Annotated in this window: 49 protein-coding genes and 1 pseudogene (1 of these 50 running past the window's edge); 26 read left to right on the top strand and 24 right to left on the bottom strand. The window is 71.8% G+C overall.

What is annotated here, in order from left to right; all coding sequences use genetic code 11:
- Nucleotides 1–307 precede the first annotated feature (307 nt).
- The 15 genes from pstC to ACZ4AA_RS06395 all read left to right on the top strand — a co-directional run bounded on the left by pstC (nt 308) and on the right by ACZ4AA_RS06395 (nt 22023).
- The gene (gene pstC / locus ACZ4AA_RS06465; RefSeq protein WP_467596369.1) at nt 308–1285 is read left to right on the top strand and encodes a phosphate ABC transporter permease subunit PstC; all 978 of its coding nucleotides are present in this window, start codon (nt 308–310) and stop codon (nt 1283–1285) included.
- A 1-nt stretch (nt 1286) separates the two neighbouring features.
- Nucleotides 1287–2573, top strand: a complete 1287-nt coding sequence (pstA, locus tag ACZ4AA_RS06460; protein WP_467596364.1) for a phosphate ABC transporter permease PstA — start codon at nt 1287–1289, stop codon at nt 2571–2573.
- Nucleotides 2573–4333 (top strand): phosphate ABC transporter substrate-binding protein PstS, encoded by a 1761-nt coding sequence (locus ACZ4AA_RS06455; protein ID WP_467596361.1) that lies wholly within the window; start codon nt 2573–2575, stop codon nt 4331–4333. The genes pstA and ACZ4AA_RS06455 overlap by 1 nt, the downstream gene beginning before the upstream one ends.
- Nucleotides 4330–7092: a hypothetical protein gene (locus ACZ4AA_RS06450; RefSeq protein ID WP_467596358.1), complete on the top strand. Its 2763-nt coding sequence runs from the start codon at nt 4330–4332 to the stop codon at nt 7090–7092. Before ACZ4AA_RS06455 ends, ACZ4AA_RS06450 begins: the two co-directional genes overlap by 4 nt.
- A gap of 137 nt (nt 7093–7229) precedes the next feature.
- Nucleotides 7230–9224, top strand: a complete 1995-nt coding sequence (locus ACZ4AA_RS06445) for an Ig-like domain repeat protein (protein WP_467596355.1) — start codon at nt 7230–7232, stop codon at nt 9222–9224.
- Between the two features lie 118 nt (nt 9225–9342).
- Nucleotides 9343–10251: a sortase gene (locus tag ACZ4AA_RS06440; RefSeq protein WP_467596352.1), complete on the top strand. Its 909-nt coding sequence runs from the start codon at nt 9343–9345 to the stop codon at nt 10249–10251.
- Nucleotides 10252–10572: 321 nt separating this feature from the next.
- Nucleotides 10573–11397, top strand: coding sequence for a phosphate ABC transporter ATP-binding protein PstB (gene pstB, locus ACZ4AA_RS06435; protein ID WP_467597084.1), 825 nt, complete (start codon nt 10573–10575; stop codon nt 11395–11397).
- A 465-nt stretch (nt 11398–11862) separates the two neighbouring features.
- On the top strand, nt 11863–13086 hold the full coding sequence (locus tag ACZ4AA_RS06430; protein WP_467597081.1) for a M20 family metallopeptidase: 1224 nt from the start codon (nt 11863–11865) through the stop codon (nt 13084–13086).
- A 428-nt stretch (nt 13087–13514) separates the two neighbouring features.
- The gene (locus ACZ4AA_RS06425; protein WP_389403727.1) at nt 13515–14573 is read left to right on the top strand and encodes a BMP family lipoprotein; all 1059 of its coding nucleotides are present in this window, start codon (nt 13515–13517) and stop codon (nt 14571–14573) included.
- Nucleotides 14574–14892: 319 nt separating this feature from the next.
- Nucleotides 14893–15945: a BMP family lipoprotein gene (locus tag ACZ4AA_RS06420; RefSeq protein ID WP_467596349.1), complete on the top strand. Its 1053-nt coding sequence runs from the start codon at nt 14893–14895 to the stop codon at nt 15943–15945.
- Between the two features lie 243 nt (nt 15946–16188).
- Nucleotides 16189–17880, top strand: coding sequence for an ABC transporter ATP-binding protein (locus ACZ4AA_RS06415; RefSeq protein WP_467597078.1), 1692 nt, complete (start codon nt 16189–16191; stop codon nt 17878–17880).
- Nucleotides 17880–19004: an ABC transporter permease gene (locus tag ACZ4AA_RS06410; protein ID WP_467596346.1), complete on the top strand. Its 1125-nt coding sequence runs from the start codon at nt 17880–17882 to the stop codon at nt 19002–19004. The genes ACZ4AA_RS06415 and ACZ4AA_RS06410 overlap by 1 nt, the downstream gene beginning before the upstream one ends.
- 59 nt (nt 19005–19063) lie before the next feature.
- Entirely contained in the window at nt 19064–20266 is a 1203-nt protein-coding gene (locus ACZ4AA_RS06405; protein WP_467597075.1) for an ABC transporter permease, read from the top strand.
- The gene (locus tag ACZ4AA_RS06400; protein WP_467596344.1) at nt 20263–20676 is read left to right on the top strand and encodes a cytidine deaminase; all 414 of its coding nucleotides are present in this window, start codon (nt 20263–20265) and stop codon (nt 20674–20676) included. Before ACZ4AA_RS06405 ends, ACZ4AA_RS06400 begins: the two co-directional genes overlap by 4 nt.
- A gap of 63 nt (nt 20677–20739) precedes the next feature.
- Entirely contained in the window at nt 20740–22023 is a 1284-nt protein-coding gene (locus ACZ4AA_RS06395; protein ID WP_467596341.1) for a thymidine phosphorylase, read from the top strand.
- 105 nt (nt 22024–22128) lie between these two features.
- On the opposite strand, the gene ACZ4AA_RS06390 is transcribed toward ACZ4AA_RS06395, so the two are convergent.
- Nucleotides 22129–23049: an AEC family transporter gene (locus ACZ4AA_RS06390; RefSeq protein WP_467596338.1), complete on the bottom strand. Its 921-nt coding sequence runs from the start codon at nt 23047–23049 to the stop codon at nt 22129–22131.
- Nucleotides 23050–23171: 122 nt separating this feature from the next.
- Between ACZ4AA_RS06390 and ACZ4AA_RS06385 the strand changes: the two are divergent.
- Nucleotides 23172–23411: pseudogene (locus tag ACZ4AA_RS06385) on the top strand (STAS domain-containing protein); the annotation flags it as partial.
- Nucleotides 23412–23450: 39 nt separating this feature from the next.
- Here the strand turns inward: ACZ4AA_RS06385 and ACZ4AA_RS06380 are convergent.
- The gene (locus ACZ4AA_RS06380) at nt 23451–24527 is read right to left on the bottom strand and encodes a sigma-70 family RNA polymerase sigma factor (RefSeq protein ID WP_467596335.1); all 1077 of its coding nucleotides are present in this window, start codon (nt 24525–24527) and stop codon (nt 23451–23453) included.
- 173 nt (nt 24528–24700) lie between these two features.
- Entirely contained in the window at nt 24701–25993 is a 1293-nt protein-coding gene (locus ACZ4AA_RS06375; RefSeq protein WP_467596332.1) for an MFS transporter, read from the bottom strand.
- Between the two features lie 62 nt (nt 25994–26055).
- Here ACZ4AA_RS06375 and ACZ4AA_RS06370 point away from each other — a divergent pair, with 62 nt between their 5' ends.
- Nucleotides 26056–27018 carry a LysR family transcriptional regulator gene (locus ACZ4AA_RS06370; RefSeq protein ID WP_467596328.1) on the top strand — a complete coding sequence of 321 codons (963 nt, stop codon included), beginning with the start codon at nt 26056–26058 and terminating at the stop codon, nt 27016–27018.
- A gap of 2 nt (nt 27019–27020) precedes the next feature.
- On the opposite strand, the gene ACZ4AA_RS06365 is transcribed toward ACZ4AA_RS06370, so the two are convergent.
- A complete protein-coding gene (locus ACZ4AA_RS06365; protein WP_467596324.1) occupies nt 27021–27782 on the bottom strand; it encodes an alpha/beta hydrolase in 762 nt (253 codons plus the stop codon).
- Nucleotides 27783–27895: 113 nt separating this feature from the next.
- Between ACZ4AA_RS06365 and ACZ4AA_RS06360 the strand changes: the two genes are divergently transcribed.
- Together ACZ4AA_RS06360 and ACZ4AA_RS06355 are read left to right on the top strand one after the other, a co-directional pair.
- A complete protein-coding gene (locus ACZ4AA_RS06360; RefSeq protein WP_467596320.1) occupies nt 27896–29050 on the top strand; it encodes an adenosine deaminase in 1155 nt (384 codons plus the stop codon).
- 143 nt (nt 29051–29193) lie between these two features.
- Entirely contained in the window at nt 29194–29547 is a 354-nt protein-coding gene (locus ACZ4AA_RS06355) for an ATP-binding protein (protein ID WP_467596317.1), read from the top strand.
- 216 nt (nt 29548–29763) lie between these two features.
- Here the strand turns inward: ACZ4AA_RS06355 and ACZ4AA_RS06350 are convergent, their stop codons facing one another.
- The 5 genes from ACZ4AA_RS06350 to afsQ1 all read right to left on the bottom strand — a co-directional run bounded on the left by ACZ4AA_RS06350 (nt 29764) and on the right by afsQ1 (nt 33601).
- Nucleotides 29764–29967 carry a PspC domain-containing protein gene (locus tag ACZ4AA_RS06350; protein ID WP_467596314.1) on the bottom strand — a complete coding sequence of 68 codons (204 nt, stop codon included), beginning with the start codon at nt 29965–29967 and terminating at the stop codon, nt 29764–29766.
- A gap of 84 nt (nt 29968–30051) precedes the next feature.
- The gene (locus tag ACZ4AA_RS06345; protein ID WP_467596310.1) at nt 30052–30633 is read right to left on the bottom strand and encodes a VanZ family protein; all 582 of its coding nucleotides are present in this window, start codon (nt 30631–30633) and stop codon (nt 30052–30054) included.
- Between the two features lie 63 nt (nt 30634–30696).
- The gene (locus tag ACZ4AA_RS06340; RefSeq protein ID WP_467596307.1) at nt 30697–31347 is read right to left on the bottom strand and encodes a hypothetical protein; all 651 of its coding nucleotides are present in this window, start codon (nt 31345–31347) and stop codon (nt 30697–30699) included.
- Nucleotides 31344–32927, bottom strand: a complete 1584-nt coding sequence (locus ACZ4AA_RS06335) for an ATP-binding protein (protein ID WP_467596304.1) — start codon at nt 32925–32927, stop codon at nt 31344–31346. The genes ACZ4AA_RS06340 and ACZ4AA_RS06335 overlap by 4 nt, the downstream gene beginning before the upstream one ends.
- Complete coding sequence (gene afsQ1 / locus ACZ4AA_RS06330; RefSeq protein WP_037625670.1) at nt 32924–33601, bottom strand: two-component system response regulator AfsQ1; 678 nt, start codon at nt 33599–33601, stop codon at nt 32924–32926. Before afsQ1 ends, ACZ4AA_RS06335 begins: the two co-directional genes overlap by 4 nt.
- A 296-nt stretch (nt 33602–33897) precedes the next feature.
- On the opposite strand from afsQ1, the gene ACZ4AA_RS06325 reads away from it, so the two are divergent.
- On the top strand, nt 33898–34692 hold the full coding sequence (locus tag ACZ4AA_RS06325) for a SigE family RNA polymerase sigma factor (RefSeq protein ID WP_467596299.1): 795 nt from the start codon (nt 33898–33900) through the stop codon (nt 34690–34692).
- Nucleotides 34693–34875: 183 nt separating this feature from the next.
- Here the strand turns inward: ACZ4AA_RS06325 and ACZ4AA_RS06320 are convergent, their stop codons facing one another.
- Nucleotides 34876–35514 (bottom strand): uridine kinase family protein, encoded by a 639-nt coding sequence (locus ACZ4AA_RS06320; protein WP_467596295.1) that lies wholly within the window; start codon nt 35512–35514, stop codon nt 34876–34878.
- Between the two features lie 263 nt (nt 35515–35777).
- Between ACZ4AA_RS06320 and ACZ4AA_RS06315 the strand changes: the two genes are divergently transcribed.
- On the top strand, nt 35778–36176 hold the full coding sequence (locus ACZ4AA_RS06315; protein ID WP_467596290.1) for a hypothetical protein: 399 nt from the start codon (nt 35778–35780) through the stop codon (nt 36174–36176).
- A 154-nt stretch (nt 36177–36330) separates the two neighbouring features.
- Here the strand turns inward: ACZ4AA_RS06315 and ACZ4AA_RS06310 are convergent, their stop codons facing one another.
- From ACZ4AA_RS06310 to ACZ4AA_RS06295, 4 genes are all read right to left on the bottom strand, one after another.
- Nucleotides 36331–37236, bottom strand: a complete 906-nt coding sequence (locus ACZ4AA_RS06310; RefSeq protein WP_467596286.1) for an aldehyde dehydrogenase family protein — start codon at nt 37234–37236, stop codon at nt 36331–36333.
- A complete protein-coding gene (locus tag ACZ4AA_RS06305; protein WP_467596283.1) occupies nt 37237–38694 on the bottom strand; it encodes an aldehyde dehydrogenase family protein in 1458 nt (485 codons plus the stop codon).
- A gap of 6 nt (nt 38695–38700) precedes the next feature.
- Nucleotides 38701–39657 carry a deoxyribose-phosphate aldolase gene (gene deoC, locus ACZ4AA_RS06300; protein WP_467597073.1) on the bottom strand — a complete coding sequence of 319 codons (957 nt, stop codon included), beginning with the start codon at nt 39655–39657 and terminating at the stop codon, nt 38701–38703.
- A 659-nt stretch (nt 39658–40316) separates the two neighbouring features.
- Complete coding sequence (locus tag ACZ4AA_RS06295; RefSeq protein ID WP_467596280.1) at nt 40317–41183, bottom strand: class I SAM-dependent methyltransferase; 867 nt, start codon at nt 41181–41183, stop codon at nt 40317–40319.
- Between the two features lie 176 nt (nt 41184–41359).
- On the opposite strand from ACZ4AA_RS06295, the gene ACZ4AA_RS06290 reads away from it, so the two are divergent.
- Together ACZ4AA_RS06290 and ACZ4AA_RS06285 are read left to right on the top strand one after the other, a co-directional pair.
- Nucleotides 41360–42034 carry a PH domain-containing protein gene (locus tag ACZ4AA_RS06290; protein ID WP_467596277.1) on the top strand — a complete coding sequence of 225 codons (675 nt, stop codon included), beginning with the start codon at nt 41360–41362 and terminating at the stop codon, nt 42032–42034.
- Between the two features lie 116 nt (nt 42035–42150).
- On the top strand, nt 42151–43851 hold the full coding sequence (locus ACZ4AA_RS06285) for a hypothetical protein (RefSeq protein ID WP_467596274.1): 1701 nt from the start codon (nt 42151–42153) through the stop codon (nt 43849–43851).
- Between the two features lie 30 nt (nt 43852–43881).
- On the opposite strand, the gene ACZ4AA_RS06280 is transcribed toward ACZ4AA_RS06285, so the two are convergent.
- The 4 genes from ACZ4AA_RS06280 to ACZ4AA_RS06265 form a co-directional block, all read right to left on the bottom strand.
- A complete protein-coding gene (locus tag ACZ4AA_RS06280; RefSeq protein WP_467596271.1) occupies nt 43882–45102 on the bottom strand; it encodes a hypothetical protein in 1221 nt (406 codons plus the stop codon).
- A gap of 196 nt (nt 45103–45298) precedes the next feature.
- Nucleotides 45299–46930, bottom strand: a complete 1632-nt coding sequence (locus tag ACZ4AA_RS06275; protein WP_467596267.1) for a phospho-sugar mutase — start codon at nt 46928–46930, stop codon at nt 45299–45301.
- Nucleotides 46931–47015: 85 nt separating this feature from the next.
- Nucleotides 47016–47840: a purine-nucleoside phosphorylase gene (locus ACZ4AA_RS06270; protein WP_467596263.1), complete on the bottom strand. Its 825-nt coding sequence runs from the start codon at nt 47838–47840 to the stop codon at nt 47016–47018.
- A 195-nt stretch (nt 47841–48035) separates the two neighbouring features.
- The gene (locus ACZ4AA_RS06265; protein ID WP_266762095.1) at nt 48036–48473 is read right to left on the bottom strand and encodes a gamma-glutamylcyclotransferase family protein; all 438 of its coding nucleotides are present in this window, start codon (nt 48471–48473) and stop codon (nt 48036–48038) included.
- A gap of 107 nt (nt 48474–48580) precedes the next feature.
- Here ACZ4AA_RS06265 and ACZ4AA_RS06260 point away from each other — a divergent pair, with 107 nt between their 5' ends.
- Nucleotides 48581–50029 carry an NAD(P)H-quinone dehydrogenase gene (locus tag ACZ4AA_RS06260; protein WP_467596259.1) on the top strand — a complete coding sequence of 483 codons (1449 nt, stop codon included), beginning with the start codon at nt 48581–48583 and terminating at the stop codon, nt 50027–50029.
- A gap of 203 nt (nt 50030–50232) precedes the next feature.
- The gene (locus ACZ4AA_RS06255) at nt 50233–51165 is read left to right on the top strand and encodes a DeoR/GlpR family DNA-binding transcription regulator (RefSeq protein ID WP_467596255.1); all 933 of its coding nucleotides are present in this window, start codon (nt 50233–50235) and stop codon (nt 51163–51165) included.
- Nucleotides 51166–51251: 86 nt separating this feature from the next.
- Here the strand turns inward: ACZ4AA_RS06255 and ACZ4AA_RS06250 are convergent, their stop codons facing one another.
- Together ACZ4AA_RS06250 and ACZ4AA_RS06245 are read right to left on the bottom strand one after the other, a co-directional pair.
- A complete protein-coding gene (locus ACZ4AA_RS06250) occupies nt 51252–51797 on the bottom strand; it encodes a TetR/AcrR family transcriptional regulator (RefSeq protein WP_467597070.1) in 546 nt (181 codons plus the stop codon).
- Nucleotides 51798–52141: 344 nt separating this feature from the next.
- Complete coding sequence (locus tag ACZ4AA_RS06245; RefSeq protein ID WP_467596252.1) at nt 52142–53914, bottom strand: acetyl/propionyl/methylcrotonyl-CoA carboxylase subunit alpha; 1773 nt, start codon at nt 53912–53914, stop codon at nt 52142–52144.
- Nucleotides 53915–54267: 353 nt separating this feature from the next.
- Here ACZ4AA_RS06245 and ACZ4AA_RS06240 point away from each other — a divergent pair, with 353 nt between their 5' ends.
- Entirely contained in the window at nt 54268–54975 is a 708-nt protein-coding gene (locus ACZ4AA_RS06240; protein ID WP_467596249.1) for a hypothetical protein, read from the top strand.
- 66 nt (nt 54976–55041) lie between these two features.
- Here ACZ4AA_RS06240 and ACZ4AA_RS06235 read toward each other — a convergent pair whose 3' ends face one another.
- The 4 genes from ACZ4AA_RS06235 to ACZ4AA_RS06220 all read right to left on the bottom strand — a co-directional run.
- Entirely contained in the window at nt 55042–55662 is a 621-nt protein-coding gene (locus tag ACZ4AA_RS06235; protein ID WP_467596244.1) for a Maf family protein, read from the bottom strand.
- Nucleotides 55663–55759: 97 nt separating this feature from the next.
- A complete protein-coding gene (gene mmpB / locus ACZ4AA_RS06230; protein WP_467596239.1) occupies nt 55760–55888 on the bottom strand; it encodes a morphogenic membrane protein MmpB in 129 nt (42 codons plus the stop codon).
- 192 nt (nt 55889–56080) lie between these two features.
- A complete protein-coding gene (locus tag ACZ4AA_RS06225; RefSeq protein ID WP_467596236.1) occupies nt 56081–56290 on the bottom strand; it encodes an acyl-CoA carboxylase epsilon subunit in 210 nt (69 codons plus the stop codon).
- Between the two features lie 31 nt (nt 56291–56321).
- Nucleotides 56322–57671 carry the 3' portion of an acyl-CoA carboxylase subunit beta gene (locus tag ACZ4AA_RS06220; protein WP_467596232.1) on the bottom strand. 243 nt of this gene lie beyond the right edge of the window, so the window shows 1350 of its 1593 coding nt (coding positions 244–1593); its start codon lies off the right edge, out of view; it ends in the stop codon at nt 56322–56324.

The raw sequence follows: 57671 nt of genomic DNA, 5'->3' as shown, positions 1-57671 counted from the left end.
CACCAGTTCTCCACGGGGCGCGCGTTGGACCGACACGATCCGGCCATTGAATCGCAGCGCGCGGTACCAGCCGTCGGCCGCGCGGGGATTCCGTTACCGGAATGGGGGGCAGCGCGTGGCGTCCGTGTCAGAGGGGTCCGACAGACCGGAGTCGGAGAGACCCGGGACGGAGATACCCTGGGCCGCGAGACCGGGCTCCGACAGTCCCGAGCCCGGGAGTCCCGAGCCCGACAGAGCCGACTCCGACAGTCCCGAGTCCGACAGACCCGGGCCCGGCAGCGGCGTTCCCGGCCGGCCGGAGGCCCGGGTGCTCGTCCCCCGGCGGATCGACCCCGCCCGCGGTCTCGGTGATCGCCTCTTCCGGTTCCAGCTCACCGCCACCGGTGTCGCCGTCCTCGCCGTCATGGCGGGGGTCGGGCTCTTCCTCCTGCTGCGGGCCGGCCAGGCCCTGCGCACCCGGGGCTTCTCCTTCCTGACCACCGCTGCGTGGCAGCCGGACGTCCACAACTTCGGCATCGCGGCCGTGCTCACCGGCACCGTCCTGATCGCCTGCGTCGCGGTGACGATCTCCGTGCCGCTGGCCGTCGGGACCGCCCTGTTCATCTCCGACGTCGCCCCGCGCGGACTGCGCCGCACCCTGGTGACCATGGTCGACCTGATGGCGGCCGTCCCCTCGGTGGTCTACGGACTGTGGGGGCTGTTCTTCCTCCAGCAGCACGTGATCGGCCTGTCCCGGTGGCTGTCCGAGTGGCTGGGCTGGATCCCCCTGTTCACGGTGGACGGCACCCAGCCGGGCGAACCGCTCGCCTCCGAGAGCGTGTTCACCGCCTCCACCTTCGTCGCGGGCATCGTCGTCGCCCTGATGGTCGCGCCGATCCAGTGCTCGGTGATGCGGGAGGTCTTCTCCCAGGCCCCGGCCGGCGAACGCGAGGGCGCCTACGCGCTCGGCGCCACCCGCTGGGGCATGATCCGCTCGGTCGTCCTGCCGTACGGCAAGGGCGGGATCATCGGCGGCACCATGCTCGGGCTCGGGCGGGCGCTCGGCGAGACCATCGCGGTCTACCTGATCATCTCGCCGGTCTTCGTCATCCAGCCGCACATCCTCCAGACCGGCTCCAACTCGGTGTCCTCGCTGATCGCCCTGCACTACGGCGACGCCTCCGACTTCGGTATGTCGGCGCTGATGGCCGCGGGCCTGGCGCTGTTCCTGCTCACCCTGGCGGTCAACTTCACCGCCTCCTCCGTCGTGGCCCGCAGCCGTTCCGGCGCGCAGAGCGAGGCATGAGATGACCGTCATCGATGAGACGTCCCCGTCCTTGGTACGGGATACGGCACCCGCTCCCGCGGACACCGCCGTGCAGCACGCCCCGCCGCCACCGCGGCCGCGCCGCATCGGCGGAGTCACCCGCGCCGGGGTGCTGTCCCTGTGCGGTGCCGCCGTCTCCGCCATCTGCGTCACCGTCCTGCTGTTCGGCCAACTCGCCCCGTTCTCGGGCGCGCTGGGCTTCGCCGTCACCGCCTATCTCGTCTTCCTGGCGGTCTACGCGGTGCTGACCGGGCTCGACGAGGACGGCCAGGCCGTACGCGACCGGGTCATGACCATCGTGCTGTGGACGGCGGCCACGCTGCTGTTCTCCGGCCTCGTCATGGTCGTCGGCTTCACCGGCTGGCGCGGCCGCGAGGCGCTGCCGCACGCCAACTTCTTCACCCAGGACATGCAGGCCGCGGGCCCCCTCGACCCGCTCACCCACGGCGGTATCGCCCACGCGATGCTCGGCACCCTCACGATGATCACCATCGCGCTCGCGATCACCGTGCCCCTGGGCCTCGCCTGCGCCGTCTATCTCAACCAGATCCCGGGCCGGTTCTCCCGGTTCGTGCGCACCATCGTCGAGGCGATGACCGCGCTGCCCTCGATCGTCGCCGGCCTGATGGTCTACGCCACCTGGATCCTCGGCCTAGGCATGCAGAAGTCGGGCCTCGCGGCCGGCTTCGCGATCAGCGTCATGATGCTGCCGATCGTGATCCGCGCCTCAGACGTGGTGCTGCGCCTGGTGCCCGGCAACCTCACCGAGGCCGCGGAGGCGCTCGGCGCGCCGCGCTGGCGCACGGTGTGGCACGTCGTGCTGCCCACCGCCCGCTCGGGCCTCGCCACCGCCGTCATCCTGGGCACCGCCCGAGGGATCGGCGAGACCTCGCCCGTCCTGCTCACCGCCGGCTTCACGGCCGCGCTCAACGCCGACGCGACGAGCGGGCCGATGGTCTCGCTGCCCCTCGCGGTCTTCAACTTCGTCAAGTCGCCCGAGCCCGCGATGATCGCCCGCGGTTTCGGCGCCGCCGCCGTCCTGATGGCCCTCGTCCTCGTGCTGTTCGTGATCGCCCGCGTCATCGGCGGGCGCGGCCCCGGCCACCAGACCAAGCGCCAGGCCCGCCGCACCGCCCGCGCCTCGCGAGCCGACGTACAGCGCTTCGAGGACCTGCGCGCGCCCGGCCTGTCCCTGTTCGACACCCCCGGGGAACCGAACCCCGCGGGAGACGCCCCGTCCGCCCCCGCCACCGGAGAGACCGACTGATGCGCAGCCACCTCCACACCGCCCTCGGGTGCCTGCGGGCGCTCGGGACGCTCGGCGCGCTGCTCGGCGTGATCGCCGGGCTGCTGGCCGGTCCGCTGGCGGCCCCCGCCGCGGCAGAGAGCTACACGCCGATATCCGGCGCCGGTTCCACCTGGGCCGAGAACGCCGTCGACGAATGGCGGCGCGCCGTCAACCAGTACGGCATGCGGATCAGCTACGCCGGCACCGGATCCTCCGACGGCCGCCGTCAGTTCCTCAGCGGCACCGTCGACTTCGCCGTCTCGGACATCCCGTTCCAGACGCACCCGACCGACGGTTCGGCCGCCGAGCGGCCCGCTTCCGGGTCGTACGCCTACATGCCGATCGTGGCCGGCGGCACCGTCTTCATGTACCACCTGACCGTCAACGGCAAGCGGCTCACCAACCTGCGCCTGTCCGGCGACGTGGTGACCAAGATCTTCACCGGGGCCGTGAAGACCTGGGACGACCCGGTCATCAAGGCCGACAACCCGGGCGTCCAGCTCCCGCACCGCACGATCGTCCCCGTCGTCCGCTCCGACGGCTCGGGCTCCACGGCCCAGTTCACGATGTGGATGGCCAACCAGCACAAGTCGCTGTGGCAGTCCTACTGCGACCGGGTCGGCCGCTCCGGTGCCTGCGGGCAGACCTCGTACTACCCGACCGTCTCCGGCATGATCGCCCAGTCCGGCGACCTCGGCGTCGCGGGGTACGTCGCCCAGAACTACGGCGAGGGCGCGATCGGTTACGTCAACTACTCGTACGCCCTGAACGCGCACTATCCGGTCGCCAAGGTCCTCAACCACGCCGGCTACTACACCGAGCCGACCCCGCAGAACGTCGCGGTCTCGCTGCTCAAGGCGCAGATCAACAACGACAGGAACTCCGCGGACTACCTCACGCAGAAGCTCGACGGTGTCTACAACGACTCCGACAAGCGCAACTACCCGCTGTCCAGCTACTCGTACATGATCCTGCCGCTGAAGGTGCAGGGCACCTTCACCAAGGCCAAGGGCAAGACGCTCGGCGCGTTCTCGTACTACTTCATGTGCCAGGGCCAGCAACAGGCGCCCTCGCTCGGCTACTCGCCACTGCCGATCAACCTGGTGAACGCGGGCTTCGACCAGATCCGCCGTATCCCGGGCGTCCAGGCCCAGAGCATCAACATCAAGGGCTGCAACAACCCGACCTTCTCCAGCGACGGTCACAACAAGCTCGCCGAGACCGCCCCCTACCCGGCCGCCTGCGACAAGAAGGGCGCCCCGCCCTGCACCATCGGCAGCGGCGGCGCCAAGGCGGGCGGCGGCTCGGGAGGTTCGGGCTCCACGGGCGGCAGCGGCGGCGGCTCCGCCGCGGGCGGTTCCTCCGGCGGCGGCACCGACGGCGGTTCCTCCGGCGGGAGTTCGGGCAGCGGCGGCAGCGCCTCGGGAGGCTCGACCGGCGGCGGCTCCGCACCCGTCGTCGACCCGGACACCGGCCAGACGCTCTCGCCCGGCTCGGGCGGCGGCTCGGGAAGCGCTGCCTCAGGCGGCAGCGGCGGTGGCAGCGGAGCGGCGGCCGACACCATCGCACTCGCCCAGCCGGTCTCCGTGTCCGGCAGCCAGGGCTGGACCACCACCCAGACGCTGATGCTGATCGCCGCCTTCCTGGTACTCGGCCTGGTCCTGCTGCCCTCCGTGGTGTCCCGGGTGATCACCGGACGCGGCGCGGGCAAGGACACCGGAGAGGGGCAGCGGCGATGAACCCCCGCAGCGTGAACCCCCACAGCGTGAACCCCGGCGGCACAGGACCCCGTACCGCCAGACCCCGTACCGCGGGATCTCGGGCGGCCGGCGTACGGCGGCTGCTCCTGCGCCTGGTCGCCGGAACGGCCGTCGGTGCCCTCGCCGGACTCGGCGTGGCCCAGGCGGCCGCCCCGGCCGCCGCGACCGGCACCGCGGCCACCACCTCCTCGGCCGTCACGGTCTCCGGGCGCGGCGAGTTCAAGGACATGAGGTTCACCGTCGACCAGACGGCCCACCTGACCAGCCAGGCCGTCACGGTCTCCTGGTCCGGCGGCACCCCGAGCACCTTCGCCGGCACGGCGTTCAACACGGACTTCGTGCAGATCATGCAGTGCTGGGGCGACGACGACGGCACGGTTCCGTCCAACCCGGGCCCCGCACGCACCCAGTGCCAGTACGGGGCCTCCCCGACCACCGACCGCGGCAGCTGGCCGGGCAACGACTACGACGACACCCGCAGGGTCTTCTACAACGCCGACCCCACCAACTACGGCCAGGACAACCGGTACGGGGCGGCCAACCCCAACGCCCCGGGCGAGGTGCCCTTCAAGTCCGTCGACGGCACCGTGATCACCTCGGGCACCCAGAACAACGCCTTCTTCAACCGCAACACCACCAACGAGGTCGACTTCGCCCGCACCGGCGCCGACGGCACCGGCAAGGAGTACTTCGAGGTCCAGACCGCCAACGAGGCCCCGCACCTGGGCTGCGGTGTGCCGGTCACCGTCAACGGGGGGACCAGGCCGCGCTCCTGCTGGCTGGTCATCGTCCCGCAGGGCCGTCTCGACCTCGACGGAAACCCGTACGCCGACCACAGCCAGGTCAACGCCGGATCCCCCGTCTCCTCCACCAACTGGAAGAACCGGGTCGCGATCCCGCTCGGCTTCAACTCCGTCGGCACCAACTGCGCGCTCGGCGCCAAGGAGCGCGCCACCACCGGCAGCGAGCTCGCCGCCGACGCCATGACCAGCTGGCAGGCGGCCCTGTGCCCGACCGGCACGGTCTACGGCTACACCGAGCTCGGCGAACCGGACACCCGCGCCCGGCTCATCAACGACGGTTCCTCCGGGCTCGCGTTCACCACCCGCGCCCTCGGCGCCGACGCGGGGACCACCGCACCCACCGACCCGACCGTGTACGCGCCCGTCGCCCTCTCCGGAACCGTCATCGGCTTCACCGTCGAACGCAGACCCAAGGCGGGAGCGCCGGACTCCGTCCGCAGACTCGCGGGCACCAAGGTCGAGTCCGTCGACCTCACCCCGCGCCTGGTCGCCAAACTGCTCACCGAGTCCTACCGCAACTCGCCCTGGGGAGCCGTCCTCGGCGACTCGGCCGCCACCGGCTACGACTGGGCGAGGAAGAATCCGGCCGGGCTGGCGAGCGACCCCGAATTCATCTCCCTGAACCCCGAGTTCGCGGACCTCTCGGTCTCCGAGACCCCGTCCACCGACACCGACCTGATCACCTCGCTCGGGCACAGCGACTCCGCCCGCGCCCTGTGGCAGTGGATCCTCGCCGACAAGGACGCCCGCGGCTTCCTCGCCGGTGACGCCGACGCCTGGGGCACCCAGGTCAACCCGTACTACAGCACCACCGCGTCCCGTAACCCGACCGGTGTCGCCTTCGACCCGGCGCACTCCGACGACTACCCCAAGAGCGACCCCTGGTGCGCGATCCCGCCGGGCACCGACGCCACCGTCAAGCAGTGCATGACCGACTACCACCCCTACGTCGAGGACATGCACTCCGGCGCCCTGCACACCCGGCGCGCCGACACCCTCTGGAAGTCCAGCTGGGACGCGCTCGCCAACCCGCCGGCCTTCAAGAGCCCCGGTCCCCAGACGGTCGGCTCCCGGTTCGTGATCACCGTCACCGACGCGGCCTCCGCCGCGCGCTACGGCCTCCAGACGGCCCGGCTGCGCAACACCGCCGGCACGTTCGTCGGCCCCTCCGCGGGGTCCCTGACCGCGGCGGCCACCGGCGCCACCGGCACCGGAGCCCCCGAGATCACCCCGGCCACGGCCGACGCCGAGGGCGCCTACCCGCTCGCCCAGCTCGTGTACGCCGCCGTCCGTCCGGACCAGATCGACAAGGCCGCCCGCAAGGACTACGCGACCCTGCTGCGGTACATCGCGGGTGACGGACAGACCAGTGGCGCCGACCCGGGCCTGCTCCCGGTCGGCTACGCCCCGCTCTCCACCGCCCTGCGCACCCGGGCGACCACGGCCGCCGACGCCCTCGTCCACTACACCGGACCCGGCCCCACGCCCACCGGAGGCTCGGGCTCCACCGGCGGGTCGTCGGGCGGCGGCTCCACGGGCGGAGGCTCCGACAGCTCCGGCGGCGGATCGGGCGGCGGCACCGGCGGTTCGACGGGCGGCGACACCGGCGGCTCCACGGGCGGCAGCGGCGGCAGTGCCACTCCCGGTGCCACCGCGAGCGCGAAGCCCGGCGCCGCTCCGTCCTACGACGGCGGCAAGGCCCTTCAGACCACCGCGCTGGGCACCACGCCCGACGACCCGGCCAACTCGCTGCGCTACGCCGTCCCGGTCGGAGCCGCGCTCGGCGCCTTCGCCGGCATCGGGGCGCCGTTCGCCGGTGGCGGCAGGCTCCGGTTCCCGCTGCGTGTCCCGCTGCCCGGCGGCCGCGCGGTCACCGTCCCCGCGATCACTCTGCCCGAGTGGCTGCGCAGGCGGCTGCCCTCCGGCCGGAACTGAACCGACCGGAGCGCGGGCCCGACGGGCCCCGCTCCCCACAGACGGCCGCCCGCCCCGAAAGGCAGTCGGGGCGGACGGCCCGTACCACCCTGCCAGATCCACCCGACGTCATCTCGCACACCCTCTGGAGACTCTCAATGCGCACGACGCGCCTTTCGGCGGCCATGGTCGCCGCCGCCGTGGTGTCCGGCACGCTGGCTCTGGCGAGCCCGGCGTCCGCCGACCCCACCCCCGCCGGCACGTTCCGCAAGTTGGTCGGCGTGGGTTCGGACACCACCCAGGACGTGCTCAACGCCCTCGCCGGCGACACGGTCAACGGCAACGCCTACACGGCCACCGCCGTGAAGTCGGCCGACGGCGCGGGCATCGCCTCGTACGACGCGATCGAGCCCGTCACCGGCTCCACCACCTCGAACATCCAGACCCGCACGGGCGGCCCGTCCTTCCAGCGCCCGAACGGCTCCGGCAAGGGCCGCCTCGCCCTGAGCATGGCGCTCACCGGCGACAAGTTCCCCGACAGCTCGGGCGTCTCCATCAAGGGCCAGGTCGACTTCGCCCGCTCCTCCAGCGGCCCGAGCTCCTCCGGAACCGCCTTCACCTACATCCCGTTCGCGCGGGACGCGGTCGGTGTCGCGGTCCGCGGCTCGGCCCTGAACACGCTGACCGTCGACCAGCTGCACGACATCTACTCGGGCACCCTGACCACGGTGAACGGCCAGACCGTGCACCCGAAGATCCCGCAGAGCGGCTCCGGCACCCGCAAGTTCTTCCTCGGCGCCATCGGCCTCACCGACGCCACGCTCTCCCCGACCGTTGCCACCGTCCAGGAGAACCAGGCCAACGGCGCCCTCGACACGGACGGCGCGCTCGTCCCGTTCTCGGTGGGCAGCTGGATCGCCCAGAACAACGGCATCTCCCCGGACTTCAGCACCACCGCTGCCGCCGCCGGCGCCCACCTGGCCGCCGTGCAGCTGCCCGGCGACACCGGCGCCACCACCCCGGTCGCCACCGTGAACGGCAAGCTCGCCCCGGTCGGCGCCTACTACGAGAACGCCACCTTCGGCCGCGACGTCTACAACGTCGTCCCGAGCCGCGCGATCGACCCGGCCGGCATCTTCTTCGACAAGGACCTCTACGACGTCTTCGTCACCAGCGGCTCCCACGAGGCGGCCCTCGCCTCGGACGCCGCCGAGGGCGTCATCGCCAAGTTCGGCTTCGTGAACGAGTCCTACAACGGCTCGGTCAACCTCGCCAAGCACGCCAAGCTCGGCGGCCTGGAGGAGTCCGGCGTCGACGCCTCCACCCCGGCCGCGCCCACCCTGAGCGGCACCCGCGGCGACGGCAGCGTCAAGCTCGGCTGGACCGCACCGGCCGCCACCGGCCTCCCGGTCACCGACTACCGCGTGACCCTGACCGGTTCGGACGGCGCCGTCGTCGCCGTCAAGGACCTTCCGGCCACCACCACGTCGTACACCTTCGGCGGTCTGGCCCTCGGCCACTACACCGCGACGGTCTCCGCCGCCAACCTCAACGGCACCGGCACCGCCGCCTCCTGGACCGGCGACATCAAGTACACGACCACCACGAAGGCGACCGCCGTCACGACCGCGTACGGGAAGGCGCCGAAGATCGGCGTCACCGTCACCGGCACGCACGGCACCGTCCCGACCGGCACGGTCACCGTGAAGGAGGGCACCACCACCCTCGGCACGGGCACCCTGGACAGCACCGGAAAGGTCTCGGTCAGCCTGTCCAGCCACCTCAAGGTCGCCAAGCATGACCTCACGGTGTCCTACGGCGGCAACAGCAAGCTCCTGACGTCCGGCGGGACCGCCTCGCTGACCGTCTCGAAGGCGTCCGCGAGCGTCGGCGCCACCGCGCCCGCCTCGATCAGCCACCTCTCGCAGGCCAAGGCCACCGCCAAGGTCACCGCGACCGGCACCACGCCCACCGGAACGGTCCGCATCTACGAGGGCTCGCGCGTCATCGCCACCGGCACCCTCAGCGGCGGCAAGGTCACCGTCAAGCTGCCGAAGCTGTCCCGCGGCACGCACACCCTGCACGCCTGGTACGTGGGCTCCACCACGGTGAGCTCGAAGAACGGCGCCAACTTCAAGATCAAGTCCACCTGACCCACGGCCGTCCGGCCACCTGCTCGCCGGGAGCGTCCGCGGACGCTCCCGGCGAGACCCCCGATCCGCCCGAACCGCCTTACCCGTTCCGTGAGTTGAGTGAAGGAGACGTGCCGCCGTGACGGTCGCCGTACAGACCACGCTCGCAACGCCCCTGCCGCGTCCGGGTGTTCGCAGCGTCACCGCCGTCCGGCATCTCGCCCGCGGCGGACTGCTCACCCTCGCGGCCCTGCTCCTCGGCCTGACCGCGCAGCTGCTGTTCCTCAGCGGCTTCCAGGAGCGGGTGGCCCAGCACGCCGCGTACGACTCCCTGCGTGCCCAACTCGCCCTCGGTACCGCTCCGGTGGCCCAGACCGACCAGCAGGGCGCCCTGCTCGCCCCCGGCACCCCGGTGGCGCTCATCGACATCCCCGCCCTCCATGTCCGTCAGGTGGTCCTGGAGGGCACGGACTCCGGGGTGACGACCGAGGGCCCCGGCCATCGCCGGGACACCCCGATGCCGGGGCAGGCCGGCACCAGTGTGCTCATGGGCCGCGCCGCCGCGTACGGCGGTCCCTTCGGGCGCCTCGGCGACCTCGCGGCCGGGGACACGTTCAGCGTGACCACCGGCCAGGGCAAGGCGAAGTACCGGGTCTTCGGCATCCGGCGGGCCGGTGATCCCGCACCCGCCCCGCTCGACCCGGGCAAGGGCCGCATCGTTCTCCTGACGGCCACGGGAGCGGATTTCATGCCCGGCGGGGTGCTGCGGGTCGACGCCGAGCTGGTCTCCAGGCCGGCCCAGACCCCGGCCGCGGTGATCCGCTCCGGCACGCTCCCCCACGCGGAGCAGCCGCTGGCCCGGCCCGGCGGCATGCCGTGGCCGCTGGTGATGTGGCTCCAGGCGCTGGTGGCCGTGGCGGTCGGCGCGGTGTGGGCCTGGCACCGCTGGGGCCGCCACCAGACCTGGATCGTGTTCGCCCCGGTCGTCGCGGTCCTCGGCCTCCAGGTCGCCACCCGCGCGACGGAACTCCTCCCGAACCTGACCTGACCGACTCGACTCGACCTGACTCGACCCGCCCCGCCCCGACTCGACCTCCGCCCGTGCCTCGTGCCCGATGTCCGGGCCCCGTGAGCCCGCCCGATCCCCGTGACCCCGCCGAGCCAGGTCCGACCCCGGTCGCCGCGCGGCTCGACCCGATCCGATCCACCCCGACCCCCTCTTGAGGTGCCCGACGTGACCGATGCGACTGCCGCGCGTGACAGCGCCGCGACCGAGACCGCCCCGACCGAAAGCGTTCCGGCCGGGACCGGCCGCGCGCCCACCGCCACCGCCCTCATCGACCCGAAGGCCGCCGCCGACACCCTCGCGCTGCCGTCCGTCCCGTCGGACGGGACGTTCCCGGCCCGCCCGGGGGCGGGTCCCGCGGAGCTCGACGCGCGCGAGGTGTCGGCCTGGTTCGGCAGCCACCTGGTACTGGAGCGGGTCTCCCTGACCATGCCCGCGGGACAGGTCACCTCCCTGATCGGACCGTCCGGCTGCGGCAAGTCGACCTTCCTGCGCACCCTCAACCGGATGCACGAGCTGATCCCCTCCGCCCAGATGGCCGGCGAGGTGCTCTTCGACGGCGAGGACATCTACGCCCCCGAGCGCCGGCTGACCGAGGCCCGGCGCCGGATCGGCATGGTCTTCCAGAAGCCGAACCCGTTCCCGGCCATGTCGATCTACGACAACGTGGTCGCGGGCCTGCGCCTGACCGGCACGCGGACGGGCCGCCGGGAGAAGGACGAGCTGGTCGAGGAGAGCCTGAGCCGGGCCGGCCTGTGGAAGGAGGTCAGGGACCGGCTGCGGCAGCCCGGCGGCGCGCTCTCCGGAGGTCAGCAGCAGCGGCTGTGCATCGCCCGCGCCCTCGCCGTACGGCCCCGGGTGCTCCTGATGGACGAGCCGTGCTCCGCGCTCGACCCGACCTCGACCCGCCGCGTCGAGGAGACCATCCACGAGCTCGCCGGCCAGGTGACCGTCGTCATCGTCACCCACAACATGCAGCAGGCGGCCCGCGTCTCCCAACGGTGCGCCTTCTTCCTCGCCGAGCAGGGCACCCCGGGCGGGATCGTCGAGCACGGCGCCACCACCGACATCTTCGGCACCCCCAAGGACCGGCGCACGGCGGACTACGTGGCGGGCCGCTTCGGCTGAGACCCGCACCCACCCGGACCGGGGCCGTGCCCCCCCGACGCCGGGCCCGCGCTTACCGGAACCGGGGGCCGCGCCCACCCGGACCGGGGGCCGCACCCGCCCACCCGCGGCCGCACCCCCGGCCTCCGCATCACCGAACGTGACCCCGGGGGCCGCGACCGGTGACCGTTCCGGGACCGGGGCGCGACGGTGTGAGACCGTGGAGACCACGAAGGGGAATGGGCCCGGGCCCGCCGGGTGTTCCCCGGTGCACAGCGGCGGACGCCACCCGCCGTGTCGGATCACGGCCGGTCACCCGCGTCCGTTCAAGATCCAAACGCTCGGAGAGCCGGGCGAGTTTACCCATCCCCACAGCCGACCATGCGCGGCGCGGCCAGATTTTCTTCCCCTAACGGGCTGAACTTTTGTTGATCGTGGGTTAGTTGGCCGCCCGATCGTCCTACCCTTCAAAGGGTGAACCAACTGATGTCCCGAGAGTCCGAGGCCGATCTCCCCGGGGAGCCGCTGCTCCCGGGCGCGCTGCCCGAGGCACTGCGTGCCGAACTTGTCGCGTTCCGCCGCGACTTGCACATGCACCCGGAGCTCGGCAACCAGGAGTTCCGCACCACCGCGGCCATCAAGGCACGCCTGGAGCAGGCGGGCCTCAAGCCGCGGGTCCTCTCCATCGGGACCGGTCTCATCTGTGACATCGGGGACCCGGACGACGTACGCCCCATGCTGGCGCTGCGCGCCGACATCGACGCGCTGCCCATCCCGGACACGAAGAGTGACTGCGCGTACCGCTCGACCGTGCCCGACCGCGCCCACGCCTGCGGCCACGACGTCCACACGACGGTCGTGCTCGGCGCCGGTCTGGTCCTCGCCGACCTGCACGCCCAGGGCCTGCTGCCCCGGCGTGTCCGGCTGATCTTCCAGCCCGCGGAGGAGGTGCTCCCCGGCGGCGCCCCGGACGCGATCGAGTCGGGCGTGCTCGAAGGGGTCGGCCGGATCGTCGGCGTGCACTGCGACCCGAGGGTCGACGCGGGGCGCATCGGACTGCGGCACGGCGCCATCACCTCGGCGTGCGACCGGCTGGAGGTGTCGCTCGACGGCGCGGGCGGCCACACCGCGCGCCCGCATCTCACCACCGACCTCGTCACGGCCGCCGCGCGGGTCGTCACCGACGTGCCGGCCCTCGTCGCCCGGCGCGTGGACGCCCGCAGCGGGCTCGCGGTGACCTGGGGGCGCATCGAGTCGGGGCACGCCTGCAACGTGATCCCGCAGCACGCCGAACTGTCGGGGACGATTCGCTGCCTGGACCTCGACGCCTGGCGGGCCGCGCCCGACCTCGTCCACGCGGCGATCGACGAGATCGCGAACCTCTACCGCGCCAAGTCCGAGATCAACTACATCCGGGGCGTCCCGCCCGTCGTCAACGACCCGGCCGTCACCGACCTGCTCCGTGACGCGATGACGGCCCGGCGCGGCGCGCAGTCCATCGAGGACACCGAGCAGAGCCTCGGCGGCGAGGACTTCTCCTGGTACCTGGAGCACGTGCCGGGCGCCATGGCCCGGCTCGGCGTGCGGCGCCCCGGCGACCGCACCACCCGCGACCTGCACCGGGGCGACTTCGACGCCGACGAGCACGCGATCACGGTCGGCGTGGAGATGTTCACCGCCGCGGCCCTCCTGGACCAGGGCACGGAGTAGGGCCCGCCAGGCCGGGCGCCCCGGCCTCGTCCCACCGCGCGCCCGGCCCGCCCCGCCCGGCGCCCGGCCCGTCCCGGCCCGCGCCCAGGGCCCGTCGGAACCCCTGGGCGCGATCGGGTGTACTCCGGTCGCGCCCCCCGACCCCCCGCAGTAGCGTGAACGGCAGTTCTTCGACAACTGTCACTCCGTGGAGCAGGATCCACCCGCTCCGTCACGGCGGTCCGTTCACCGGAATCGCGCGTGACGACGCCGATGGGTGCTGTGTCCCCCGGCACGCCTTTCGGCCGCGTGGTTCACAAGGACGTAACCGGCCATCGGCACGAATGGATAACGGCCAGGCGGAATCCCGTTCCCTGGACGGTCTACGCGCGTTAATGTGCGCCGAACTCAGCACCCACTGCGGGGCTTTGGAGAATGGGGAACTTCAGATGCGTCGGATAGCCAGCCTGACCCGCGTCGCGGTGGGGGTCGCGTCGCTCGCACTCGCCGCCACCGCCTGCGGCGGCACCAGCAGCGACAGCAACAGCAGCAGCAACAGCAGTTCGAGCGGTGGCGCCAAGGGCCTCGCGATCGCGTACGACGTCGGCGGCAAGGGCGACCAGTCCTTCAACGACGCCGCGTTCGAGGGTCTCCAGAAGGCGAAGAAGGAGTTCGGCTACCAGACGGCCGACGTCGAGCCCACCGACAACGAGACCGACGCGGACAAGCAGCAGCGTCTGGAGTCGCTGGCCAGGCAGGGCTACAACCCGGTCATCGGCATCGGCTTCGCCTACGGCCCCGCGCTGGAGAAGGCCGCCGCCAAGTTCCCGAAGACCAGCTTCGGCATCGTGGACTCGGTCGTCCCGGGCAAGAACGTGGCCTCCCTGGTCTTCGCCGAGCAGGAGTCCTCGTACCTCGCCGGTGTCGCGGCCGCCAAGGCCACCAAGAGCAACGTCGTCGGCTTCATCGGCGGTGTGGACGTTCCGCTGATCCACAAGTTCGAGGCCGGCTACACCCAGGGCGTCAAGGACACCAAGCCCGGCGTCAAGGTCCTCTCGCAGTACCTGACGCAGACCGCCGCCGAGGGTGGCTTCTCCAGCCCCGACAAGGGCAAGGCCGCCGCCGAGGGCCAGATCGAGAAGAAGGCCGACGTCCTCTACGCGGCGGCCGGTCTGTCCGGCCAGGGCGTCATCGAGGCCGCCTCCAAGGCGGGCGTGTGGGCGATCGGCGTCGACTCCGACCAGTACAAGCAGGCGGCGCTGTCCGCGTACAAGGACAAGATCCTGACCTCCGCGCTCAAGGACGTCGGCGGCGCGGTCTTCAGCATGGCCAACTCGGTCCACGACGGAAAGCCGCTGACGGGCACGCAGACCTTCGACCTCAAGGTCAACGGTGTCGGCCTCGCCGACAGCAACCCGAAGATGGGGCAGATCGCCGGTCTGACCGACGCCGTGGCCAAGGCCAAGGCGGCCATCATCGCCGGTGACATCAAGGTCAAGACCTCCTAGTCGGGTCGTGCCCTGGTGAGCGTGGCGGGTCAGGCCGCCGCGGTCCCGCCGGAGGGCGAACACAACCGAAGCACAGCGGAACGGGCGGGCACCCCAGGTGCCCGCCCGTTCCGCTGTTCCGCTGTCCGTACACGGAGTCACCCTCCGCGACGTTTCCTTTGCGATCGGCATGCCCGGGACCCGCGGGCGAGTGGCGTCGGGCACAGCCGCATAACAAGGTGGACAGAAGGGGTTTTCTAGTTGGTCTACGCGCGTTAATCTGCGGCGAAGCCAGCGCCGAAGCTGAACCGTCAGGCGCTGAACGACAGGAGCACACGTAATGCGCCGGGTTACCCGCATCGCGCTCGCAGGCACTGCGACCGCCTCTCTCGCCCTCGCTCTCTCCGCCTGTGGCGGCACCTCGACCTCCTCGTCCTCCTCGGACTCCAAGAGCGGTCACAAGGGCCTCGCCCTCGCGTACGACGTCGGCGGCAAGGGCGACCAGTCCTTCAACGACGCCGCGTACGAGGGCCTGAAGAAGGCGAAGGGCGAGTTCAAGTACGCCACCGCCGACCTCGAGCCCACCGACGGCGAGACGGACGCGGACAAGACGCAGCGCCTCATCTCGCTGGCCAAGCAGGGCTACAACCCGGTCATCGGCATCGGCTACTCCTACGGCCCGGCCGTCAAGGCCGCCGCGGCGAAGCTCCCGAACACCACGTTCGGCATCGTCGACGACTCCACCGTCGTGGCGAAGAACGTCGCGGACCTGGTCTTCTCCGAGCAGGAGGCCTCCTACCTGGCCGGCGTCACCGCCGCCAAGGCCACCAAGACCGACACCGTCGGCTTCATCGGCGGCGTGGACGTTCCGCTGATCCACAAGTTCGAGGCGGGCTTCGAGCAGGGTGTCAAGGACACCAAGCCCGGCGTCAAGGTCCTCTCGCAGTACCTGACCCAGACCGCCCAGGAGGGTGGCTTCTCCAGCCCCGACAAGGGCAAGACGGCCGCCGAGGGCCAGATCGAGAAGAAGGCCGACGTCGTCTACGCGGCGGCCGGTCTGTCCGGTCAGGGTGTCATCGAGGCCGCCTCCGCCAAGAAGGTCCTGGCGATCGGTGTCGACTCCGACCAGTACCAGCAGGCGGCGCTCGCGCAGTACAAGGACTCGATCCTGACCTCCGCGACCAAGGATGTCTCCAAGGCGGTCTTCAACCTGGCGAAGTCGGTCGAGGACGGCAAGCCCGAGAGCGGTATCGTTCGGGGCGATCTGAAGTCCGGTGAGGTCGGCCTGGCCGACTCCAACCCGGCCTTCAAGAACAACACCGCGATCCAGGACGCCGTCAAGGCCGCCCAGGAGAAGATCATCAGCGGTGCGATCAAGGTCAAGACCAGCTGACGAGAGTTACCTCAGGAGCAGCCAATGCGGTCCCGGGGAAGTTCGGGCGAGTCTCAGTGCCGTCGGGCACGGGGAGGCGCCTGTTCCGACCCGGAGTCGCTTGGTAACCGCGGGGTTACGTCCGCTCAACGGGATACGAGGAGTCTTGCTCTTCGTATCCCGTTCTCGCGGCCCGTGGCCCCTTTCGTTGCCGTAGGGGCGCTACGCGCGTAGACGACCCCCTTTCCCTCAGGAGAGTGCGCCATCAACGCGTCCAGCAGCCCTCCGGCCGGCGCGGTCGACGGTCAGACGACCGCTGTCGAACTCGCCGGGATCACCAAGCGATTCCCTGGCGTCGTGGCCAACCACGACATCCACCTCAGCGTCCGCAAGGGCACCGTGCACGCCCTCGTCGGCGAGAACGGCGCCGGCAAGTCGACGCTGATGAAGATTCTCTACGGCATGCAGAAGCCGGACGAGGGCACCATCGCCGTCGACGGCGAACAGGTCACCTTCTCCTCGCCGGGCGACGCCATCGCCCGCGGCATCGGCATGGTCCACCAGCACTTCATGCTGGCCGACAACCTCACCGTCCTGGAGAACGTCGTCCTCGGCAGCGAGAAGCTGTACGGGATCGGCGCCAAGGCCCGCCGCAAGATCGTGGAGCTCTCCGAGCGCTACGGCCTCGGCGCCCGCCCCGACGTCCTCGTCGAGGAGCTCGGTGTCGCCGACCGGCAGCGCGTGGAGATCCTCAAGGTCCTCTACCGCGGTGCCCGCATCCTGATCCTCGACGAGCCCACCGCCGTCCTCGTCCCGCAGGAGGTCGACGCGCTCTTCGACAACCTGCGCGAACTCAAGGCCGAGGGCCTGTCGGTCATCTTCATCTCCCACAAGCTGGGCGAGGTCCTCTCCGTCGCCGACGACATCACGGTCATCCGGCGCGGCACGACGGTCGGCACCGCCGTCCCGTCCGAGACGACCCCGCGCCAGCTCGCCGAACTGATGGTCGGCAGCGAACTGCCCACGCCGGAGACCTCCGAGTCGACGGTCACCGACCGGGCCGTGATCGAGGTCGACGACCTCGTCGTCTTCGCCAAGGGCTCGGTGTCGATGGGCAAGGGCTCCGCCGCCCTGCTGATGGACGAGGTGGAGCGCGGCGCCGTACGGCTCGTGCTCGACCATGTCTCCTTCACCATCCACGCCGGTGAGGTCATGGGCATCGCGGGTGTCGAGGGCAACGGCCAGACCGAGCTCATCGACGCGCTGATCGGCCTGAAGGCCGCCGACTCCGGCGTCATCCGCTTCGCGGGCGAGGACATCACGGCGCTGTCCACGCGCAAGCGCCGCGAGAACGGCATCGGCTACATCCCCGAGGACCGGCACCGCCACGGCCTCCTCCTGGAGGCCCCCCTCTGGGAGAACCGCATCCTCGGCCACGTCACCGAGAAGCCCAACGCCAAGGGTGTCTGGATCGACATCAAGGGCGCCCAGCAGGACACCCGCCGCATCGTCGAGCAGTACGACGTGCGCACCCCCGGCATCGACGTCACCGCGGCCTCCCTGTCCGGCGGCAACCAGCAGAAGCTGATCGTCGGCCGCGAGATGAGCCACAAGCCGAAGTTCCTGATCGCCGCCCACCCCACCCGCGGTGTGGACGTCGGCGCGCAGGCGCAGATCTGGGACCAGATCCGCGAGGCGCGCCGCGACGGTCTCGCCGTCCTGCTGATCTCGGCCGACCTGGACGAGCTCATCGGCCTGTCCGACACGCTCCGGGTGATCTACAACGGCAAGCTGGTCGCGGACGCGGACCCGGCCACCATCACCCCGGAGGAACTCGGCTCGGCCATGACCGGCGCCACCTCCGGACACCTGGAGAACGAGGAGCTCGCCGAAGCGGCCGAGCTCGAAGAGCCCGCCGAGAACCCGGCGGACGCCCCGGAAGACGAGGCCCGCTGATGAAGAAGTTCGACAAGGAGCGCATCCTCCTCGGGGTGGCCGGACCGGTCATCGCGCTCGTCGTCGCCGTGGCGCTGACCTCGATCGTGCTGCTCGCCTCGGGCAAGAGCCCGATCGAGCCGTACACGATCATGTTCCAGCAGGCGACGTACTCCGACATCCAGGTCCTGATCATCAACCAGGCCTCGCTGTACTACATCGCGGCGCTGGCGGTGGCCATCGGCTTCCGGATGAACCTGTTCAACATCGGTGTCGACGGCCAGTACCAGCTCGCCGCCATGATGGCCGCGATCGTCGGCGCGCACGTCGCGCTGCCCGCCGCGCTCCAGGTCCCGCTGCTGATGCTGACCGCGATCTTGACCGGCGCGTTCTGGGCCGGCATCGCCGGTGTCCTCAAGGTCACCCGCGGGGTCAGCGAGGTCGTCGCGACGATCATGCTGAACGCGATCGCGACCTCCGTCATCGCCTACCTGTGGCTGCCCGACGTCTTCGGCGTCAAGCTCGGCAACAACAACACCACCGGCGAGATGCACAAGTCCGGCTGGATCCCCGGCTTCAACATGGGCGACGCGGGCGAGATCTACGGCCTGGTCATCCTCGCCGTGGTCCTCGGCATCGGCTACTGGATCGTCCTCAACCGCACCCGCTTCGGCTTCGACCTGCGCGCCTCCGGCGCCTCCGAGTCCGCCGCCGCGGCCAGTGGTGTCGACCCCAAGCGCATGGTGCTCACCGCGATGCTGCTCTCCGGTGGCATCGCCGGTCTCGCGGGTCTGCCGATCCTGCTCGGCGACACGCACACGTACAGCCTGAACTTCCCGGTCGGCATCGGCTTCCTCGGCATCGGTATCGCCCTGCTCGGCCGCAACAGCCCCGTCGGCATCGCGTTCGCGTCCCTGCTGTGGGCCTGGCTCGACAAGGCCTCGCCCGAGCTCGACTTCCACGGGTACGACAAGGAGATCGCGGTCATCATGCAGGGCCTGATCGTGATCGCCGTCGTCGTCTCCTACGAGTCCGTGCGCGAGTGGGGTCTGCGCCGCCAGCAGCGCCGCGTCGGCGCGGAACTCGCCGCGGGCAACGTCCTCGGCGGCACCGACAACACCCAGAAGGAGGTGGCTGGCCAGTGACCACCGCAATCGACGTCAACCAGCCCACGCTGGAGCCCGCGGCTCCCAAGAGCCGCCGGATGTCGCTCCCCGTCCTCCTGCTGGTGATCGCGGGCGCCCTGGCGCTGACCTCGATCGTCCGCATCATCACGGGCGCCGACGGCATCACCAACGTCAGCCAGATGTCGACCGCGCTCGAACTGGCCGTCCCGATCGGCCTGGCCGGTCTCGGCGGTCTGTGGGCCGAGCGCTCCGGCGTCGTCAACATCGGCCTCGAAGGCATGATGATCCTCGGCACCTGGTTCGGTGCCTGGGCCGGTTACCAGTGGGGCCCCTGGACCGGAGTCCTGGTCGGCGTCATCGGCGGCGCCGTCGGCGGTCTGCTGCACGCGATCATCACGGTCACCTTCAACGTCAACCACATCGTCTCCGGTGTGGCCATCAACATCCTCGCGCTCGGCGTCACCCGCTACCTCGCCCCGATCGCCTTCGAAGGCGTCCAGGGCGGCTCGGCCAAGCAGTCCCCGCCGGTCCACTCGCTCGGCCAGTTCACCGTGCCAGGGCTCTCCGACTGGCTCACCACCCTGAACTCCAAGGGCTGGTTCTTCATCTCGGACCTCGCCGGTCTGCTCGGCGGTCTGGTCACCGACGTCTCCTGGCTGACCCTGATCGCCGTCGCCCTGATCCCCACCACCTGGTGGGTCCTGTGGCGCACCTCGTTCGGTCTGCGGCTGCGCTCCTGCGGCGAGAACCCGATCGCGTCCGAGTCGCTCGGCGTGAACGTCTACAAGTACAAGTACATCGCCGTGATCATCTCCGGCGGTCTGGCCGGTCTCGGCGGCGTCTTCCTCTCCATCGTCGCCAACCCCTTCTACCTGGAGGGCCAGACCAGCGGCCGCGGCTACATCGGTCTCGCGGCGATGATCTTCGGCAACTGGATGCCCGGCGGCCTCGCGCTCGGCGCCGGACTGTTCGGCTACACCGACAGCCTCAACCTGCGCGGCGGCTCGGAGAACGTCCACGCCCTGCTGCTGCTCGGCGCCATCCTGCTCGTCATCGGCGCGATCTGGCTCGCGGTCAAGAAGAAGTACGTCTCGGCCGTCATCACCCTGGTCGTCGGCGTCCTGGTGTTCCTCTGGTACGCCACGACCAACGAGGTGCCCAACCAGATCGTCTCCGCCACGCCGTACGTCATCACCCTGCTCGTCCTCTCCCTGTCGGCTCAGCGTCTGCGGATGCCGAAGGCGGACGGCCTGCCGTATCGGAAGGGGCAGGGCAAGTGACAGCCGCCGGCGTGGAGCCCGCGGACGTCGACTGGGCGGAGCTGCGGGAGGTGGCCCGTACGGCGATGACCCGTGCGTACGCCCCCTACTCGGACTTCCCGGTCGGCGCCGCGGCCCGTGTCGACGACGGCCGGATCGTCTCCGGCTGCAACGTCGAGAACGCCTCCTACGGTCTCGGCCTGTGCGCCGAGTGCGGTCTGGTCTCCGAACTGCGGGCCACCGGAGGCGGTCGGCTGACGCACTTCACCTGCGTCGACGGGCGGGGCGAGATCCTCGTCCCGTGCGGACGCTGCCGGCAGCTGCTGTTCGAGTTCGGCGGGGAGGAGCTGATCGTGGAGACCCCGCGCGGGCTCGTGCCCCTCTCCGAGATGCTCCCGCAGGCCTTCGGGCCGGGCCATCTCACCAAGTAATGCCCCGCGGCCCCTCCCCGGCTTCGGCCGGGGAGGGGCCGCTCATCTTTCGGAAGGAACGCCATGGCCATGGACGCCGTCTCCGTCATCCGCACCAAGCGGGACCGTGCCGAACTCAGCGACGCGCAGATCGACTGGGTCATCGACGCGTACACCCGCGGTGAGGTCGCCGACTACCAGATGGCCGCCCTCAACATGGCGATCCTGCTCAACGGCATGAACCGCCGTGAGATCGCCCGCTGGACGGCCGCGATGATCGCCTCGGGCGAGCGCATGGAGTTCTCCTCCCTGTCCCGCCCCACCGCCGACAAGCACTCCACGGGCGGCGTCGGCGACAAGATCACCCTCCCGCTGGCCCCGCTCGTCGCCGCCTGCGGCGCGGCCGTCCCCCAGCTGTCCGGGCGCGGCCTCGGCCACACCGGCGGCACCCTGGACAAGCTGGAGTCGATCCCCGGCTGGCGCGCGCTGCTGTCCAACGAGGAGATGCTGCACGTCCTCGACACCACCGGCGCGGTCATCTGCGCGGCCGGCGACGGACTCGCCCCGGCCGACAAGAAGCTCTACGCGCTCCGCGACGTCACCGGCACGGTCGAGGCCATCCCGCTCATCGCCTCCTCGATCATGTCCAAGAAGATCGCCGAGGGCACCGGCTCGCTGGTCCTGGACGTGAAGGTCGGCACCGGCGCCTTCATGAAGACCATCGAGGACGCCCGCGAGCTCGCCTCCACCATGGTGGGCCTCGGCACCGACCACGGTGTGAAGACGGTCGCCCTGCTCACCGACATGTCGACGCCGCTCGGCCTGACCGCGGGCAACGCCCTGGAGGTCCGCGAGTCGGTCGAGGTCCTCGCCGGCGGCGGCCCCGCCGACGTCGTCGAACTCACCGTCGCCCTGGCCCGCGAGATGCTCGACGCGGCCGGCATCAAGGACGCCGACCCGGCGAAGGCGCTCGCCGACGGCTCCGCGATGGACGTGTGGCGCCGCATGATCGCCGCGCAGGGCGGTGACCCGGACGCCACGCTGCCGGTCGCCCGCGAGCAGCACGTCGTGACCGCGTCGGCCTCCGGCGTGCTGACCCGCCTCGACGCGTACGACATCGGTATCGCCGCCTGGCGCCTCGGCGCCGGACGCGCCCGCAAGGAGGACCCGGTGCAGGCCGGCGCCGGTGTCGAGCTGCACGCCAAGCCTGGTGACACGGTCACCGCGGGCCAGCCCCTGCTGACCCTCCACACGGACACCCCGGACCGCTTCGACTACGCGCTCCAGGCCGTCGAGGGCTCGTACGACATCGCCGCGGCCGGCACGGACTTCACGCCGGCCCCGATCGTGCTGGACCGCATCGCCTGACCCTTTCGCCTGATCCTTCTGGACGCCCAGGACGGTGGACCGGTGCGCACGCGCCGGTCCACCGCCTTTCCGGGCACCCGCCACTCGCCTCTCACCGCTCGCCTCTCACCCGAGCACGGCCGCGATCACCACGAGCACCGGCACGGCGAGGATCGTCGAGAGCAGGACGGACTCGCGGGCCAGGGTCTCCCCGACCCGGTAGCGCGAGGCGTACGTGAACAGGTTCTGCGCGGCGGGCAGCGCCGAGGTGACCACCACGTCGAGCAGCGGCGCGCCCCGCAGGCCGAACAGTCCGACGGCCGCCGCCCAGGCCGCCAGCGGCTGTCCCAGCGCCTTCAGAGCGACCGACAGCAGCACCGGGCCCCGGTCCGAGCCGCGGCCGGGCAGCGCGCTGCCGCACAGAGAGATCCCGAACGCCAGCAGCACCGCGGGTACCGACATACCGCCGATCAGCCGGAGCGGTTCCATCACCGGGCCCGGCACGGTGAGACCGGCCGCCGACACCGCGACCCCGCCGAGGGAGCCGACCGCGATCGGATTGCGCAGTGGAGTGATCAGCCGCCGCCACAGCGGCCCCTTCCCGCCCGGACCGGACAGGTCGAGAACGGTCAGGGCGATCGGGGTGACCATGATCTGCTGGAACAGCAGCACCGGCGCCACCAGCGAGGCGTCGCCCAGCACGTACACGGCGATCGGGATGCCGAGGTTGCCGGAGTTGACGTAACTGGAGCAGAGCGCGCCGATCGTCGTGGGGCCCAGGCCCCAGCGGCGTACCGCCCCCACGGCGACGAACACCCCGGCCGCCGCGGCCGTGCTCATCGCCGTGACCAGCAGCCGGCTGGAGAAGACGACCGACAGATCGGCCTGCGCGAGCGTCGTGAACAGCAGCGCGGGCGAGGCCACGTGGAAGGCGAGCCGGGTCAGCACCTCCCGCCCGTTGTCCCCGAGACTGCCGCGCCGCCCGATGACGTACCCGGCGCCGATCACGACGGCGATGACCATGAAGCCCGTCAGTACCCCTCGCACGGAGCCCCCTCGCCGCGGAGAGGGCCGTCGGGTATCGCGGGCGGAACCGGTTCAGGGGGCATGCATCCAACCCAACGGGGAGGAGCGGCCGCGGGTCAATGTGATCTTCCGGGCACTCCGCGATGAGTTCGGGGCCGCCCGCCGGTCTACTGACCGTGGACTCCGTGAAACCGGCCGTGCTCGTGCTGCCCGGACTCGTCGCCCCCGGCCAGGTGCCCGGGCTCTGCGAGGCCGTCCGGGCGCTCCTCGGGACGACCGGCGCCGGGGTCGTGATCTGCGACGTCGGGAACCTCGGGCCGCCCGGACTCACCGCCGTCGACGCGCTGGCGCGCATGGAACTGGCGGCCCGCCGGGCGGGCGGCCGGATCCGCCTGCGCGGCCCCGATCCCGCGCTGAGCGCCCTACTCGATCTCGTCGGCCTCCGCTTCGAGACCTGCGACGGCTCCGGGCCCACCGGCTGCGCGGTCGCCCGGGGCCCCGGCCTCCCCGGATCCGTCGAGGCGCAGGGGCAGCCCGAAGAGGGGGAACCAGCGGGCCGTGTCCAGGAAGCAGTGGAACCCGGCGATACGGCCCTTTGAGATCTCCAGCGCCTGCACCGCCCAGGCCGTGTGACCGCCGCCGTCCTCGTCCGGCTTGTACTGGGCGAAGCCCGGCAGGCCGTTGACCTCGACCGGGACCAGCCGTGAACCGGCGCAGGCCGCGCCCAGGGTCGTCATGAAGCCCGTGATGTCCCCCGGGCCGCGCAGCCACAGGTCGAACGGCGGCATCGTCATGATCGCGTCCTCGTGCAGGAGAGCCGTCAGGGCCGTCATGTCATACCCCTCGAAGGCCGCCACATAGCGTTCCAGGAGCTTTTGCTGCTCCTCGTCGAGCGGGTCGGAGACGGCGGCGTCCGCGCCCGCCTCGGCCTTCTCCGCGAGGGTGGCCCGGGCCCGCTGGAGCGCGCTGTTGACCGAGGCGACCGTCGTGCCGAGGAGTTCGGCGACCTCGCTCGCCCGCCAGGCCAGGACCTCGCGCAGGATCAGGACCGCGCGCTGCTTGGGCGGCAGCTGCTGGAGGGCCGCCATGAACGCCAGGCGCACCGACTCCTTGGCGACCGCAGCCTCCGCCGGGTCACCGGTCGCCGGCAGCACACGGGCGTCCGGAACCGGCTCGAGCCAGGTGTTGTCCGGGCGCGGGGTGAGCGCCGCCTGCGCGAGCGGCGAGGGGCCCGTCAGATCCATCGGACGAGCCCTTCTGTTGCCCGCGTTGAGCATGTCCAGACACACGTTCGTCGCGATCCGGTACAGCCAGGACCGCATCGAGGAACGGCCCTCGAACCGGTCGTAGCCGCGCCAGGCCCGGACCATCGTGTCCTGCACCGCGTCCTCGGCCTCGAAGGACGAGCCGAGCATGCGGTAGCAGTACCCGGTCAGCTCGGTGCGGTGCTTCTCCAGCCGGACGTCCAGGTCCGCCGTTGTCGCCGTGCCCTCGCTCATGCCTACCCACCCCTGTGGCAGCTTCCCGTGTCGCGCGTCGTCGCGCCGGCACTTCGGAAGCTATCGCAGCCCACTGACAATGGCGTGCGGAGCGGGGAAAGCAGCAGGTCACCAGGGGTGTTCCGGAGCCCGCCCGAACGTGGCGCGGGCGGGCTCGGCGGACACCGCGGGCCTCAGTGGGCCAGTGCGGGAGCCCGGCGTGCGGCGGTGCGGGCCGCGCGGGAGCCGAACAGGGTGATCGAGACGACGCCCAGCACCGCGAAAAGCCCCATGGTCACCGTGCCCGCCCAGCCCCCCGCGTGGAAGGCGACCGCGCCCAGGGTGCTGCCGGCGCTGGAGCCGATGTAGTACGCGGACTGGTAGAGCGCCGAGGCCTGGGCCCGGCCCTCCTTCGCGGTGTGGCTCACCGACGACGACGCCACCGCGTGGCCCGCGAAGAAGCCCGCGGTGATCAGGACCAGACCGAGCAGGACCAGTGCCAGGGAGCCGGCGAGGGTCAGCAGCAGACCGGCGGTCGTGGTGGCGCCCGCGAGGTAGAGGGAACCGCGGCGGCCCAGGCGCCCGGCCAGGCGGCCCGCCGTCGACGCCGACACCGTACCGACGAGATAGACCAGGAAGACCGAGCCGACGATGCCCTGCGGGAGCGAGAAGGGCGCCTCGGCGAGGCGGTAGCCGATCACCGTGTAGACCCCGCCGAACACCATCATGAACAGCGCGCCGATCGCGTACAGACGGCACAGCAGCGGGTTCGCCAGATGGCCGCGCACCGTGCGGGCCAGCACCCGGGGCCGCAGCGAACCCCGCGTGAAGTGCCGCGGCGCCGGAAGCAGCAGCCGGAAGGCCACCGCGCAGACCACGGCGATCAGCCCGATCGTGCCGACGGCCACCCGCCAGCCCCACTCCTGAGCCACCCAGCCGGTGATGACCCGGCCGCTCATCCCGCCGACGCTGTTGCCGGCGACGAACAGACCGATCGCGGTGATCAGCGCCTTGGGACGGACCTCCTCGGCCAGATACGCCGTCGCCGAGGCCGGGAGTCCCGCGAGCGCCGCGCCCTGGACCGCCCGCAGGGCCACGAGCGCCCCGCTCGAGGGCGCGAAGGGGACCAGCAGACCGACCGTGACCGCCACCACCAGGGACGCCGTCATCAACGTACGCCGTCCGAAACGCTCCGACAGCGCGCTCATCGGCAGCACGAACAGCGCGAGCCCGCCCGTCGCCGCCGACACCGTCCAGCTCGCCTCGCCCGCGCTGACCCCGAAGTCCGAGGAGACCAGCGGGAGCAGGGCCTGGGTGGAGTAGAGGAGCGCGAAGGTCGCGACACCGGCGAGGAAGAGCGCGAAGCTCATCCGGCGGTAGCCGGGCCCGCCGGGGGCCATGCGGGAGTCGGTGGCGGCGGAGACGGCGGCGGGAGCGGAGGCGGCGGCGCCCGTGGTGACGGGCGCCCCGGTACTGGCGGAAGGCATACCTCGAACGTAGGCACACGTCGTTCATCCGTCCAATGCATGGAATCGTCATAATCGTTCCCGTGGCGCATCAGCAGAGGTCAGAGGCTCACCTGTCACCGTTCAGTGACACAGAAGACGGCGCGCGCTTCGCGCGGCTGCTCGCTCCGCGCCTGGCGTACTTCGCCGGTGTCGCGCGCACCGAGCACGTCACCAGGGCCGCGGAGCAGATGAGGGTCCCGCAGTCGACCCTCTCCAGGGCCATGGTCAGGCTCGAACAGGACCTGGGCGTCGACCTGTTCGCGCGCCACGGCCGGACGGTGTCGCTGACCCCCGCGGGCCGCGCCTTCCTCTCCTCCGTGGAGCGGGCCCTCGCCGAGGTCGAGCGGGCCGCCGAGCAGGTGCGCGCGGACGCCGACCCGGCCACCGGCAAGGTGGCGTTCGGCTTTCTGCACACGATGGGCTCGGAGACGGTACCGGGGCTGATCCGCGCGTTCCGCGCCGATCACCCGGGCGTGCGCTTCAGCCTCGTGCAGAACTACGGGGAGGCCATGCTGGAGCGGCTGCGGTCGGGGGAGCTGGACCTGTGTCTGACCTCGCCCGTGCCGGACGCGCCCGATCTGGTGGGCCGCCGGCTCGACGAGCAGAAGCTGCGTCTGGTCGTGCCCGCCGACCATCCGCTGGCCGGGCGCAAGCGGGTCCGACTCGCCGAGGCGGCCGACGAGATCTTCGTGACCCTGGAACCCGGCTACGGGATGCGCCGGATCACCGACGACCTGTGCCAGGAGGCGGGGTTCCGGCCGCGTATCGCCTTCGAGGGGGAGGAGGCGGAGACGCTCAGGGGCCTTGTCGCGGCCGGCCTCGGGGTCGCCCTGCTGCCGCCACCGGCCGTCGCCCGTCCGGGAGTTGTCGAACTGACGGTCACCGCTCCGCGCGCCGTGCGCGAGATCGGCGTCGCCTGGCTCGACGGCCACCCGGACACCCCGCCGGTGGCCGCCTTCAAGAAGTTCCTGCTCTCCCGCCGCGGCCACCTGCTCCCCGAGTGAGGCTAGCGGCGCAGCGACTGTCCGAAGCCCGCCGCGAGGGGCATCCGCAGGCCCAGTGGCGGCGGTGCGGCGAAGGCGTCCTCGACCGGGCGGGAATAGGAGTGCCCGAACAGCGAGCCCAGGACGAAGTCCTCGGCGAGGGCGAGGACTTCGTGCCGGTGCTGGTGCAGCGCGTGTCCGTCCGAGTGGACCTCGAAGCGGCAGATCCCCCGGTTGGCCTTCTTGGCGCGGGCCGCGAGCCGGAAGGACAACTCCGGGTCGGTGCGGGCGTCGTTGGTGCCGTGCACGATCAGCACCCGCCGTCCGGCCAGCTGTTTCACCGGTTCGGGTGGCGCCGCGACATCGTCCTCGGGCAGCCAGGGTGCCAGCGCCAGCACGGAGTTGACGGCCGGATGCCCGCCCGAGCGCAGCGCCGCCCGGCCGCCCATGTCGATGCCGGCCAGGCACACGGGCACGTCGCCGTAGCGGCGGACGATCTCGTCGGCGGCCCAGGAGGCGTCGGCCGCGAGATGGGCCTCGCTGCCGTTCCATCCGCGGACCCGGTAGTGCACCACGTGGCCGACCAGGCCCTCCGCGCGTCCGGCACGGGTCAGCCGGCGCCCCAGCGCGCGTACGGAGGCGGTCGCCATCATGGGCGAGGGTCTTCGAGCCGAGGTCTCCTCGCCGCCCGGCAACAGCAGAACCACTCCGCTGACCGCCGTCGGCTCCGCGCCGATCACCCTCCCCAGCCGGGCCCTGCGAACCGCCGTCGCTTGCTGTCCCATGACAGAACAGTGTCAGAAGCAAGGGTGTACGCCACCCGTCCGCACGGTCACCGTTACATATCGGCGGATGCGTACACCAGGAGATCTACGCGCGTAGGGGCTACAGTGCCGAAATGACGAGCCAGATCCGGAACACCCCGAGCTCGGAGCAGGTCCGCCGGGCGCCCAAGGTCCTGCTGCACGATCACCTCGACGGGGGCCTGCGCCCCGGCACGATCGTCGAACTCGCCCGCGAAACCGGCTACTCCGGCCTGCCCGAGACCGATCCCGGCAAGCTCGGGATCTGGTTCCGCGAGGCCGCCGACTCCGGCTCGCTGGAGCGGTACCTGGAGACCTTCGCCCATACCTGCGCCGTCATGCAGACCCGTGAGGCCCTGGTGCGGGTCGCCGCCGAGTGCGCCGAGGACCTCGCCGAGGACGGGGTCGTCTACGCCGAGGTGCGGTACGCGCCCGAGCAGCACCTGGAGGGCGGCCTCAGCCTCGAAGAGGTCGTCGAGGCGGTCAACGAGGGCTTCCGTGAAGGGGAACGGCTGGCCCGCGAGAACGGCCACCGCATCCGGGTCGGCGCCCTGCTGACCGCGATGCGGCACGCGGCCCGCGCCCTGGAGATCGCCGAACTCGCCAACCGCTACCGCGACTCGGGCGTCGTCGGCTTCGACATCGCGGGCGCCGAGGCCGGCTTCCCTCCCACCCGGCACCTCGACGCCTTCGAGTACCTCAAGCGCGAGAACAACCACTTCACCATCCACGCCGGTGAGGCGTTCGGCCTTCCCTCGATCTGGCAGGCCCTCCAGTGGTGCGGCGCCGACCGGCTCGGACACGGCGTCCGCATCATCGACGACATCACGGTGCGCGAGGACGGCTCGGTGGAGCTCGGGCGGCTCGCGTCGTACGTCCGCGACAAGCGCATCCCGCTGGAGCTGTGCCCGAGCTCGAACCTCCAGACCGGCGCCGCGGACTCGTACGCGGACCACCCCATCGGGCTGCTGCGACGGCTGCACTTCCGGGCGACGGTCAATACCGATAATCGCCTCATGTCGGGCACGAGTATGAGCCGGGAATTCGAGCACCTGGTCGAGGCGTTCGGTTACTCGCTCGACGACATGCAGTGGTTCTCGGTCAATGCTATGAAGTCAGCATTCATTCCTTTCGATGAACGGCTGGCCATGATCAATGACGTGATCAAGCCCGGATATGCAGAATTGAAGTCCGAATGGCTGTTCCAGCAGGCCGCCTCCACCAGCGGTTCTGTAGGAGAAAACGCCTGATCGAGGTGAATGGAAAGCGGCCGGGTCTTCACTTTTCCTCCATGACTCGGCCGCTTTTCGACGTTTGCGGACGGTGGGGTCGCGTGTTTACGGTTCTGGACCGCTCACCTACCTGTCCCACCCACCCCAAGGACGCATTCACGATGAAGCAGTCTGCTGTCAAGACTCTCGGTGTCGCCGCTCTCGGCGCCGCATTCGCCGCCGTCGGCGCGGGTGCCGCGAACGCCGCCCCGGCCGTGCCGGACGCCTCCGGGGCGCTGGACACCGTCACCAGGACGCTGCCCGCCGAGAACGTCGCCGCGATGCTGCCCGGTGCCGGTCAGACGCTCACCCAGGGCCAGAGCGCGCTCGGCTCGGGCGTGGCCGCCGCCAAGCCCGCCGCCACGCGACTGCTCGCCGACGGGCCGGCCGCGCCCGTGGCCGGACTGCTCGGGGGTCTGCCGCTCCAGGGTCTGCCCACGCACGGCCTGCCGGTCAACGGGATCCCGCTGGGCTGACACGCGCCCGCCGGCGTTCCCCGGCGGACGGAGAGCCCCCTGCCTGTCCGAGCCCGGGGCCTTCCGGCCGTACGGGGACCGGTTCGCGCGTGGTCCGGCCGCACCCGCTCCCGGCCGTACGAACGCCGGTGGGGCGCACCCTTCTCGGGTGCGCCCCACCGGCGTTCGCCGTGTGCGTGCGCTCGTCCTGCGGCCGCCGCCGGGTGTCGCCCCGGGTCACCAGGCGCCGCGGGCGACCTTGTCCTCGGACGGGAAGAGGATCCACAGCGCTATGTAGAGCAGGAACTGCGGGCCGGGCAGCAGACAGGACAGCAGGAAGACGACGCGCATCGTCGTCGCCGAGGTGCCGAAGCGCCGTGCCAGCGCAGCACAGACTCCGCCGATCATGCGGCCGTTCGTGGGGCGGGCAAGGGCGGTCATGGTGGCTCCTTCGCGAACCGTCGTCGAGCGCCGGCGGGGCCGGCTGCCTCGTTCTCATCGGTGCCTTCACCGATGTCCTCAACGCTACGAGGACGACGTGCGCGAAACCTCGCTCCAGGGAGCGATCCCGACCCTGGGAATCGTCGGGGTCCTACCCTGAGCGTGGTCCTCCGGGAGGACGGCCGCACGGCGCCGCGTCTCGGCCCTGCGGCGGAGCCGGGCCCGGGCGGCGGGCACGATCGCCAGGTGCGCGAGGGCCACGCCGACGGTGTTCAGGATGATCGAGTCGATGTCCACGACCTGGCCGGGCACCCCGGTCTGGAGCAGCTCTATGCCCAGCGACAGCAGCACGCCCGCCGCGGTCGTGCGCAGCAGCGAGCCGAGCGGGGAGACACAGAGCCTGCCGCCCGCCAGCGGGAGCAGCGCACCGAGCGGGGCGAGCAGGCCGAGACCCGCGGCGATACGCCGGGCCGCCACCGCGGGGCCCAGCGCGAGATCGGCTCTGATGCCCGCGAAGGGCCGCAGATTGGCGGCGCTGACCCAGGGGACGTCCAGTGGACGCAGCGTGATCCAGGCGACGAGCGCCAGATGTGCGACGAGGAGGACACCTCCTGCCACACGGACGCGGGTGACGGCGCTGCCGTCCTCTGAACCATGACGCTGCACGCCCCCCAAGACGCGGGCTCCGGCACGATCGGTTCCGTTGCGCTGGTTTTCGGCCCCGCAGCGTTACGAACCCCGGACCGCCGTGGACGTCGGTGCCTTGTCCCCCGGGGCGGCACGCGTCTCCGGCGTGCACTCGTAACTGCGCAGGCCGGCGGGGGCGGGACCGCCCAGGACGACACTGCCGTCGTCCCGCGCCGCGGCCGAGTCCGAGAAGGTGCAGACGATCTGGCCGAGGGCCGTCGAGGTCAGGTCCTGCGGCGGGGTGCTCAGCCGGAGCGTGTCCTCGGGGTCCCCGACGCGAGGTCCGCTGACCGTCATGCCCCCGCGTACGTCCGTCGTGTACCCGGCCTGCTCCTCGGGCGTCGCCGGGGCCTCGGCGAGCTCGTCCAGCAGTGCCTGGGCCACCAGGACCCGGCGCGCCGCCTCCGCCGTGCCGTCCGCGATGCGCACCGACCGGTCGACCGTCACCAGCTGCTCCGAGCAGAGCAGGAAGACCTGGACCGGGACCCCGTGCGAGGACTGGGTGGTGATGTCGGGGCCGGAGAGCGCGCAGGGCACCCGCGAGGGCGCCGGACCGAAGTCGGTGGGCACCTGCGTGGGACGGATGCCGCACCCCGAGAGCAGCGCGGCGAGCAGCGGAACGGCCAGCCAGGGCAGCACCCTTCGGCGGGAGGAGGGGCCTGTTCCCGGGCCGGTGGGGTGTGCGGTGGTCATCCGGCGGTGCCTTCCGTGCCGTTCCCTGGCGCGGAGCCGTCACGGCCCCGCGGGTCGTCGGTGAGCAGTTCCGACGCGCCCTGGGGCAGGCGCAGCGTGAACACGGCCCCGCCCTCGGGAGAGTTCGCCGCGGTGATCTCGCCGCCGTGGATGTGCGCGTTCTCCAGGGCGATGGACAGACCGAGTCCGCTGCCCTCGGACCGCGGGCGGGACGCGCTGGCCTTGTAGAACCGGTCGAAGACGTGCGGCAGGACGTCCTCCGGGATGCCGGGGCCGTGGTCGCGCACCTCGATGACCAGTTCCTCGCCCACCACCCGCACCGACACCCGCACTGGTGAACCACCGTGCTTGAGCGCGTTGCCGATCAGGTTCGCCAGGATCACGTCGAGGCGGCGCGGGTCGAGCCGGGCCGTCATGCCGCGCTCGGCGTCCAGTTCGACGGCGTCCAGCCAGGCCCGCGCGTCGATGCACGCGGTGATCTGGTCCGTGATGTCCACGTCGTCGAGGATGAGCCGGGCGGTGCCCGCGTCGAAGCGGGTCACCTCCATCAGGTTCTCGACGAGGTCGCCCAGACGCCGGGTCTCGCTGACGACCAGCCGGACGGCCGGCTCGATCATCGGGTCGACGCTGCCGGTCTGCGCGTCCAGTTCCTCTTCGAGGATCTCCGTGACGGCGGTGATCGCGGTGAGCGGTGTCCGCAGTTCGTGGGACATGTCGGCGACGAAGCGGCGGGACGCCTCGTCCCGCGCGCTCATGTCCGCGACCCGTTTCTCCAGCGCCTCCGCCGTCCGGTTGAACGTCCGTGACAGATCGGCGAGTTCGTCCGTGCCGGAGACCCGCAGCCGGGTGTCCAGCTTGCCCTCGCCGAGCCGGCGCGCCGCGATGCCGAGGCGGTGGACCGGCTTGAGGACCGTGGTCGCGGCCGCCTGGGCGAGCAGCGCCGAGCCGATCAGCGCCAGCCCCGTCGCGATACCGAGCGACCAGGCCAGGGAGTTGAGGTCCTTGGCCTCCGGCTCCAGGGACTTGAGCATGTAGCCGGTCGTGCTGCCGTCGATCACGCGGGCCCCGCCCACCAGATACGACTTGTCGTGCTCGGTGATCCGCTGCCAGTACAGGTGGTACGCGGACTGGTTGGCCGAGGTCAACGGCTGCTGCCTGTTCACCGCGTTCCGCAGGGACTTGGGCACGTCCTCCAGCGTGAACGTGTCCAGCTCGGAGTTACCGGTGATCATCTTGCCGTCGACGTCCTCGGCGGTCAGCAGCACGCTGAAGCGCTGGCTGCTGTTCGCCATCTGCCCGGCCGTGCGCTGGAGTTCGTCCTGCGCCGGGTGCACGGGCAGCATGCTCGCGTGGTTGCGCATCTCCTGCTGGAAGTCACGCAGCACCGCGTCCTGGGTGCGCGTCAGCACGGCCTCGCGGTTGAGCCAGTACGCGATGCCCGAGGCGGACACCGCGGCGGTGAGCGCCACGAGGCCGAACACCACGACCAGGCGCAGCCGGAGACTGGTGAAGCGCAGACCGGACAGCAACGCCTTGCGCGCCGCGGCCCAGCCGCGGAGCTTGTCCTGCGGTTTGGTCACTGAGGGTTGTCCAGCCGATAGCCGACGCCGCGCACGGTACGGATCAGGGTGGGCGAGGACGGCACGTCCTCCACCTTGGCGCGCAGCCGCTGCACACAGGCGTCGACCAGGCGTGAGTCGCCCAGGTAGTCGTGCTCCCACACCAGACGCAGCAACTGCTGCCGGGACAGGGCCTGTCCGGGCCTGCGGCTCAGCTCCAGGAGCAACCGCAGCTCGGTGGGCGTCAGTTGCAGATCCTCACCGTTCTTCGTGACCGTCATCGCGGCACGGTCGATGACCAGCGAGCCGAACGAGGCCGAGTCGTTCGCCTCCCGCTCGCCGCGGCGCAGCACGGCACGGATCCGGGCGTCGAGCACCCGGCCCTGCACCGGCTTGACGACGTAGTCGTCGGCGCCGGACTCCAGTCCGACCACGACGTCGATGTCGTCACTGCGCGCGGTCAGCAGAATGATCGGCAGCTGGTCGGTGCGCCGGATGCGCCGGCACACCTCGAAACCGTCGATGCCGGGCAGCATCACATCCAGCACGATCAGATCCGGTCGCTGCTCGCGCAGCAGCTTCAGACCGTCCTCGCCGGTGGCAGCGGTGGCCACCCGGTGACCCTGGCGCGTCAAAGAGAGCTCCAGGGCCGTCCGGATGGCGTCGTCGTCCTCGATCAGCAACAGGGAAGGCACGAACGTCATTCTGGCCCATGTCAGGCCCGGGTATCGACTGTTGGAGCGCTCCCACTCGCCTCCCGGGCACATCGGGGGCCTTCCTGGGCGGCGGCCGGGGCCCGAGGAGCCGTCTGCGTAGTCGTACCGCTCTTCTCTGTGATCGCGCTGTGCCGCGCCCGTGGATGACCCCTGTGACAGGTCTGTGACAGTCGGCGGACACGGCCATGAAGTGGGCCCGGCAAGCTTCTCGGCACAAGGCAGGACGCACGACGGAACGAACCGAAGGTCCGGGACTCCACGACGGGGGGCGCGAGATGAACACGCTGCACAGCACCAGCACTAGCGCAGTTGTCACGCGGCTCCACGACGTCAACCGGACGGCGGAGAAGTCCGGTGTCGTGAGCCAGCGGGGGTGCGCTCGTGGCACCGGGCGTCAGCACACCGCGTACATGACGGTGGTTGACGGTTTCACGGGGGAGAACACCACGGCGCAGGCCGCCGTGGGCGCGACGGGGGGGAAGGCTCACGGGGGAGCCGCGTACGGGGAGGGCTCGGGGGAGCGTCGTCCCGGGACGGTGAGCGGAGAGGCCGAAGCGGCCTTCACCGCCTACGTCCAGGAACGCCGCGCCTCCCTGTACGCAACCGCCTACCACCTGACCGGTGACCGCTTCGAGGCCGAGGACCTGCTCCAGAGCGCGCTGTTCTCGACGTACCGGGCCTGGGACCGGATCAGTGACAAGGCCGCGGTCGGGGGCTACCTCCGCCGCACCATGACCAATCTGCACATCAGCGCGTGGCGCCGCCGCAAGCTGAACGAGTACCCGACCGAGGAGCTGCCGGAGACGCCCGGTGACACGGACGCGATGCGCGGCACCGAGCTGCGCGCGGTCCTGTGGCAGGCGCTCGCCCGGCTGCCCGAACTCCAGCGCACGATGCTGGTCCTGCGGTACTACGAGGGCCGCACCGACCCGGAGATCGCGGAGATCCTCGGCATCAGTGTCGGCACGGTGAAGTCGAGCATCTGGCGGTCGCTCCGCCGGATGCGCGAGGACGAGGTCCTCAGCTTCGGCCGTGACGAGGAGGAGTCCTTCGGGGAGCTCGTCGCCTGAGGGAACGGGGGCCGGCTCCGGGGGGAGCCGGTGAAGGGGATGTCGGTTCCGGGGGGAGCCGACACCGAGGTCACGGGGAAACGGGTCACGGGGTACTGACCGTGTCACGGGGGACCACGGGGGAAACAGAAGAAGGTCCAGGCGGTCGGGGGTCCGCTTGGACCTTCTTTCTGTTGCCGGGGGTCACGCGGCCGTCGTGGGGGCGGACGCCCGCCCCGCGGCCGAGGCCGCCGTCAGCCGGCCGAGCGCCTCGTCCCGGTCGCACGGGTGAGCGCCGAGGGCCGCCTGGCGCGCCACGATGGAACGCTCCGAGCGCATCAGCCGCCAGCCGCGCCGCAGCAGGAAGGGCACCGACTTGCGGCCCTCCCTCAGGTCCCGCACGAACCGGCGCCGGAACGTGGTGACCGCGCCCCGGGACAGGCACAACGCGTCCGCGAGCAGGCCGAGTTCGCGGCAGCGTCCGACGATCTCGGCGGCGAAGATCCCCTCCGCGATGAACAGCGGCGCCCCGTCGATGCCGAGGGCCTCGGCCCCGGTGCGGGCGCTCAGGGAGATGTCGTAGACGGGGACGGTCGTACGTCCCGTACGGCACAGTTCCTCGATCGCGGCGACGGCGGTGTCCGCGTCCCACGACCTCGGGTGGTCCCAGTCGATGTCCTCGCTGCCCTCGACCTGGGGCAGCGTCGGGTCCGTGGCCTCTTTGTAGAAGTCGTCGAGGCGCAGCACGGGGAGTCCCGAGGCGGCGGCGAGAAGGGACTTCCCGGAGCCGGAGGGACCGCAGAGCAGCACCACGCGGGCGGGTATCGGGAGAGGGGAACCCAAGGGTCTGCACCTTCTGTGACAGGTCCGGCGGACCGCGCGTCGGCGCGGTCCCCCCTCATTATCCCCGGCTCCGCCGCGGGTGAGGACGGATGCCGGGCGGATGTGACGAGTGGCGCTGATATGCCTGTTGCCCCGCAGGGGCGAATCCGCCGCGGAGATCGCCCGGCGGCGATCCGGGTCAACTACTCTGCGTGTCGCACCCATCGCACTCCGCTCCACTTCCCCGTTCTTCAACCACCGCTAGCCGAAGAGGAAAACACCTGATGGCGCGACACGCAGCCCAGCGGAAGACCCTGGCCCGTACGACCGTGCGGATCGCCGCGACGGTCGCCGTGGCCGCCGCCGGCGCGGCCGCGGCGACCCCGGCCTTCGCGGAGTCGGCCCCCGCCCCGCACGCCCTGCCCGCCCCGCTCGGCCACACCGACGCGCTGGCGGGACTGTCGGCGCTGAACGGGACCGTGGGGTATGTCACGGGGCCCGTGGAGGGCCTCAAGCCCAACCCGCTGGCCGGCACCGGTGTGGACCCGCTCGACAACGGCGTGGTCACCCAGCTCGCGGACTTCAGGCCGCTGTCCTCGAAGGCGCTCACCGGGCCGGTGGCGGAGGCACAGTCGATCGGCGGGATTCCGGTGCTCGGCCAGGTGACCGGGCTCCTGCACTGAACCTCGCGCACGGGCCCTCTGCGGCCCCCGGACACGCGAGAGCCGCGCTCCCCCTGGACGGAGGGGAAGCGCGGCTCTCTCGTGCGCGGGGCCCCGGGGACACGGATCGGGGCCCCGACATCTCGGCGCGTCGCCGGGCGGCGGCGCGGGTGACTCAGTAGGAGGAGCCCGAGGCGCCCAGGGAGCCCGTCGGGTGCCAGACCGTCTTCGTCTCCAGGAAGGCCGTCAGACGCCCGGTCCCGGGAGTCCGCGCGTAATCCACAGCCTGTGGACGGACGACGCGCTTCAGATTGTCCGCAGCCGCGATCTCCAGCTCCTTCGCCAGCGCCTCGTCGGCGCCGGCCAGGTCGATCGCGTTGACGTCCTGGTGCGCGGCCAGCGGGGCCGCGATCTCCGCGGTCCGGCCGGACAGGATGTTCACCACACCGCCGGGCACGTCGGAGGTGGCCAGCACCTCACCCAGCGACAGCGCCGGGAGCGGGGCCTTCTCGCTGGCGATCACGATCACCGTGTTGCCGGTGGCGATCACCGGGGCGATCACGGACACCAGACCGAGGAACGACGACTCCTGCGGGGCCAGCACCGTGACGACACCGGTCGGCTCCGGGGAGGACAGGTTGAAGAACGGGCCCGCGACCGGGTTGCCGCCGCCCACGACCTGGGCGATCTTGTCGGTCCAGCCCGCGTACCAGACCCAGCGGTCGATCGCCGCGTCGACGACGGCCGCCGCCTTCGCCTTCGACAGACCCTCCGCGTCGGCCACCTCGCGGACGAACTGCTCCTTGCGGCCCTCCAGCATCTCGGCGACGCGGTACAGGACCTGCCCGCGGTTGTACGCCGTCGCGCCGGACCAGCCGCCGAAAGCCTTGCGCGCCGCGACGACCGCGTCACGGGCGTCCTTGCGGCTCGACTGCGGGGCGTTCGCCAGCCACTTGCCCTTGGAGTCGCTCACCTCGTACACCCGGCCGCTCTCGGAACGCGGGAACTTGCCGCCCACGTACAGCTTGTAGGTCTTGAAGACGCTCAGACGCTGCTGCTCGGACTTCTCGGCTGCACTCATTTATCGCTCGCCCTCCGGGCTAGACGGGGCGAGGTACGCCTCCAGACCGTGACGGCCGCCCTCGCGGCCGAAGCCCGACTCCTTGTACCCGCCGAAGGGCGAGGTCGGGTCGAACTTGTTGAACGTGTTGGACCAGACGACACCCGCGCGGAGCTTGTTCGCCACGGCGAGGATGCGGGAGCCCTTCTCGCTCCAGATGCCCGCCGAGAGGCCGTACGGGGAGTTGTTGGCCTTGGCGACCGCCTCGTCCGGGGTGCGGAACGTGAGGACGGACAGCACGGGACCGAAGATCTCGTCCCGGGCGATGGTGTGCGCCTGGGTGACGTTCGTGAAGAGCGTCGGGGCGAACCAGTAGCCGGAGGAGGGGAGTTCGCAGGCCGGGGACCAGCGCTCGGCGCCCTCCGCCTCACCCTGCTCGACGAGCGAGGTGATACGGGAGAGCTGCTCGGCGGAGTTGATCGCGCCGATGTCCGTGTTCTTGTCGAGCGGGTCGCCCAGACGCAGCGTCGACAGACGGCGCTTGAGCGAGTCGAGCAGCTCGTCGTGGATCGACTCCTGGACCAGCAGCCGCGACCCCGCGCAGCAGACCTGGCCCTGGTTGAAGAAGATGCCGCTGACGATGCCCTCGACGGCCTGGTCGATCGGGGCGTCGTCGAAGACGATGTTCGCGCCCTTGCCGCCCAGTTCGAGGGTGACCTTCTTGTGCGAACCCGCGACCTGCCGGGCGATCGCCTTGCCGACGGCGGTGGAGCCGGTGAAGGCCACCTTGTCCACGTCCGGGTGCTCGACCAGGGCCGCGCCCGCGTCCCCGTACCCGGGAAGGATGTTGACGACACCCCTGGGCAGGCCCGCCTGGCGGCAGATGTCCGCGAAGAACAGCGCCGTCAGGGGCGTGGTCTCGGCGGGCTTCAGGACGACCGTGTTGCCGGTCGCCAGCGCCGGGGCGATCTTCCACGCCAGCATCAGCAGCGGGAAGTTCCACGGGATGACCTGGCCGGCGACACCCAGCGGACGCGGGTTCGCGCCGAAGCCGGCGTGGTCGAGCTTGTCGGCCCAGCCCGCGTAGTAGAAGAAGTGCGCGGCGACCAGCGGGAGGTCGGCGTCGCGGGTCTCCTTGATCGGCTTGCCGTTGTCCAGCGTCTCCAGGACCGCCAGCTCGCGGCTGCGCTCCTGGATGATCCGCGCGATGCGGAACAGGTACTTGGCGCGCTCGGAGCCCGGCAGCGCGGACCACTTCACGAAGGCCTTGCGGGCCGCCTTCACCGCGCGGTCGACGTCCGCCTCGCCCGCCTGGGCGATCTCGGAGAGGACCTCCTCGGTGGAGGGGGAGACGGTCTTGAAGACCTTGCCCTCGGCGGCCTCGGTGAACTCACCGTCGATGAACAGGCCGTACGAGGGGGCGATGTCGACGACGGAGCGGGACTCGGGCGCCGGTGCGTATTCGAATGCGGAAGCCATGATGGATCAGTCCACCGTCACGTAGTCGGGGCCGGAGTAGCGGCCGGTGGCCAGCTTCTGACGCTGCATCAGCAGGTCGTTCAGGAGCGAGGACGCGCCGAAGCGGAACCAGTGGTTGTCCAGCCAGTCCGCGCCCGCGGTCTCGTTCACCAGGACCAGGAACTTGATGGCGTCCTTGGTGGTGCGGATGCCGCCGGCCGGCTTCACGCCGACCTGCACGCCGGTCTGGGCGCGGAAGTCGCGGACGGCCTCCAGCATCAGCAGCGTGTTCGAGGGCGTCGCGTTCACGGCCACCTTGCCGGTGGAGGTCTTGATGAAGTCGGCCCCGGCCAGCATGCCGAGCCAGCTCGCGCGCCGGATGTTGTCGTACGTCGACAGCTCGCCGGTCTCGAAGATGACCTTCAGGCGGGCGGCGCCCGAGGCCTCCTTCACGGCGACGATCTCGTCGTACACCTTCAAGTATCTGCCCGCGAGGAACGCCCCGCGGTCGATGACCATGTCGATCTCGTCGGCGCCCGCGGCGACGGCGTCGCGCACGTCGGCCAGCTTCACGTCGAGCGCGGCGCGGCCGGCCGGGAACGCGGTCGCGACCGAGGCGACCTTCACCCCGGAGCCGGCGACGGCCTCCTTCGCGACGGCCACCATGTCGGGATAGACGCAGACCGCCGCCGTGGTGGGCGCCGTGCGGTCGGTCGGGTCCGGGAGGGCCGCCTTGGCGCCGAGCGCCCGGACCTTGCCCGGGGTGTCCGCGCCTTCCAGCGTCGTCAGGTCGACCATCGAGATGGCGAGGTCGATGGCGTACGCCTTCGCGGTGGTCTTGATGGAACGGGTGCCGAGCGAGGCGGCGCGCGCCTCCAGGCCGACCGTGTCGACGCCGGGCAGCCCGTGGAGGAAGCGGCGCAGCGTGCTGTCGGACGCGGTTACGTCGCCGAGTGCGTTTGCAGCAGGTGCAGAGGTGGGCATGGTCACCAGACGAGCATATCTACGCGCGTAGCGGCTGTACAGCCCCGGTGGTGAGCGAGGGATTTCTGGCCCGGGCGGGTCGGCACACTCCCTCCGGAGCCGGCCCTTCCCGGACCCCGGAGCTTCCCGTGCCCCCGGCCCACGACCTTCTCTCGCCCCCTCCGCCCCTACCCGACCCACCCCTGGGGCTCCGCCCCAGACCCCGCTCCTCAATCGCCGGAGGGGCTGGATTTTTGCCTCCGGCATTTGAGATGGCGGGCTGAAGGGGCTGGATTTTTGCCCCCGGCACTTGGAATGGCGGGCCGGAGGGACTGAATCTTTGCCTCCGGCATTTGAGATGGCGGGCCGGAGGGGCTGGATCGGCGCCTCCGGCACTGGGAATGGCGGGCCGGAGGGGCTGGATCGGCGCCTCCGGCACTGGGAATGGCGGGCCGGAGGGGTTGGATCGTTGCCTCCGGCACTGGGAACTCATGCCCGGGCCCAAGCCGTCGCCCTCCCGCACCCGGGATACAACGCGAGGGGCCGTGCCGGTACATCGATGCCCGTCGCCACCGACGCCCACTCCTCACCCGACGGCGACGGGCTGATGCACCGGCACGGCCCCGACCCACCCACCGGACCGAACCCACCCACCGGACCGCACCCGCACCCGCACCCGCTCAGCCGCCGGAGGCGCGTGCGTCGATCTGCCAGCAGGCCGCCGTGAACCGCACCTCCGCGTCGTGCACGAACGGTGCGAACGCGGCGCGGACCGCCGTGACCACCCGGCCCCGGGTCGCCGGGTCCGTCTCCCGCAGCGCGATCCCGACCGGCCCGAACCGGCTGAAGTACGGCACCAGCTCCGCCTCCGGCATCACGCACACCGCGTCGACCGGCCGCACCTTCACCCCCGCCCACCCGCTCTCCTCCAACAGCCCCCGCACCCTCCCCGCATCCGCCAGCGCGAACTGCCCCGGCGCGTCGGGCACACGCTTCGGCAGATCCGGCATGAGCGGCGCCGCCGCCCGCTCGGCCGTCGTCATGAACGGGTTCTCCGCGATGTCGCGCCACACGACGAACCGCAGCAAGGCGTCGTCCGTCGCGGCCCGCCGCAGCCGCGTGAAGGCCCGCACCGGGTCGGGGAAGAACATGACCCCGAAGCGGGAGACGACCGCGTCGAAGGCCGCGGACCCGAACACGTGGTCCTGCGCGTCGGCGCGGACGAACGACGCCCGCACACCCGCCCGCTCCGCACGGGCCCGCGCGGCCACCACCATCGGCTCCGAGACGTCCACGCCCACGCACCGGCCCCCGGGACCGAGCCGGCGCGCGAGGGCCACCGTCGTACCGCCCGTGCCACAGCCCACGTCGAGGACCCGGCCCCCCTGCCCGGCGGGAAGGGCGTCGACGATCAGTTCCTCCAGCGGCGCGAACAACGCGTCCACCAGGTCCCGGGACTCGACCCAGGCGTTCCCGGCCGGACCGTTCCAGCGTGCCGCCTGCCCGTTGCCCGCCGTGTCGTCGCCCACTGTGCGATCCGGTTCCATGACGCCTCCCGTGGGCCGCCCTCGTGACCCCTCGTGACCCTCATGCCCCCTACGGGCCCCTCCTGACCCGGACGCGGCCGAGGCGCCCGGGACGTGGGTGCCGTGCGGGGTTTCGCGACCATAGTGAGACCCCGCCGACCTCAAGCGCGCGGCACACGTCGTGCACAATCGGGACCATGACCACCCCCGACCACCAGTCACCCCTTCCGGACGCCTCGCGACCCGAGGCCAGGGACCGGATCTACCGGGCCCCCGCCGGTATCGCGGGCGGCGTCCTCCTGCTGCTCCTCGTGGGCTGGCTCGGCGGCGACGCGCTGATCTCCGGACACGGCCGCACCCCCTGGCTGGCGCTCGCCGGACTGATCCTCGCCGTTCCCGTGGTGATCGCCTTCACCCTGCGCCCCGCGGTCTACGCCAACGAGGACCGGCTCCGCGTCCGCAACCCGCTCCGCGTGATCGTGCTCCCCTGGAGCAAGGTCGCCTCGCTGCGTTCGCACTACTCGAACGAGGTGATCGACACCTCGGGCACGAAGTACCAGCTGTGGGCGGTCCCCGTGTCGCTGCGCGCCCGCAAGAAGGCGGCCAGGCAGCCGGTGGAGGGCAGGCCGGGCCGCGGCGGTGGCCGTCCTTCGTCCCTGGGTCTCGGGTCCGCCTTCGGCCGGGGCGCCGTCACCGACGCGCCGACCCGCCCCGAGACCGACCGGATCATGGACGACCTGCGTGAGCTGGCCGAGACCCGTGCCACCGCGGAGGGCGCGCAGGGCGAGGTCACGGTGCGCTGGGCGTACGAGGTCATCGGTCCCGCGCTCGCCGGCCTCGTCGTGCTGGTCATCCTGCTGGCGACCGGCTGACGCGTCCCTTCGCGGGCCCCGCCCCGCCTCGGCCGCGACCACCGTTCCCCCCACCCGGAGACGAAGCCGAGGGCCTTGAGTACAACCGCCCCCGTGGTCCGAGTTCCAGGGAAACGATGAACACCGACGTCCGGCGGACCCTGCCCGCCACCGCGATACCCGACGGCTGCCTTCCCTGGAGCACGGAGCACACCCTGCGCTGGACGCGGGTGCTGCCACCGGTCTGGACGTCCGTGCAACGGCTCGGGCCGCGCAACCTGAAGCTGGCCCTGCTCTGCGGCGTACTGGCCGCCTTGGGACTGATCTCGGCCGGTGTGCCGCCCTACCTCGCGGCGGTGGCCGGTCTCCATCTCGTCTGGCTGCCGCTGCGGCCCGAGATCGTCCGGCTGTCGGCGCCGGCCCTGGCCCTGGCCGTCGTCGTCCTGCGGCCCGCGCCGGTCCTCCCCGTGGCCGCGGGCGCACTCCTGCTGACCGCGACCGCCCTGGCGGTCTCCCGCCTGCGACTCCGGGCCCGTGACCGGCAGCGGGACGCTGCCCTGGCCGCCTCGGGAGGCGTGACGGCACTCGTCCCGGACGCGGGCGGGCCGCTCCGGCGCGGCCGGTTCCTCTCCGGGCTCGGGACTCTCCTGATCCTGGCGGGCGTCCCGCTGATCGTCGCCGCCGGTGCGGGGGGCTTCACGGAGGGCCGGCAGGTGGTGGCAGGCGGCGGCTGCTTCGTGGCCGGGCTGGGCGTCACCGCGCTGCTCTCCGGGGGACTGGGCGGCCGGCGTGCCGCCGCCCTGCGTGCCGCCCCGGCGCCCGTCCTGCGCGTCCTGACGCGCGCGACCCGGCACGGCGACGCGAGGGTCTTCGCCGCGGACGACGTGGCGGGCCTGCGGCCGCTGTTCACCGTCGGCGTGGTCCCGCTGGACCACGCCAGGGACTACGAGGCGGACGACGTGGCGGACGCGACGGTGGACCTCGTGGCGGACGCGGCGGACATCGCGGGCCCGGGGGAGTCCGTGGACCCGCTCTTCGACGACCGGCCGGGACCGCTGCGGGAGGCCGTCCTGTACGGGGCTCCGTACGACGGCGCCGAGGTCGTGCTCGTCAGCGCCGCGCCGGAGTCCGGCGACCCGCCGGTGGCGGAACGGTCGTCCGGGCCCGTACGCCCGGTGCCGGAGAGCACCGTGCGGCGACGGCTCGGGCAGGCGAAGCGGGCGGCGGCCCGCAGGGCGGCGGACGACGCACGGCACGACGGCCTGGTGGCGGCCGCGCTCCTGATGACGGCCGTGCCCGTACGCCGCTGGCGCGCGGGCGGGGTGGACCGGCTGGCCGGCCTCCTGATGGCGGCGTGCGGCATCTCGATGTACTGGGCCTTCGGGGACGGGGTCTCCGGCCTCTGGCAGGGGATCGTCGCCGCCCTCGTCACCCTGTACGGAGCCTTCCGCGTCCCCGTGAAGCTGTGCTGGCGGATCACCGCTGACCGGACCGGGCTCTGGCTGAACGGTCTGCGCGGGACCACCCACATCCCGTGGGACGACGTCCGCTCGGCCCGCCGGGAGGCCCTGGAGCTCAAGCTGCGCTGGGGCGCCGCCGGGTCCTGGACGGTCTCCGCGCCCCGCTGGGCCTGGCTCCAGCGCCGGCGCGGTGTGACCCACCCGCACGACGCCCTGGCCGCCGAGGTGACCGCCATGCGCACCGACCCCGCCCTGCGCCCCACGGGCGACAGCGAGGAGCGGGAGCGGGGGCGCCCCCTGTGGCCGCTGGCGGTGCCGTTCGTCCTGGTGTGGCTGACGGCGGTGACGGCCCTTCTGACGGGGCTCCCACACTGGTGAGCCCCATCAGGCGCGGCCCGCGGACACGACCTAGGGCGCGCTCGGCCACACCAGGACCATGTACGCCCCGCAGTACGCCGATCCGAGCACGGCGGCGGTGAGGAACAGGGCCCGGAAGCGGAGCGAGGCCCGGGTCAGGTGCAGGGCGAGAGGGAGCAGCAGCGGGAAGCCGGGAAGCAGGAAGCGGGCCCGGGGGAAGTAGACGCCACCGCTGCCGAGGACGATCAGCAGCAGGACCCCGGAGAACACGAGCAGGGGCACCGGCTGGCGGTCCCCGGCCGAGAGCGCGTACAGCGCCACCGACGCCAGCAGGGTCGCGGTCACCATGATCAGGAACAGTTCCGGCGACGAGTTCTGCGCCAGGACCTCCCGCAGCCGGCGCACGGTCTCCGCGCCGCCGTCCCACTCGTTGTGCCACAGCCGCTGTACGGCGAAGTAGCCGTCCCAGCGGCCCAGCCTGAGGCCCACCCAGCCGACGTACGCGAGCCAGCCCGCCGGGGCCAGGACGGCCGCCGCCGGGGCCCGGACCGTGAAACCCCGGCGCAACGACAGCAGCGCGGTCACGGCGACCGCGGCGGCCACCGCGACACCGGTGGGCCGGGTCAGTCCGGCGAGCGCCGCCAGCGAGGCGGCCCACAGGAGCCGGCCGGTGAGGACCGCGTACAGCGCCCAGGCGGCGAACGCCGTGAACAGCGACTCCGTGTAGCCCATCCACTGGACCAGACCCACCGGCAGCGCCGCCCACAGCACGGTCAGCAGGACACCCACGCGGCGGCCGTGCAGATGGCTGCCCACCGCGTGGACACCCCACGCGGCGAGGAACGAGCACACGACCGCGATCGCAAGCCCGGTCGAGGCGCGCGAGCCGGGGGTCAGGGCGGCGGCCGCCTTCACCAGGACCGGGTAGAGCGGGAAGAAGGCCAGGCTGTTCGCGTCGAACGCCGTGCCCAGATGACGGGCGTAGCCGTGGTCGGCGATCCCGAGGTACCAGACGGCGTCCCACTGGGACGCCAGGATCGGCCAGACGCCGTGATGTCTGCGGTGGGCCCAGACGGCGAGCGTGAGCAGTCCGGCGAGGCGGACGGCCGCGTAGGCGAGGAGGGCGGGGGCCGCGTGCCGCAGACGGGCACGGACCACGGCGAGGAGACCGGCCGCGCCGGGTGCGCGCCGGGCGGCCGGGACGCCGGGGACGCTCCCGCCCGGGGTACTGCGGGGCGGGGCGGACGTCGGCCGGGAGGCGGTCGAGGGCACGCGGCGGCTCCTGGGACTCGATGGTGCGCTGCCGGTAACCGTTCCTCGGTCGTCCGGTGGCGCACGGGAGCGCTGCGTCAACTGCCGTGCGGAAATCACCCGTAAGAAGGGTGGATGTGCATGTCAGGGCCCCGGTGGGAGGCGGCGGACGGGCCGTCCCCCACCGGGGCCCTGGAACAGAGGTGAACGGCCGCGGTCAGATGCCGGCCGCGGCCGACAGGTCCCGCTTGATCGCCGTCAGCAGCCCGGCCGCCTTCGCGTGGGCCTCCGGGAGCGCGTCGTGCCCGCCGACGGGCACCACGACCTCCAGGTAGCACTTCAGCTTGGGCTCGGTGCCGCTCGGCCGGACGATGACCCGGGCGCCGTCCAGCGTGTAGCGCAGGCCGTCCGTGGGCGGCAGCCTGTCCGTCCCCCGGGTCAGGTCCTCGGCGCTGGTGACGGCGAGGCCCGCGAGCTCCGTGGGCGGCCGCTCGCGCAGCCGGCGCATGGCGTCCGAGATGACCGAGAGGTCCTCCACCCGCACCGAGAGCTGGTCGGTGGCGTGCAGCCCGTAGGCGACGGCGATGTCGTCGAGCAGATCGAGCAGGGTCCGGCCCTGCTCCTTCAGCTCCGAGGCCAGCTCGGTGACCAGGAGGGCGGCGGTGATGCCGTCCTTGTCGCGCACGCCGTCGGGGTCGACGCAGTAGCCGAGCGCCTCCTCGTAGCCGAACCGCAGTCCCTCGACGCGGGCGATCCACTTGAAGCCGGTCAGCGTCTCCTCGTACGGCAGCCCCGCGCCCTCGGCGATCCGGCCGAGCAGGGAGGAGGAGACGATCGACTCGGCGAAGACACCGCGCACGCCCCGGCGTACCAGGTGCTCGGCGAGCAGCGCTCCGACCTCGTCCCCGCGCAGCATGCGCCAGTCGGCGCCGGACCTCACGGCCACGGCGCACCGGTCGGCGTCCGGGTCGTTGGCGATGATCAGGTCGGGTTCCGCCGCGCGGGCCGCCGCGAAGGCGAGGTCCATCGCGCCGGGCTCCTCCGGGTTGGGGAAGGCCACGGTCGGGAAGTCCGGGTCGGGCTCGGCCTGCTCGGCGACGAGCACCGGCTCGGGGAACCCGGCCCGCGCGAAGGCGGCGAGCAGCACGTCCTTGCCGACGCCGTGCATGGCCGTGTACACCGTGCGGGCGGTGCGCGGCGAGCCCTCGGCGAGGACGGCGTCCGTACGGGCCAGATAGGCGTCGAGGACGCTCTCGTCGAGGGTCTCCCAGCCGGAGTCCGGGCGGGGCACGTCGGCGAGCGCGCGGACCGCGTCGATCTCGGCGGCGATCTCCGCGTCGGCCGGCGGGACGATCTGCGAACCGTCGCCGAGGTAGACCTTGTAGCCGTTGTCCCGGGGCGGGTTGTGGCTGGCGGTGACCTCCACGCCCGCGACCGCGCCGAGATGCCGTATGGCGTAGGCGAGGACGGGAGTGGGCAGCGGCCGGGGCAGGACCGCGGCGCGCAGGCCCGCGCCCGTCATCACGGCCGCCGTGTCCCGGGCGAAGTCCGCGGACTTGTGGCGGGCGTCGTAGCCGATCACCACGAGGCCGCCGGCCCGGCCCTGGGCCTTGAGGTACGCGGCGAGTCCGGCCGCGGCCCGGATGACCACGGAGCGGTTCATCCGCATCGGTCCCGCGCCGAGCTCACCGCGCAGTCCCGCGGTGCCGAACTGGAGCGTGCCGCTGAAACGGGCGGTCAGCTCCGTGACGTCCTCGGCCTCGACGAGCTTGGCCAGTTCGGCACGGGTCTCCGCGTCGGGGTCCTCGGCCAGCCACGCCTTGGCCCGCGCGATGAGTTCGTCCTGCACCTGGGGTGCACCTCTCTCTTCGGTCGTACGGTTCCGTGTGCCCGGGTCGTCACGCCCCCGGCGCCGGGGGCGGACACGCCGTCGCCTACAGACGATCCAGCACCTGGGTCAGAAGTTCCCCCATGCGCGCGGCCGAGTCGCGGCCGGCCTGGAGGACTTCCTCGTGGTTGAGGGGCTCGCCCGTCATGCCGGCGGCGAGGTTGGTGACGAGGGAGATGCCGAGCACCTCGGCGCCCGCCTCGCGCGCGGCGATGGCTTCGAGGGTCGTCGACATGCCCACGAGGTCGGCGCCGATGACACGGGCCATCCGGATCTCGGCGGGCGTCTCGTAGTGCGGGCCGGGGAACTGGGCGTAGACGCCCTCCTCCAGGGAGGGGTCGACCTCCTTGCACAGCGCGCGCAGCCGCGGCGAGTACAGGTCGGTGAGGTCGACGAAGTTCGCGCCGACGATCGGCGAGGTGGCCGTCAGGTTGATGTGGTCGCTGATCAGCACGGGCTGACCGGGGCGCATGCCCGCGCGCAGACCGCCGCAGCCGTTGGTGAGCACGATGGTCTTGCAGCCGGCGGCGACGGAGGTGCGGACCCCGTGCGCGACGGCGGCGACCCCGCGGCCCTCGTAGAAGTGGGTGCGGCCGAGGAAGACCAGGGCGCGCTTGTCGCCGATCCGGTACGAGCGGACCCTGCCGCCGTGTCCCTCGACCGCGGGCGCCGGGAAGCCGGGCAGCTCGGTGACCGGGAAGTCGGCCTCGGGGGTGCCGAGGGCGTCCACGGCCGGAGCCCAGCCGGAGCCCATCACGAGGGCGACGTCGTGGGTCTCGGCGCCCGTCAGCTCACGCAGGCGCGTGGCGGCGGCGTCGGCGGCGGCGTGGGGGTCGCCCTGGATGTCGTCCGGAAGAAGAGATGCGTTCACGCGCAAGAGCGTAGCCGGTCCGGGCCTACGCGCGTAGATGACGGAGCTCACGGTCTTGCGATCGTTGTCTTGTCGTTTCCGACGAACGGGTGAGGAGCGAGGGCGTCGAGAGGGTGCCCTCGCGACGGAGCGAGACGGGCGGGCGGGTGGGGAAAACCGCCGCTGAGCGGCGTGGCGCGGTGGCGTGGGCTCGGCTCAGCAGGGCCGCTTGCGGAGCTCCATGACGTAGTCGTGGGGTGCCCCCGCCGACTCGGCGGCGTCCGCCAGCTCGCCCAGATAACGCGCCGAGGGCAGTCCCCCCTCGTACCCGTTCAGCACGTAGACCCACGCCGGCTCCTCACCCTCCAGGGTGTGCACGCGTACACGCATCCGGCGGTAGACGTCGAGGCCGACGCCCTCCCAGCGGTCCATGGAGTCCTCGTCCAGCGGCGCGATGTCGTACAGCGCCACGAAGACCTGGGACCGCGGCGCCTCGACGATGGTCGCGAGCGCCCCCTCCCAGCCCATGTGCTCGCCGCCGAAGGTCAGCCGCCAGCCGTTCAGCCAGCCCGTGGCGCGCAGCGGCGAATGCGGGGCGCGGCGCGTCATGAGCCGCGGGTCGAGATTGCCGGCGTATGCGGCGTAGAGCGACATGGGGTCGAGGGTACGGCAGCGGCACGGGGGCCTCTCGCGTAACAAAGTGGCTCGGATGCCCCGGTCTCGGGGCCCCTGGGCGGAAGCACCTTGAAGCGTGCGGGACAATGGAGTACGTGACTCGGATCGTGATCATCGGTGGCGGACCCGGCGGATATGAAGCGGCGCTGGTTGCCGCGCAGCTCGGCGCGGAGGTGACCGTCGTCGACTGCGACGGTCTGGGCGGGGCGTCGGTGCTCACCGACTGCGTGCCGTCGAAGACTCTCATCGCCACGGCCGAGGTGATGACGACGTTCGACTCCTCCTACGAGGAGCTGGGGATCATCGTCGCCGACGACACTCCTCCCCTGGAGCAGGCGGCCAGGGTGGTCGGTGTCGACCTCGGCAAGGTCAACCGCCGTGTGAAGCGCCTCGCGCTCGCCCAGTCGCACGACATCACCGCCTCGGTGACCCGCGCCGGCGCCCGTGTCCTGCGCGGACGCGGACGGCTGGAGGGAATGCAGTCCCTGGACGGCTCCCGCAAGGTCGTCGTCAGCGCGGCGGACGGCACGGAGGAGACCCTCACCGCCGACGCCGTGCTCATCGCCACCGGCGGGCACCCGCGCGAGCTGCCGGACGCGCAGCCCGACGGCGAGCGCATCCTGAACTGGACCCAGGTCTACGACCTCGACGAGCTTCCCGAGGAGCTCATCGTGGTCGGCTCCGGTGTCACCGGTGCCGAGTTCGCCGGTGCCTACCAGGCGCTCGGCTCCCGCGTCACCCTCGTCTCCAGCCGTGACCGCGTGCTGCCGGGCGAGGACCCGGACGCCGCCGCGGTCCTGGAGGACGTCTTCCGCCGCCGCGGCATGAACGTCATGGCCCGTTCCCGCGCCGAGTCCGCCAAGCGGGTGGGCGACCGGGTCGAGGTCACGCTCTCCGACGGCCGGGTCATCAGCGGCACGCACTGTCTGATGGCCGTCGGCGCGATCCCGAACAGCAGCGGGATGGGCCTGGAGGAGGCCGGCGTCAAGGTCCGCGACTCCGGGCACATCTGGACCGACAAGGTCTCGCGCACGACCGCCCCGGGCGTGTACGCGGCCGGTGACGTGACCGGCGTCTTCGCCCTCGCGTCCGTCGCCGCCATGCAGGGCCGTATCGCCATGTACCACTTCCTCGGTGACGCGGTGGCCCCGCTGAACCTGAAGACGGTCTCCTCGAACGTCTTCACCGACCCCGAGATCGCCACCGTCGGCTACAGCCAGGCGGACGTCGACGCGGGCAAGATCGACGCCCGGGTCGTGAAGCTGCCGCTGCTGCGCAACCCGCGCGCCAAGATGCAGGGCATCCGCGACGGCTTCGTCAAGATCCTCTGCCGTCCCGGCACCGGCATCGTGGTCGGCGGTGTGGTCGTCTCCCCGCGCGCCTCGGAGCTGATCCATCCCATCTCGATCGCGGTCGACAACAATCTGACGGTCGAACAGATCGCGAACGCGTTCACCGTGTACCCGTCCCTGTCCGGCTCGATCGCCGAGGTGGCACGACAGCTGCACACCCGAAAGACCGCGGGCGAGGGCTGACACCTTCCGGCGACTCCCCGCTGGTCAAGGGGAGTTGGTGACGGCGCGCACGGCAGGAGCGGCGCGAGTGGGCACGTATACCACTGAGCACCCTGCCATGCGAACAACTTCTGTTATTCGGCGCAAACTGCTGAAAGCAGACGGTCGTTGGGGTTACTGTCAGTTTCGTGTTCGCTGCAGAACGTCGCCAATTGATCCTCGAAATGGTGCGAGCGAACGGGGCCGTGTCGCTCCGTGAGCTCGCCCGCGTCGTCCAGACCTCCGAAGTGACCGTACGGCGGGACGTGCGCGCGCTGGAGGCAGAAGGACTCCTCGACCGCCGGCACGGCGGTGCGGTATTGCCGGGCGGGTTCACGCGGGAGTCCGGCTTTCCGCAGAAATCGCATCTCGCGACCGCCGAGAAGACGGCCATCGCCGATCTCGCCGCGGGTCTCGTCGAAGAGGGCGAGGCCATCGTGGTGGGTGCGGGTACCACCACGCAGGAGCTGGCCCGCCGGCTCGCTCGGGTGCCCGGACTGACCGTCGTCACCAACTCCCTGCTGGTGGCCCAGGCGTTGGCCCATGCCAACCGCGTGGAGGTCGTGATGACCGGCGGCACCCTGCGCGGTTCCAACTATGCCCTGGTCGGCTCGGGTGCGGAGCAGTCCCTGCAAGGGCTGCGCGTGTCCCGGGCGTTCCTCTCCGGGAGCGGTCTGACCGCCGAGCGCGGACTCTCCACGTCCAACATGCTCTCGGCGTCCGTGGACCGTGCTCTCGTCCAGGCGGCCGCCGAGGTGGTGGTCCTCGCCGACCACACCAAGCTCGGGACGGACACCATGTTCCAGACCGTGCCGACCGACCTCGTCACCCGCCTGGTGACGGACGAGCCGCCCGCCCACGACGACCGCGCGGCCACCGAACTCCAGGCCCTGGCCGATCAGGGGGTGCAGATCGCGGTGGCCGGGTCATCGGCGTCGGGCGGCGCTGGAGGGGATCCCCTCCCGTCCGGGCGCCAGCCGCGTCGGGAGGTGCCTCTTCCGGGCCCGCGCCGCGGCCAGGTGGTCCCGGGCTCGGGACCGCAACTACGCAGCGCGACGGTCATGGGGGACCAGCCCCCGGCCGAGAGGGCGCGCGTGGCCGATCTTCGACGTCGCTGAGCGGCGCCGGTGGCGTGGTGCCGCCGGCCGGGTTCCGCACCGGCCGTCCGGCCGGGGCCCGTTGACGGCACCGGGGACCGGGTCGGTCACGGCTTCAGGCCGCGCAGTGTCAGATTCAGCAGGCGGTCCGCCAGCGCGGGGTCGTCCGCGGACTCCTCCGCGGCCAGCGCGATGGCGTTGGTCAGCTGGAGCAGATCACCGATCGAGACGTCGGGGCGTACGGAACCCGATGTCTGGGCGCGGAGCAGCAGGGCGCTGCCCGCCTCACGCATCGGGCCATTGCACCGGGCGAGGTGTGAACCCTCGTCCCGCGAGGCCGACATGAGGGCACGGGCGAGCCCTCGGTACTCACCCGCGTGCGTGATGATCTCGCGCAGCCACTGCACCAGGGCGGTGCACGGCTGCGGCGCGTCGAGCAGCTCACGCGAGCGGGCCAGCAGATCGCTCACGGCCTCCTCGAAGACCGCGCTCATCAGGGCGTGCCGATTCGGGAAGTGCCGGTACAGCGTGCCGATGCCGACGCCCGCGCGCCGGGCCACGTCCTCCAGGGACGTGTCCGTGCCGTGCTCGGCGAACGCGGAGCGCGCCTCGGCGAGCAGCCGTCCGTGGTTGCGCCGGGCGTCCGCACGCATCACGCGCGGAGCTCCCGGACCGCGGACGGGCTCCGACGTCCCGGTCCGCTCCCTCGCGGTCGCGCCCGCCATGGCTTCCACCTGCCCTCTCCCGCCGCCCGGTTGCGCTCCAGGATGCCACCGGCGGCATCCGGGCGGACGCTCCCGGTCTCCGCGCCGGACGGCTCGAAGCATCATCGACGGTTGCGCGGACGGGGGGCCGGGCGCCGTCGCGCCCGGGACGCACTCCCCGCGCGCAGGCGCCCGGCGGGCCGTTCCGTACGCGGAAGCGCCCGGCGACCGCAGACACGGTTCGCCGGGCGCTTCCGTACGCCGAGGGACGGGTGTGTCACCCGTCCGCGTGCTCAGTCCTTGATCTCGCAGATGGGGGCGCCGGACGTCACGGAGGCGCCCACCTCCGCGCTCAGGCCCTTGACGGTGCCGGAGCGGTGCGCGTTCAGGGGCTGTTCCATCTTCATGGCTTCCAGGACGACGATCAGATCGCCTTCCTTGACCTCCTGGCCCTCCTCGACGGCCACCTTGACGATGGTGCCCTGCATCGGGGAGGCGAGGGTGTCGCCCGAGGCGACCGGGCCGGACTTCTTCGCGGCCCGGCGCTTGGGCTTGGCGCCCGCGGCCAGACCGGTGCGGGCCAGCGACATGCCCAGCGAGACGGGCAGCGAGACCTCCAGGCGCTTGCCGCCGACCTCGACGACCACCGTCTCGCGGCCGGGCTCGTCGTCGGTCTCGGCGTCGGCCGGGGCGGCGAACGGCTTGATCTCGTTGACGAACTCCGTCTCGATCCAGCGGGTGTGGACCGTGAACGGGTCGGCGGAGCCGGTCAGCTCGGGGGCGAACGCCGGGTCCTCGACCACCGCGCGGTGGAAGGGGATCGCGGTCGCCATGCCCTCGACCTGGAACTCGGCCAGGGCGCGGGCGGCCCGCTGGAGGGCCTGCTGCCGGGTGGCGCCGGTGACGATCAGCTTGGCGAGCAGGGAGTCCCAGGCCGGGCCGATGACGCTGCCGGACTCGACGCCCGCGTCCAGGCGGACACCGGGACCGGTCGGCGCCGAGAAGGCCGTGACCGTGCCCGGGGCGGGCAGGAAGTTGCGGCCGGGGTCCTCGCCGTTGATGCGGAACTCGATGGAGTGCCCGCGCAGTTCGGGATCGCCGTAGCCCAGTTCCTCGCCGTCGGCGATACGGAACATCTCGCGGACCAGGTCGATGCCGGCGACCTCCTCGGTGACCGGGTGCTCGACCTGGAGACGGGTGTTGACCTCCAGGAAGGAGATCGTGCCGTCCTGGCCGACCAGGAACTCCACGGTTCCCGCGCCGACGTAGCCGGCCTCCTTCAGGATCGCCTTGGAGGACGCGTACAGCTCCGCCACCTGCGCCTCGGACAGGAAGGGGGCGGGAGCCTCCTCGACGAGCTTCTGGTGGCGGCGCTGGAGCGAGCAGTCACGGGTGGAGACGACGACCACGTTGCCGTGGCTGTCGGCCAGGCACTGGGTCTCGACGTGGCGGGGCTTGTCGAGGTAGCGCTCCACGAAGCACTCGCCGCGACCGAAGGCCGCGACCGCCTCGCGTACCGCCGACTCGTACAGCTCCGGCACCTCTTCCAGGGTCCGGGCGACCTTAAGACCGCGCCCGCCGCCACCGAAGGCGGCCTTGATCGCGATCGGCAGACCGTGCTGCTCGGCGAACGCGACGACCTCGTCGGCACCCGAGACCGGGTCCGGGGTGCCGGCCACCAGCGGCGCGCCCGCGCGCTGCGCGATGTGCCGGGCGGCGACCTTGTCACCGAGGTCGCGGATCGCCTGCGGCGGCGGACCGATCCAGATCAGCCCCGCGTCGAGCACGGCCTGGGCGAAGTCCGCGTTCTCCGAAAGGAAGCCGTAACCCGGATGGATGGCATCCGCGCCCGAGTCCTTGGCGGCCTGAAGCACCTTGCCGAAGTCCAGGTAACTGGAGGCCGGGGTGTCACCGCCCAGCGCGAACGCCTCGTCCGCCGCACGGACATGCAGAGCGTCCCGGTCCGGTTCCGCATACACGGCAACGCTCGCGATCCCGGCATCCCGACATGCTCGGGCCACGCGGACAGCGATTTCGCCACGGTTGGCGATGAGCACCTTGCGCACGATGGCTCCCTCCTTGAAAACAAGCCGAGTTTAGGGACAGCCAACACGACGTTTCGAGCTGTCCCCAGTGGTGAGCTTGCCCACACGGAGCGTGATACGAGGCTCGCCCTACCCGCGAAATCCCTTGTCGTGCCAAGGCACGTGGGAATCCTTCCCTGAACCCTAGCCCTCCTGTGTGGCCAAGGTCTCTGTGACTCCGTGCTGCGGCCCACAACGATTCTTTGTCGAGTCCCTACGAATGGCCCAATGATTCTTTGCCCTTGACGGAACCCTTGTCCCTGGGTTTACCCGTTAGTAGCGTTCGCGATGTCCAGAACGTACTTGGGGTAACAGCGCGGAAGTGGGTGGGGCCGGTGGTGCGCAGACCGCTGGTGTGGGTGGCGGCGATCGTGCTCTTGGTGGAGGCCGTGGGCATCGCCCTCCTCAACTGGTACCTGGGCATGGTCGTGGACCGCCAGGACATGTCGATGGCGGGCCTCGACTCCGACATGATGGCGCGGTCGTCGAAGATCGGCGGCCTGGTCTTCGGCCTCTACTTCCTGGCGTGTGCCGTGGCGGCCCTGCTGGTCGCGCTCCGGCAGCGACCCCCGGGTCTCCTCGGGCGTGTCCTGCTGATCAGCGCCGCCGTGGTGCACGCCCTGCTCGGCGCCTTCACGGTGGGTCTGGTGGGCTGGCGCGCCTTCGCCTTCATGATGGTCGGGTTCGCGTTGACCGTGTTCACCCTCCTGGCGTACGACGGCCGGGAGACGGGCCCCGTCGACGCCGCGCCGGAGACCGGCGGGGCGGGTGACGGCGAGGGGGACGCGGCCGAGGAGGACACGGGTCCGGGCGAGGCCGCCACCGCGGGGAGCGCGAGCCCCGCCGAGGAACCCGCCCCCGCGGGGCGTGTCGGCCTGGAGAAGAACTCCGGCGCGACGGGTGCCGAGGCCGAGGGCGCCGAGACGACGCATGCCGGGCCGGGGGGTGCCGCGACGACGGGTGCCGTGGCTACGGCTGCCGAGCGGACGGACGCCGCCGAAGAGGAGGCCATGGCCGTGGCGTCGGCTCCCGCCGCCTCCTGACGGCCGCGCCGGCCCCCGGGCCACGGCGCGATCGCTCGCGCCGTGGTCCCAGAGCGTGTCCGCGACCTAGGCCTCCTCGGGCGTCCACAACTCCGTGATGCCGACGCCCAGTTCGGCCAGTAGTCGGCGCACCAGCGGCAGCGAGATGCCGATCACGTTGCCGTGGTCGCCGTCGATGCCCTCGATGAACGGGGCCGAGCGGCCGTCCAGGGTGAACGCGCCCGCCACGTGCAGGGGTTCGCCCGTGGCGACGTACGCGGCGATCTCCGCGTCCGTCGGCTCGCCGAAGCGGACCACGGTCGAGGCGATCGCGGACTCCCACCGCTTCTGCGCCGTGTCCCAGACACAGTGCCCCGTCTGGAGCGTGCCCGCCCGGCCGCGCATGGCCCGCCAGCGCGCGGTGGCCTCCTCGGCGTCCGCGGGCTTGCCGAGGGCCTGGCCGTCCAGGTCGAGCACGGAGTCGCAGCCGATCACCAGCGCGCCCTGGACCTCGGGCCGGGCCGCGACGACGGAGGCCTTCGCCTCGGCCAGCGCGAGGGCGAGTTCGGCGGGCGTGGGCGCGGTGACGGCGTCCTCGTCGAACCCGCTCACGATCACCTCGGGAGCGAGCCCTGCCTGCCGCAGCAGATTGAGCCGGGCGGGGGACTGTGAGGCGAGGACGAGACGGCGGCGCGGCTGATCGGTCATGTGATCAGGGTATCGGCGCCGATCGGCCCGTGCCTCGGCTGCCGTTCGGCGGGGCGCGGACGTGGGCACCGGCGCGTGAGGCGGGCGCCGGGTCCGCTCAGTGGACGCCGAGCAGGGTCATCGTGATCACCATGGCCACCGCGAGGAGAACGCCCAGGCGTCGCAACATGGCGTGCATGTCGCGGAACTCCTCCGGGGGTTCGTTCTCGGGGTCGGACCACAGCATGCTCCCGATCGTGCGACGGCCGGGCGGCCGGACGCCTGAGTACGCGTACTCAACTTGCGGGCATCCTGGGAAAACGGCACCGCCGCCGGCCCTGCCGTGGGCCGGCGGCGCTTTTCCTGACGGGCATCGGCGAAGTCCCCCCGTGGACAGGGTCCACGGGGGGATCTCCGGCGCTCGCGTCCTGACGCCGGGCTAGCCGGGCCAGTAGCTGCGGCCCCACGACGTGGGGCCCGGCTGCGGGAGCCGGTGCGCGGCGACGCGGGCGGGGTCGGACCAGGAGTCACGCGGCCCGGACGCGCCGGACGGGGCGGACGCCACCGCCGCGGCGCGTGCGCGGACCACCGCCAGTGCGGCGGCCAGCTCCTCCGGGGTCGGATTGCCCCGTACGACCTTGATCGTCATGTCTGCTCCCAGGATCCGGGTGTGCGGGGTTCTAGAGCGGGATGTTGCCGTGCTTCTTCGGAGGCAGGGACGCCCGCTTCGTCCGCAGCTGACGCAGGCCGCGTACGACGTGGGAGCGGGTCTGTGACGGCATGATCACGCCGTCGATGTAACCGCGCTCGGCCGCCGTGTACGGGTTCAGCAGCGTGTCCTCGTACTCCTGGATGAGCCGGGCCCTGGTGGCGTCCTGGTCCTCGGCGGCCGCGATGGTGCGGCGGTGCAGGATGTTCACCGCGCCCTGCGCGCCCATGACCGCGATCTGCGCGGTGGGCCAGGCGAGATTGAGGTCGGCGCCCAGGTGCTTGGAGCCCATGACGTCGTACGCGCCGCCGAAGGCCTTGCGGGTGATGATCGTGATCAGCGGGACGGTCGCCTCGGCGTACGCGTAGATCAGCTTGGCGCCGCGCCGGATGATGCCGGTGTGCTCCTGGTCGACGCCCGGGAGGAAGCCGGGCACGTCCACGAAGGTCAGGACGGGCACGTTGAAGGCGTCGCAGGTCCGCACGAACCGCGCGGCCTTCTCGCTCGCGTCGATGTCGAGGCACCCGGCGAACTGCATCGGCTGGTTGGCGACGATGCCGACCGGGTGGCCCTCGACCCGGCCGAAGCCGGTGAGGATGTTCGGCGCGAACAGCGACTGCGTCTCGAAGAACTCGGCGTCGTCCAGGACGTGTTCGATCACCGCGTGCATGTCGTACGGCTGGTTCGCGCTGTCCGGCACGATCGTGTCCAGCTCGCGGTCCTCGTCCGTGAGCGCGAGGTCCGCCTCCTCCGGGAACACCGGGGGCTCGCTGAGGTTGTTGGACGGCAGGTACGACAGCAGCTGCTTGACGTACTCGATGGCGTCCTTCTCGTCGCCCGCCATGTGATGGGCCACGCCCGACACGGCGTTGTGCGTCCGGGCACCGCCCAGCTCCTCGAAACCGACGTCCTCGCCCGTCACCGTCTTGATGACGTCGGGACCCGTGATGAACATGTGCGAGGTCTGATCGACCATCACCGTGAAGTCGGTGATGGCCGGGGAGTACACCGCGCCGCCCGCGCACGGGCCGACGACCAGGCTGATCTGCGGGACGACACCCGAGGCGTGCACGTTGCGGCGGAAGATCTCGCCGTACATGCCGAGAGCGCTCACGCCCTCCTGGATCCGGGCGCCACCCGAGTCGTTGATGCCGATGACCGGGCAGCCGGTCTTCAGCGCGAAGTCCATCGCCTTCATGATCTTCTGGCCGAAGACCTCGCCGAGAGCACCGCCGAACACGGTGAAGTCCTGGGAGAACACGGCGACCGGGCGGCCGTCGACCGTGCCGTAGCCGGTGACCACACCGTCGCCGTACGGGCG

Source organism: Streptomyces sp. NPDC024698 (genome assembly GCF_055559015.1).
This window is presented reverse-complemented; position numbering and strand designations above follow the sequence as displayed.

Coding starts and splice junctions, on each gene's coding strand:
- pstA (WP_467596364.1), top strand. CDS start 1,287: ATGACCGTCATCGATGAGACGTCCCCGTCCTTGGTACGGGATACGGCA.
- ACZ4AA_RS06455 (WP_467596361.1), top strand. CDS start 2,573: ATGCGCAGCCACCTCCACACCGCCCTCGGGTGCCTGCGGGCGCTCGGG.
- ACZ4AA_RS06450 (WP_467596358.1), top strand. CDS start 4,330: ATGAACCCCCGCAGCGTGAACCCCCACAGCGTGAACCCCGGCGGCACA.
- ACZ4AA_RS06445 (WP_467596355.1), top strand. CDS start 7,230: ATGCGCACGACGCGCCTTTCGGCGGCCATGGTCGCCGCCGCCGTGGTG.
- ACZ4AA_RS06430 (WP_467597081.1), top strand. CDS start 11,863: ATGTCCCGAGAGTCCGAGGCCGATCTCCCCGGGGAGCCGCTGCTCCCG.
- ACZ4AA_RS06425 (WP_389403727.1), top strand. CDS start 13,515: ATGCGTCGGATAGCCAGCCTGACCCGCGTCGCGGTGGGGGTCGCGTCG.
- ACZ4AA_RS06420 (WP_467596349.1), top strand. CDS start 14,893: ATGCGCCGGGTTACCCGCATCGCGCTCGCAGGCACTGCGACCGCCTCT.
- ACZ4AA_RS06410 (WP_467596346.1), top strand. CDS start 17,880: ATGAAGAAGTTCGACAAGGAGCGCATCCTCCTCGGGGTGGCCGGACCG.
- ACZ4AA_RS06405 (WP_467597075.1), top strand. CDS start 19,064: ATGTCGCTCCCCGTCCTCCTGCTGGTGATCGCGGGCGCCCTGGCGCTG.
- ACZ4AA_RS06395 (WP_467596341.1), top strand. CDS start 20,740: ATGGCCATGGACGCCGTCTCCGTCATCCGCACCAAGCGGGACCGTGCC.
- ACZ4AA_RS06380 (WP_467596335.1), bottom strand. CDS start 24,527: ATGAGCGAGGGCACGGCGACAACGGCGGACCTGGACGTCCGGCTGGAG.
- ACZ4AA_RS06375 (WP_467596332.1), bottom strand. CDS start 25,993: ATGCCTTCCGCCAGTACCGGGGCGCCCGTCACCACGGGCGCCGCCGCC.
- ACZ4AA_RS06365 (WP_467596324.1), bottom strand. CDS start 27,782: ATGGGACAGCAAGCGACGGCGGTTCGCAGGGCCCGGCTGGGGAGGGTG.
- ACZ4AA_RS06360 (WP_467596320.1), top strand. CDS start 27,896: ATGACGAGCCAGATCCGGAACACCCCGAGCTCGGAGCAGGTCCGCCGG.
- ACZ4AA_RS06355 (WP_467596317.1), top strand. CDS start 29,194: ATGAAGCAGTCTGCTGTCAAGACTCTCGGTGTCGCCGCTCTCGGCGCC.
- ACZ4AA_RS06350 (WP_467596314.1), bottom strand. CDS start 29,967: ATGACCGCCCTTGCCCGCCCCACGAACGGCCGCATGATCGGCGGAGTC.
- ACZ4AA_RS06340 (WP_467596307.1), bottom strand. CDS start 31,347: ATGACCACCGCACACCCCACCGGCCCGGGAACAGGCCCCTCCTCCCGC.
- ACZ4AA_RS06325 (WP_467596299.1), top strand. CDS start 33,898: ATGAACACGCTGCACAGCACCAGCACTAGCGCAGTTGTCACGCGGCTC.
- ACZ4AA_RS06315 (WP_467596290.1), top strand. CDS start 35,778: ATGGCGCGACACGCAGCCCAGCGGAAGACCCTGGCCCGTACGACCGTG.
- ACZ4AA_RS06310 (WP_467596286.1), bottom strand. CDS start 37,236: ATGAGTGCAGCCGAGAAGTCCGAGCAGCAGCGTCTGAGCGTCTTCAAG.
- ACZ4AA_RS06305 (WP_467596283.1), bottom strand. CDS start 38,694: ATGGCTTCCGCATTCGAATACGCACCGGCGCCCGAGTCCCGCTCCGTC.
- deoC (WP_467597073.1), bottom strand. CDS start 39,657: ATGCCCACCTCTGCACCTGCTGCAAACGCACTCGGCGACGTAACCGCG.
- ACZ4AA_RS06295 (WP_467596280.1), bottom strand. CDS start 41,183: ATGGAACCGGATCGCACAGTGGGCGACGACACGGCGGGCAACGGGCAG.
- ACZ4AA_RS06290 (WP_467596277.1), top strand. CDS start 41,360: ATGACCACCCCCGACCACCAGTCACCCCTTCCGGACGCCTCGCGACCC.
- ACZ4AA_RS06285 (WP_467596274.1), top strand. CDS start 42,151: ATGAACACCGACGTCCGGCGGACCCTGCCCGCCACCGCGATACCCGAC.
- ACZ4AA_RS06265 (WP_266762095.1), bottom strand. CDS start 48,473: ATGTCGCTCTACGCCGCATACGCCGGCAATCTCGACCCGCGGCTCATG.
- ACZ4AA_RS06260 (WP_467596259.1), top strand. CDS start 48,581: ATGGAGTACGTGACTCGGATCGTGATCATCGGTGGCGGACCCGGCGGA.
- ACZ4AA_RS06255 (WP_467596255.1), top strand. CDS start 50,233: ATGGTGCGAGCGAACGGGGCCGTGTCGCTCCGTGAGCTCGCCCGCGTC.
- ACZ4AA_RS06250 (WP_467597070.1), bottom strand. CDS start 51,797: ATGCGTGCGGACGCCCGGCGCAACCACGGACGGCTGCTCGCCGAGGCG.
- ACZ4AA_RS06235 (WP_467596244.1), bottom strand. CDS start 55,662: ATGACCGATCAGCCGCGCCGCCGTCTCGTCCTCGCCTCACAGTCCCCC.
- mmpB (WP_467596239.1), bottom strand. CDS start 55,888: ATGCTGTGGTCCGACCCCGAGAACGAACCCCCGGAGGAGTTCCGCGAC.
- ACZ4AA_RS06225 (WP_467596236.1), bottom strand. CDS start 56,290: ATGACGATCAAGGTCGTACGGGGCAATCCGACCCCGGAGGAGCTGGCC.